The sequence below is a fragment of the Streptomyces sp. I05A-00742 genome (assembly GCF_013055795.1).
Lineage (GTDB): Bacteria > Actinomycetota > Actinomycetes > Streptomycetales > Streptomycetaceae > Streptomyces.
The window spans coordinates 1-56,248 of record NZ_JABETO010000036.1 but is presented as its reverse complement, the minus strand read 5'-3'; the positions used below and the strand labels follow the sequence as shown (position 1 = coordinate 56,248).

Genomic DNA, 56,248 nt, shown 5'->3' with positions numbered 1-56,248 from the left:
GGGGCGGTGCCGCCGAGCGTGCCGACGTGCCGGGCGAGGGCGACGGACGGGAACGCCTCCTCGTCGAGCGGGAAGAACTCCCAGGTGGACGCCTTCGACCAGTCGAACGCCGGGGCCGCGTCGGGCACCCGCTCGGGCCAGCCGAGGCCGATGGCGATGGGGCCGCGCATGTCCGGCGGGGTGGCCTGGGCCAGGGTGGAGCCGTCGGTGAACTCCACCATGGAGTGCACGTAGGACTGCGGGTGGACGACGACCTCGATGCGGTCGAACGGGATGTCGTAGAGCAGGTGCGCCTCGATCACCTCCAGACCCTTGTTGACCAGGGTCGCGGAGTTGACGGTGATCACCGGGCCCATCGACCAGGTGGGGTGCGCGAGGGCGTCCGCGGGGGTGACCGCGGCCAGCTCCGCCTTGGTGCGGCCGCGGAACGGGCCGCCGGAGGCGGTCACGACCAGCTTGCGGACCTCGCCGCGGGCGCCGCCGAGCAGCGCCTGGAAGAGGGCGGCGTGCTCGGAGTCCACGGGAATGATCTGGCCCGGCTCGGCGACAGCCTTGACCAGCGGCCCGCCCACGATCAGCGACTCCTTGTTGGCCAGCGCCAGCGTCCGGCCGGCCTCCAGGGCGGCCAGAGTGGGGGCCAGGCCGATGGAGCCGGTGATGCCGTTGAGGACCGTGTGGCACTCGCCGCGGGCCAGCTCCGTGGCCGCGTCCGGGCCCGCCAGGACCTCGGGGAGCGGCCGGGCGCCGTACCGCTCGGCCAGCGCCGCCCGCAGGGCCGGGGCCTTGTCCTCCTGCGCCACGGCGACCGCGCGCACATCCAGCCGGTGCGCCTGCTCGGCGAGCAGCCCGACGCGGCCGCCGGCGGCGGACAGCGCCGTCACCCGGAACCGGTCGGGGTTGCGCAGCACGAGGTCGATGGCCTGGGTGCCGATCGAGCCGGTCGAACCGAGGATCACGATCTCGCGCGGGCCACCGCTCCGTTGCGTGGGGGCGGAGTAGCGCAGATGCGGGTCAGCGAGGGAGTCGGTCATCCCCCCATTGTGGGGGCAGGGGCGGGTCCGCCGGGCGGGGGCCCGGGAGGTGCCGCCCCGGCCCCGCCCTCCCGTCGCGCCCCGGAGGCCCCGGGAACCCGCGCGGAACCGGTCAGCCGATCGGCCGGTGGACGTTCTCCTCCTTGGACGGCCCGGGGGTCGCGTCCGCGATCCACGGTCCCTCGCCGCTCGGGTCGATGATCCCGTCCTCCAGCCATTCGTACGCCCCGGACATCACCGCGTTCACGACCGACCGGTCAAGGGTGTCGGTGTTGGTCCACAGCCGGTCGAAGAGCTCGTCCACCCGGATCCGCGCCTGCCGGCAGAAGGCGTCCGCGAGCCCGTACGCCTCCCGGCCGTGCGCCCCCTCGGCGCGCAGCCGCTCGGCCCGGACGCAGGCCGCGCTCATCGCGAAGAGCTCGGCGCCGATGTCCACCACGCGGCCGAGGAACCCCTGCTTGGTCTCCAGCCGGCCCTGCCAGCGGGACATGGCGTAGAAGGTGGAGCGCGCGAGCCGGCGCGAGGCGCGTTCGGCGTAGCGCAGGTGGCCGGAGAGGTCGCGGTGGCCCGCCGGGTGGAACTCGGCGTAGCTGGTCGGCAGCTGGCCCGGCCCGGCGACCAGTTTCGGCAGCCAGCGGGCGTAGAAGCCGCCGGCCCTGGCGCCCGCCCTGGCCTTGTCGCCCAGGGACTTCTCCGGGTCGATGAGGTCGCCGGCGACGGACAGGTGGGCGTCCACGGCCTCCCGGGCGATCAGCAGGTGCATGATCTCGGTGGAGCCCTCGAAGATCCGGTTGATGCGCATGTCGCGGAGCATCTGCTCGGCCGGGACGGCGCGCTCGCCGCGGGCCGCGAGGGACGCGGCGCTCTCGTAGCCGCGGCCGCCGCGGATCTGGACCAGCTCGTCCGTCATCAGCCAGGCCATCTCGCTGCCGTAGAGCTTGGCCAGCGCCGCCTCGATACGGATGTCGTTGCGGTCCTCGTCGGCCATCTGGCCGGAGATGTCGACGATCGCCTCCAGCGCGAAGGTGGTGGCGGCGATGAAGGAGATCTTCGAACCGACGGCCTCGTGGCGGGCGATGGACTTGCCCCACTGCTCCCGGGCCGCGGACCACTCGCGGGCGATCTTCAGGCACCACTTGCCGGCGGAGACGCACATCGCGGGGATGGACAGCCGGCCGGTGTTGAGCGTGGTCAGCGCGATCTTCAGACCGGCGCCCTCGGGGCCGATGCGGTTCGCGGCGGGCACCCGGACCTGGTGGAAGCGGGTGACGCCGTTCTCGATGCCGCGCAGGCCCATGAAGGCGTTGCGGTTCTCGACGGTGATCCCCTCCGCCGCCGCCTCCACGACGAACGCGGTGATCCCGCCCTTGTGGCCCTCGCTCCTGGGCACCCGGGCCATGACGACCAGCAGGTCGGCGACGACGCCGTTGGTGGTCCACAGCTTGACGCCGTCGAGGACGTAGTCGTCCCCGTCGGGCACGGCGGAGGTGGCCAGACGGGCCGGGTCGGACCCGACGTCCGGCTCGGTGAGGAGGAACGCCGAGATGTCGGTGCGGGCGCAGCGCGGCAGGAAGACGTCCCGCTGCTCCTGGGTGCCGAAGAGCTTGAGCGGCTGCGGGACGCCGATGGACTGGTGGGCGGAGAGCAGCGCGCCGACGACCGGGCTGACGGAGCCGACCAGCATCAGGGCCTTGTTGTAGTACACCTGGGTGAGGCCGAGGCCGCCGTACTTGATGTCGATCTTCATCCCGAAGGCGCCGAGCTCCTTGAGCCCGGCGACCGTCTCGTCCGGGATGCGGGCCTCGCGCTCGATGCGGGCGCTGTCGATCCGGGTCTCGCAGAAGGCGCGCAGCCGGGCGAGGAATTCCTCGCCGCGCCGCACGTCCTCCGGCGCGGGGGTCGGGTAGGGGTGGATCAGGTCGAGCCGAAACCTGCCGAGGAAGAGTTCCTTGGCGAAGCTGGGCTTCTGCCAGCCCTGCTCGCGGGCCGCCTCGGCGACCCGGCGGGCTTCTCGCTCGGAGACCGGCCGTACGGATGGTGCGGACATAGGGCACCTCGCCGCTTGAGTCGTGGCGGTTGTCCCGGTCGGTACCGACCGGTGCTACCGGTCCGTATGTACCCGATTCGCAGGGTGTCTACCAGACCGCGCGCAAGGTTCCGGCCTCATGGCGCCCCGCGGAGGGGCGTGCCTCAGTGCCGCGCGCCGGGCGTCACCAGGCCGCTCTCGTAGGCGACGACCACGGCCTGGGCGCGGCTGCACAGGCCGAGTTTGGCCATGGCACGGTTGAGGTGGGTCTTGACGGTGGCCTCGCTGATGACCAGCTCGCCGGCGATCTCCGCGTTGGACAGGCCGCGCCCGGTGTGGCGCAGCACCTCCCGTTCCCGGCCGGTGAGCACGTCGAGCACCCCGTCCCGCGGCGGCCCGGGCTCGGCCCGCGGCCGGGTGAACGCCTCGACGAGGCGGCGGGTGACGCTGGGCGAGAAGAGGGTGTCCCCGCCCGCCACGGCGGTGACGGCGGCCAGCAGCCGCTGCGGCCCGGCGTCCTTGAGCAGGAAGCCGGCGGCTCCGGCGCGCAGCGCGGCGTAGACGTACTCGTCGAGGTCGAAGGTGGTGAGGACGAGGATCCTGGGCGCGGGGACGAGGCCGGCGCCGAGGATGCGCTCGGTGGCGGCGATGCCGCTCAGGCCGGGCATGCGGATGTCCATCAGGACGACGTCCGGGCGGTGGGCGACGGCCAGGTCGACGGCCTCCTGCCCGTCGGCGGCCTCGGCCGCCACGGTCATGCCGGGGGCCGCGCGCAGCAGGGCCGCGACGCCGGCCCGGATGAGCGCCTGGTCGTCCACGACGAGGACCCGTATCCCCGCGCCGCCGTCCTGCTCGCCGGTCATGATCGGTTCCGCCCCCGCCGGTCACTGGAGGGGAAGCGTGAGCCGGACCTCGAAGCCGCCGTCCGTCCGCGGGCCGGCCGCGAGTCTTCCCCCGTAGATCCTGGCGCGCTCGCGCATGCCGATCAATCCGTGCCCGCCGGACGGCGCGGAGTTGGCCGGAACGTTCCCCCGCCGCCGGCCCACCGGCCGGCCGTCGTCGGTGACGCTCAGCTCCAGTTCGTGCGGCCGGAAGGCGACGCGGACCAGCGCACGGGCGGTGCCGGCGTGCTTGATGATGTTGGTCAGCGCCTCCTGGACCACGCGGTACGCGCACAGGTCGGGACCGGCCGGGAGGGGCCGCCGCTCCCCCGTGACCTCCAGGTCCACGCGGACGCCGACCGCCCGCATCCGTTCCACCGTCGCCTCCAGCCGGTCCAGGCCGGGCATCGGGTGGTACGGGCAGTCGCCCTCCTCGTGCCCGGTCTCCTCCCCGCCCTCCGGGCCGACCCGCAGCACGGCCAGTAGCCGGCGCATCTCCTCCAGCGCCTCCCCGCTGCTGGCCGATATCGTGCCCAGGGCGTCACGGGCGGTGGCCGGATCGGTGGCGAAGACATAGCGGGCGAGTCCGGACTGAACCGACACCACGGACATGTGGTGGGCGACCACGTCGTGCAGTTCCCGGGCGATGCGGACCCGCTCCTCGGCGACGGCGCGACGGGCGTTCTCCTCGCGTTCCCGGCGGAGTTGGGCCGCCAGGTCGGACAGGTCGGCGTTGCGCTCGGCGAGTTGGCGGGCGTTGCCGCCGAACTTCAGGATGATGCCGAGCATCACCGCGGCCTGGGCGACCGTGGTGACCAGGTCGTCGGTGTGGCCGAGCACCGAGGAGAGCACCGCGCACCCGGCGCAGCAGACGCCGCAGACCAGGGCCACCGGCACAGGGCGGCTCACCGCGACCGCGTACAGGGTCACCATCGGGCAGAGGCTGTTGACGATCGGCCAGTAGCCGGCGACGACGAACACCATCCACAAGGTGCTGGTCAGGGTGAACGTGAGGACGGGTGCCAGCCGGCGGGCGGCCAGGCTCAGGTTGATGACGCAGATCAGCGCGTAGGCCAGGGCGTCGGGCCGGTTCCAGAGGTCGTTCGCGGGCGACGGCGTACTGACGTAGACCATCGTGGCGGCGGTGCAGCACAGCGCCAGCGGCGCGTCCCGTACCCATAACGGCCATCCCGCGGACCGCCGTTCCAGCGTCCGTAACCACGCGCGTGACCGCGCCCCTGCCGCTCCTGCCGTCCGCACCGCCGCAGCGTACCCGTGCCCCGCGCGGCACGGCATCGGCCGGGCGCGAGCGGTGCCGACTGCCGCGGTGGGTGGAGACGGAGTGCCGGGATACCGCAGGGGTTGACCCGGGTTCAACCGGCCGGGGGATGGGGGCCCGCGCGCCTGTTCCCTAGAGTCGTTCCCGTCGGCACCCCGGAGCACACGGGGGAAAAACGGGGGAACGTGCCGGCAGCACGGGGGAACAGCGCGCTCCGGGCCGTCCCGCCCGGAGCGCGCTGACGTGTTACAGGGCGAGGCCCGTCAGGACCAGCACCCGCTCGTACGTGTAGTCGTCCATCGCGTAGCGCACGCCCTCCCGGCCCACACCGGACTGCTTGGCGCCGCCGTACGGCATCTGGTCGGCCCGGTACGACGGGACGTCGCCGATCACGACGCCACCGGTCTCCAGGGCGCGGTGCGCGCGGAAGGCCGTCTGGAGGTCGTGCGTGAACACGCCCGCCTGGAGGCCGTAGGGCGAGTCGTTGACGGCCGCGAAGGCGGCCTCCTCACCGTCCACCTTCGTCAGGGTGAGGACCGGGCCGAAGACCTCCTCACAGGCGATGGTCACACCGGCGGGGACCTCCGCGAGCACGGTGGGGGCGTAGGTCGCGCCCTCACGCTTGCCGCCGGCGAGCAGCTTGGCGCCCGCCGCGACCGCTTCGTCCACCCAGGACTCGACGCGCTTGGCGGCGTCCTCGCTGACCAGCGGGCCGACGTCGGTCGCCGCGTCCGACGGGTCGCCCGTCACCTGCGCCTCGACGGCCGCGACGACCTTCGGGACCAGCCGCTCGTACAGCGACGCGTCGGCGATGACGCGCTGCACCGAGATGCAGGACTGGCCGCCCTGGTAGTTGGAGAACGTCGCGATGCGCTGCGCCGCCCGGTCCAGGTCCTCCTCGGACGACCAGTCGCCCAGGACGACGGCCGCGCCGTTGCCTCCGAGCTCCAGCGTGACGTGCTTGCGCGGCGCCGAGTCGAGGATCGACCAGCCGACCGGGCCGGAGCCGGTGAACGAGATGACCGGCAGCCGCTCGTCCTGCACGAGGGCCGGCATACGGTCGTTGGGGACCGTCAGGACGCTCCACGAGCCGGCCGGCAGGTCCGTCTCGGCCAGCAGCTCACCCAGGACCAGCGAGGACAGCGGGGTCGCCGGGGCCGGCTTGAGGATGATCGGCGCACCCACCGCGATGGCGGGCGCGACCTTGTGCGCGGCCAGGTTCAGCGGGAAGTTGAACGGCGCGATGCCCAGCACGACGCCGCGCGGGAAGCGGCGGGTGAGCGCCAGGCGGCCGGTGGAGCCCGGGTCCGTGTCCAGGCGCTGCGCGTCACCCGCGTTGAAGCGGCGCGCCTCCTCCGCCGCCCAGCGGAAGACCGAGACGGCGCGGCCGACCTCGCCCCGGGCCCACTTGATGGGCTTGCCGTTCTCGGCGGAGATCAGCTGGGCGATCTCCTCGGTGCGCTCGCCCAGGCGCTTGGCGATGTGGTCGAGGGCTGCCGTGCGGACGTGGGCGGGGGTCGCCGCGAACTCCTCGCGGACGGCGTGGGCGGCGGCTACGGCCTCCTCCGTCTGTGCCTCGGTGGGCACGCTCACGGTGCCGACGAGCCGGCCGTCCCATGAGTTCGTGACGTCGAAGGTCTCCTCGCCGGTGGCCTGGCGGCCGGCCAGCCAGAAGGCGTGCGGAGCGGGGGCATCAGTCACGGGCCCGGCCCTTCCGAAGTGGGGGTGATTGTTTGGCGTCCCCACGGTAGGGGGCCATGGGGTGGGCGTCGTTTGTCCTTGTTGGAGCGGTGCGCGGTGGGGAGCGCGCCGGTTTGGCGCGGTGGGGGGGTGCCCCGGTCCCGCCCTTTCACCGTTTCTTGCGGGGGCAAGCCCCCGCACCCCCGAGCCACGCTGCGCGCGGCGTCCTCAAACGCCGGACGGGCTGAATCGTGCGCCCGGGCGCGACAACCAGCCCGTCCGGCGTTTGAGGACCTCGCGGCGAAGCCGCGATGCCGGGGTCCGGGGCAGAGCCCCGGGAAACGGTGAAAGGGCGGGACCGGGGCTCACTCCCCCGAAGGCGACGCCTTCAACGCCAGCCACAACTCCATCCGCACATCCGGATCATCCAGCGACCGCCCCAGAATCTCCTCCACCCGCCGCATCCGATACCGCAACGTATGCCGATGCACCCCCAGATCAGCAGCCGCCGCATCCCACTGACCGTGCCGCGACAGCCACGCCCGCAGCGAGGCGACCAGATCACCGCGCCCGGTCGCGTCATGGGCGCGGAGCGCCCGGAGCAGACCGTCCGCGAAGGCGCGCACCGCCTCGTCGGCGAGGAGCGGAAGGACGGAGCCGGCGGCGACGTCCTCGTGCTCGACGAGGGGGCGGCCGCGGCGGCGGGCGACGGAGAGGGCCTGTTCGGCCTGGCGGAAGGCGGCGGCGGTGGCCTCGGGGAGGGTGGGGGCGGAGAGCCCGAGGACCAGGCCGGCGCCGTCCGCGCACGCGGCCTCGGTGCAGGCGCCGACCGCGGCGCCGCCGTCGGGCGCGAGGACGACGAGCCGTTCGCCGTCCGCCACGGCGAGCACAGGCTGCGCCGCCCGGCTCGCGGCCGTCTCCGCGACGTCGGCGAGCGCGGCGAGCGGGTCACCGACGCCCTCGGCGTCCACCGGCGCCGTCTCCGCGACCAGCACCCGGAACGGGCCGTCGAGCAGGGAGCCGTGAAACGCGCCCGCGACGGCCCGCGCGTGCTCCGCCTCCCCGGACAGCAGCATCCGCAGCACCGCCACACCGAGCCGCTGCTCGGCGGCCTGGAGGGCGCGGGAGCGCTCGGTGGCGAGGGTGAGGAGGGCGACGGCGGAATGCACGGCGTACCGCTCGGGGGTGCCGAGGGGCGCTCCGGTGCCGACGGCGAGGACGCCGCGGACCCGTCGGCCGGTCCCGAGGGACTGGAGCTCGACGCGGTCGTCGCCCTCCTCCGGTGCGACGACGGCGCTGGCGGGGGCGGGCCGTTCGCGCAGCCGCTCGACGTCCGGGCCGAAGCGGGCGGCGCGGCGCGCGGCCCAGTCGGGGGCGGACGCGACGACCGCGCCCGAGGCGTCGTAGAGGGCGGCCCAGCCGTCGAGGTAGGCGGCGAGCCGGGCGAGCAGCCCGGCCGGGCCCGCCGGGCCGAGGGCGGCCCGGGTCAGCTCCCGCTGGGCCTCGAAGCCCGCGGTGACGGCCCGGTACTGGTCGGCGGCGATGGCCGCCGAGACGGCCTTGCTGATGGCGATGAACGGGGTGCGCCGGGGCACCTCCAGCAGCGGCAGCCCCGCCTCCTCCGCGGCCTCGACCAGGGCGGGCGGCACCTGCTCGTAGTTGACGCCGACGGCGAACCCGAGGCCGACGACGCCCGCCCGGACCAGCCGCCGGACGTACGGGCGCACCGTCTCCGGATCCGCCGCGTCGATCTTCATGGCCGTGATCAGCAGCAGTTCGCCGCCCTCCATCCACGGCACGGGATCCGCGAGCTCGCTGACGTGGGCCCACCGGACGGGGGTGTCCAGCCGCTCGCGCCCCGCGAGCACGGTCAGCTTGAGGGCGGAGTGGTGGACGAGCGAGGCGAGCGTGGGCGGCATGACACCTTCGGGTGAGGCGGTGCGGGACGGCACGGCGACAGGGCCGTCCCGTATGAACTGCTGTCTCCGATTCTGCCTCAGCGGAGCAAACGGCCGCGCGCCGGAACGCCCCCGGGCCCGCCGGTCAGCCGCCCAGATCCACCAGCACCGGCGGCGTGGTCGCCCCGCGCACCGAGGTCACCGAGAGGACCGCGTGCCCCGGCGGGACGGCGTGCGCCAGCTCGGAGGCGGACCAGCGCTCGCGCTCCACCGTCCGGACGGTGACGGACTGGGCGGTGACCGCGCGCCCGGTGACGACCCGGCGCAGGACGTGGAGGGCGCGGGTGAGCGGCTCGTGGGCGATGATCTGGCGGTCCGTGACGTCCCTGGTCTCGACCCATTCCTTGCCCCACACCTCGGCGAACCGCGCGCCGTCCCAGGTGGTCACGCCGGAGAACGCCATCCGGCAGCCGACGGTGCCCAGCAGCGCGCTGCGCAGCGCCTCGGGCACGTCGTCCAGCGTGCGGAGGGTGAACACCGCGCCGGCGTGCGCCGAGCGCAGCCGCTGGAGGCCGCGCAGGGACTCGGGCGTCACCGTGTGGGTGGCGTCGTCGAGCACGAGGCAGGCGAACAGCGAGCGGTCGGCGCGTCCGGCGGCGGACTCGGTGAACTGGGCGAGGATCAGCCGGGCCAGCATCCGGGACGCCTCGGCGTGGCCGCGCTCGGGGAGGTCGATCCGTACCCGCAGGGGGTGTTCGAGGGCGCGGAGGGAGAAGGTGCGCCGGGGGTCGCTGGTGTCGAAGAAGCCCGCGAAGGCCGGGCGGTCGAGGAGAGCGATACGGTCGGCGAGCATCGGCGCCGGGTCGCCGGGCCGCCGCGCCTGCCGCTCCCGGGCGTCCAGTTCCCGGGCCAGCGCGCCCTGGCCGCCGGCCGTGAGCCGGTCGCGCAGGGCGTCGACGGCGGCGGGCGCGCCGTCGAGCAGCTCCCGGAGCTCCTGGACGGAGGGGAAGCGGCCGTGCGCGCCGCGGTAGGGGCCGAGGATCTGGGCGAGGGCGGTGGCAGCGCGGCGGCTGTCCCCGCCCGGCAGGGCGGCCGCGAGGTCGCCGACCAGCCCCTCGGCGAGTATCGCCGCGGCCTCGTCGGGGTCCTCGGTGCCGCCGTACAGGTCCAGGTCGTACTCGGAGTCGGGCCGGCCGATCCGGATGACCACATCGAACGCCTCGTCGGGGGCGAGGGCGGTGCCCGCCGCCCCCACCGCGACGACGGCGGCGTGCCCGGCGAGGGCCTGGAGGCAGAGCGACTCCAGCACCGGCCGGACCAGCCCGGCGGTCTTGCCGCAGCCCGGGGGGCCGACGGCGAGCAGGGAGGTGCCGAGCAGACCGGGGTCCAGGGCCCAGCCGACGCCACGGTGGTCGTAGGGGTTGCGCCGGTCGTCGGAGGCGGTGCCGATGCGGACCTGGCAGGTGACGAGGTCGTGGCGGGCGGCCCGGACGGGCAGGTCACGGGCGCCGGAGGGGTGGGCGCAGGCGGCGGCGCCGTACCGGAGCACCGCGTCGGTGAAGGCGGTCAGCCACTCGGGCCGGGCGCGGACGGCCTCCCAGGCGCGTTCGATCCTGGCCCGGTCCACGTCGTTCATCAGGCCCCGGCGGGCCTCCGCCGCGAGCCGTTCGGCGGCGTCGAGGGCGCCCGCGGCGCGCAGCCGGGGCCAGTCGGCCGGGTCCTCCTCGGGGGCCGCGGAACCCCTGGGGACGGCGGGGCTCGCGGGGCTGTCGGGCCCCCGGGGGGCGCGGTCGGGCGCCGCGTACCGGTGCCAGAGCTCGCGCCAGCAGCCGACGCGGGCCGCCACGGCCAGGAAGAGGGCGATGAACAGCGTGTAGTAGGCGTAGCTGGCGTAGAAGAACATCGGCGGCTGCATCCAGGCGACCGGCATCACCCGCATCAGCGGCCACAGCCAGACCTCGGGGAAGACGTCGTAGCAGAGCTCCCACGCCACGACGGCGCCGCCCAGCGCGAGGGCGGCCCGGCGCAGCAGCTGCGGCCGGGGGATGCGGTCCGGCCGCTCGGGGATCACGTACGGGGGCAGCCGTACGCCCGTCCGCCGTTTGAGGCCCGTCCAGGCGGGGCCGCCGTACCGGCGCCAGAGCTCGGGGACGCGGCCGATCCGGGCGAAGAGAACCGCGAGCCCGCAGAACCAGAGGGCGTAGTAGACGTAGGAGGAGAGCATCCACTCGGTGGACAGCTCGTCCCAGTCGCCCGGCACCAGCGCCTTCAGCGGCCACTTCCAGTACGGGCCGAAGTAGCCGTGCCACAGCAGCGACCACACCAGCCAGCCGCACAGCAGGGAGATCACCGCGCCGCTGACGAGCTGCCGGCCGGGCGTGCGGCCCGGTTCCTCCGGCGGTTTCGGGCGGTGGCCGAAGCGCCAGACGCCGGGCTGGGCGGGCGGCCGCGGGGTGCGCAGCCAGGTGAGGAACGGGTGGTCCGGTACCACCGCCGGGCCGGGCGCGGGGGGCCGGAGCGGCACCGAGGGGTCGTCGGGGCGCGACAGCCGTCCGCCGCGGAGGGGAGATGCCCCGTACATGTCCTCGGATGCCATCGCTGCCCCTTGCCCCCACCGGCCGTCGTGCTGCTGTCGCTGCTGGCTGCCGCGCCGTGCGGCCCGCGGGCGGCCCGCCGACGTCGCGTGGCCAATCTAGCGGCCCCGGGCGGGGAGTTCAGCGTCTCCGCGCACGCCGGGTCCGTCCCGCCGCCGCCGTCACCGGCGGGCCGCCATGTCCCATCCGGACAACGCGACGCGCGTACTTCTCCCGAACGGAACATGCCAGGGCCCGGGGGCCGCCTCTAGCCTGCGGTCAAAAGTCCGCGTTCTTCCCCCGGGAGCCCCTCATGACCGAACTGACCGGAGGCTCGGCCCTCCCCCAGGAGCGCCGCGTCGTCACCGCCATCCCCGGCCCCAAGTCGCTGGAGCTCCAGGCGCGCCGCACGGCGACCGTCGCCGGGGGCGTCGGTTCGGTGCTGCCGGTGTTCACCACCCGCGCGGGCGGCGGCGTGATCGAGGACGTGGACGGCAACTCGCTGATCGACTTCGGTTCGGGCATCGCCGTGACCTCGGTGGGGGCCAGCGCCGAGGCCGTGGTCCGCCGGGCGTCGGCGCAGCTGGCGAACTTCACCCACACCTGTTTCATGGTCACGCCGTACGAGGGCTACGTGGAGGTCTGCGAGCAGCTCGCCGAGCTGACCCCGGGCGACCACGCCAAGAAGTCGGCGCTGTTCAACTCGGGCGCCGAGGCCGTCGAGAACGCGGTGAAGATCGCCCGCTCGTACACCAAGCGCCAGGCGGTCGTCGTCTTCGACCACGGCTACCACGGCCGCACCAACCTGACGATGGCCCTCACGGCCAAGAACATGCCGTACAAGCACGGCTTCGGCCCGTTCGCCCCCGAGGTCTACCGGGTGCCGGTGGCCTACGGCTACCGCTGGCCGACCGGCGCGGAGAACTGCGGCCCCGAGGCTGCGGCGCAGGCCATCGACCAGATCACCAAGCAGGTCGGCGCGGAGAACGTGGCCGCGATCATCATCGAGCCGGTGCTCGGCGAGGGCGGCTTCATCGAGCCGGCCAAGGGCTTCCTGCCGCGCATCGCCGAGTTCGCCAAGGACAACGGCATCGTGTTCGTGGCGGACGAGATCCAGTCCGGCTTCTGCCGTACCGGCCAGTGGTTCGCCTGTGAGGACGAGGGCGTCGTCCCGGACCTGATCACCACCGCCAAGGGCATCGCCGGCGGTATGCCGCTGGCCGCGGTCACCGGCCGCGCGGAGATCATGGACTCGGCGCACGCGGGCGGTCTCGGCGGCACCTACGGCGGCAACCCGGTGGCGTGCGCCGCGGCGCTGGGCGCGATCGAGACCATGCGCGAGCTGGACCTCAACGCGAAGGCCAAGCGCATCGAGGAGGTCATGAAGGGCCGCCTCACCGCCATGCAGGAGAAGTTCCCGGTCATCGGGGACATCCGCGGCCGCGGCGCGATGATCGCGATCGAGCTGGTCAAGGACCCGGAGACCAAGGCGCCCGCCCCCGAGGCGGCCGGCGCGCTCGCCAAGGCGTGCCACGCGGAGGGCCTGCTGGTGCTGACCTGCGGCACCTACGGCAACGTGCTGCGCTTCCTGCCGCCGCTGGTCATCGGCGAGGACCTGCTCAACGAGGGCCTCGACATCATCGAGGCGGCGTTCGCCCGGCTCTGACCGGCGCGCACGGGCGGCCGCGCGTGCGCCCGTGAAGAACCTGTGCGGGGCGGGTGGTGGACGGGTGACACGGCTACCGTCCGCCGCCCGCCCTGCCGTACGGTTTCTGCAGATGAGTGAGACACCCCGTCCGCAGGGGACTGCGGACGTCGCCCCGCCGGTGCGTCCCCAGCACCGGTGCGGCCGTGCCACCGCGCACAGCACCGGGGCCGCTATGGAGATGGGCCCCGGGACTCCTCACCGATCGGACGGCCGCCCGCCCCACACCCCCCGGGACGAGCGGCACGCCGACCGGCCCGGCGGCCCAGGAACCATCCCCCCGGTTCCCGGGCCGTCGGCCTCCCCCGCGCGGAGCGCCCTCCTCCCGGCGCTGTCCGCCGTGCTGTTCGCCCTGATCACCTGGCAGGTCGCCGGGCACGGCCCGCTGCGCGCCCTCGACGAGCGGGTGGGCCGCGCCGCCGCCGGTTCCGGCTTCCCCCGGGCCGCCGCCGGGTTCCTCGCCGACCTCGGCAACGCCTCCGTCGCCGTCCCGCTGCTGGTCGCAGCGGCTCTCTGGGCCGTCCTCCGCCGGGGCCGGCCCTGGTCGCACGCCCTGGCCGCCGCCCTCGCGATGGCGGCGGTGCCCACGCTGGTCGTCCCGCTCAAGGCCCTGATCGACCGGCCGGGCCCGCCCGCCATGGGCGCCGGGCCGCACGACGGCTTCTTCCCCTCGGGCCACGCGGCCACCGCGGCCGTGGCCTACGGGGCCGCCCTGTTGCTGCTCACCCGCTCCCGCCGCGCCCTCGCCGGCTGCGTACTGCTCAACGCGGCGGTGGGCGTGGGGCTCGTCCGGTGCGGTTACCACTGGCCACTGGACGTCCTGGGCTCCTGGTGCCTGGCCGCGGCGGTGTTGTGGTGCCTGGGCCGGGCGCTGGGCGCGCTCACCCGCGGTACCCGTGCGCGAGGCGGGCGGCGGCCTCGTGCATCGAGAGCTCAAGCACCACCGGGTCGGTGAGCACGCCCGACCCGTCGGGCGGCACCAGCCAGCGGACGAGTGAGGCGTTGCGGACGGGGTGCGGCACCACGATCCAGGTGCCGCGCCCCGCGCCGCGTACGCCCGTCGCCAGCCACCGGGACGCGGTGCCCGGCGGGACGAGGAAGCCGATCCGGCCCGCCCGTCCGTCGGCCAGGACGGGGCCGGGCCGGACCGCGCGCCGGGACAGGACGTCCGCCGTGGGGCGGCCGAGGCCGCCGGGAAGGATGAGGACGTCCCAGAGCCGTCCGGCGGGCAGCAGGGCGATCCCGAAGGGATTGCGCTCCCACTCCCACCGGCAGCTCCCGGGATCGGGCGCGGCCGATGCCAGCCACTCCACCGCGCTCCTGGTCCCCGCGCCGCCGCTCATGCGCCTGCCTCCGTCCGTGTCGCGTGGGTGCGTACACGGGTGGGAGGCGGCGGGCGGCCGGCCCTTACACGGGTCCGGCGGAATTCCCCCGGCCGTGTTCAGCTGTCGAAGCCGAGGCCGACCTTGTCCATGGCCTTCAGCCAGAGGTTGCGCCGCCCGCCGTTCTCGTCGGCCCGGGTCATCGACCACTGGGTGATGCCGATCCCCACCGACCGCACCGGCTCGGGCGGGAACGGCAGCGGTCTGCTCCGGACCATCTCCAGCTCCGTGCGCTCCGTCCGCTCCCCCGCCAGCAGGTCGAGCATGACGTCGGCGCCGAACCGGGTGGCCCCGACGCCGAGTCCGGTGTAGCCGAGGGCGTAGGCGACCCGGCCGCCGTGCGCGGTGCCGAAGAAGGCCGAGAAGCGGGAGCAGGTGTCGATGGCGCCGCCCCAGGCGTGCGAGAAGCGGACGCCCTCCAGCTGCGGGAAGCAGCGGAAGAAGTGCTCGGCGAGCCGCCGGTAGGTGGCCGGGTGGTGGTCGTACTCGGCCCGGACCTCGCCCCCGTAGTGGTAGACGATGTCGTAACCGCCCCACAGGATCCGCCGGTCGGCGGTGAGCCGGAAGTAGTGGAAGTGGTTGGCGTAGTCGCTCAGCCCCTGCCGCCGCTTCCAGCCGATGGCCGCGAGCTGGTCCTCCGTCAGCGGTTCCGTGACGAGCACGTAGTCGTAGACCGGGGCGATGTACGGGCGCAGGCGTTTGACCAAGGAGGGGAAGACGTTGGTGCCGAGGGCGGCCTGCCGGGCGAAGACCCGCCCGTAGGGGGTGCGGACGGCGACCCCGGCGCCGCGCGAGGACAGGGCGCTGCCGGGGGTGTGCTCATGGATCCGTACGCCGAGCTCCAGGCACGCGCGCTTGAGGCCCCAGGCGAGCTTCGCGGGGTGGAGCATGGCGACGCCGGTGCGGTTCCAGAGGCCGGCGAGGAAGGTCGGGGAGTCGATCTCGGCTCGGAGGGCGTCGCGGTCGAGGTATTCGTGGCCGGTGAGGCCGAGGGCGGCCATCTCGTCGGCGGCCTCGCGGAGTTCGGCCACCTGGTGCGGGGCGGTGGCGATGTCGATCTCGCCGGTGCGCTCGAAGTCGCAGTCGACGCCGTACCGGGTGACGGCGGCCTCGATGCCGTCGAGGTTGCGCTGCCCGAGCTCTTCGAGCCGGGAGAGCTCGCCGGGCCAGCGGGCGAGGCCGTTGGCGACGCCGTGGGTGAGGGAGGCGGCGCAGAAGCCGCCGTTGCGGCCGGAGGCGGCCCAGCCGGTCTCCTCGGCCTCGATGAGGACGACGTCGCGGGCGGGGTCGCGTTCCTTGGCGAGGAGGGCGGTCCAGAGCCCCGAGTAGCCGCCGCCGACGACGAGCAGGTCGCAGTGTTCGTCGCCGACGAGGGCGGGGCGGGGGCCGGGCCGGCCGGGGTCGTCGAGCCAGTAGGGGCGCAGAGCGGTGTCGGACAGTGATTTGGCAGGGTTCATGGCACGAGCGGCCATGGTCTCAGCTCCTTCGGCTGCTTCTTCGTCTGTTCTTCCGGCGTCCGGCCAGCTGTCCGGCCAGGACGCACAGCACGGCGACGGCGAACATCGCCGTGCCGACGACATTGATCTGGACGGGGGTTCCTCGCTGCGCGGCTCCCCAGACGAACATGGGGAAGGTCACGGTGGAGCCGGCGTTGAAGTTCGTGATGACGAAGTCGTCGAAGGAGAGCGCGAAGGACAGCAGCGCGCCCGCCGCGATGCCGGGTGCCGCGATGGGCAGCGTGACGCGCAGGAACGTCTGGAGCGGGGTGGCGTAGAGGTCCTGCGCGGCCTGTTCCAGGCGCGGGTCCATGCTCGTCACCCGCGCCTTGACCGCGGTGACGACGAAGCTCAGGCAGAACGTGATGTGGGCGACGAGGATCGTCCAGAAGCCGAAGCCGACGCCCGTGTTGAGGAAGAGCGTGGCCATCGAGGCGGCCATGACGACCTCGGGCATCGCCATCGGCAGGAAGAGCAGGCTGTTCACCCCCGCCCGGCCGCGGAAGCGGTGCCGGGCCAGGGCGAACGCGGCCAGGGTGCCGAGCACGGTGGCGCCCAGGGTGGCCCAGAGCGCGATCCAGAGGCTGAGGGAGAGGGAGCCGCACAGTCCGGCGACGTCGCAGGGGTGCGTCCAGGCGTCCGTGGAGAACCGCCGCCACTCGTAGTTGAAGCGGCCGGCGGGCTTGTTGAACGAGAAGACCGTCACGATGACGTTGGGCAGCAGCAGGTACGCGAGGGTGCCCAGGCCGGCGATCACCACCAGGTGGCGGCGGAGCAGCCGGAGGGGGCGGGCGAGGGCGCGCATCAGACGACGTCCTCCGTTCCTGCCTTGCGCAGGTAGACGGTGACCATGGCGAGGATCACCGCCATGAGCAGGAAGGACAGCGCGGCCGCGGTGGGGTAGTCGAGCACGCGCAGGAACTGGGACTGGACGACGTTGCCGATCATCTTCTGGTCCGGGGAGCCGAGGAGTTCGGCGTTGATGTAGTCACCGGTCGCCGGGATGAAGGTGAGCAGCGTGCCGGCGACGACGCCGGGCATGGACAGCGGGAACGTCACCCGGCGGAAGGTGGTGAGGGGGCCGGCGTAGAGGTCGCCGGCGGCTTCGTGGAGCCTGCCGTCGATGCGTTCCAGGGAGGTGTACAGCGGCAGGATCATAAAGGGCAGGAAGTTGTAGGTGAGGCCGCAGACGACGGCGAGCGGGGTGGCGAGCAGCCGGTGCCCCTCGGTGACGCCGAGCGCGTCGGTCAGGCCGAGGACGTGCAGCGAGCCGAGCGCGGAGACCACGGGTCCGCCGTCGGAGAGGATCGTCTTCCAGGCCAGCGTGCGGATCAGGAAGCTGGTGAAGAACGGTGCAATGACCAGCACCATCAGCAGGGTGCGCCAGCGTCCGGCGCGGAACGCGATGAGGTACGCGAGCGGGTAGCCGAAGAGCAGGCAGAGCGCGGTGGCCGCGGCGGCGTAGCCGACCGAGCGGAGGAACTGGGGCCAGTAGGTGGTCAGGGCGTCCCAGTAGGTGGCGACGTGCCAGGTGACCCGGAAGCCGTCCTCCAGCGAGCCGGTCTGGACGGAGGTCGACGCCTGGTAGACGAGGGGCGCCACGAAGAAGAGCAGCAGCCAGAGGATGCCGGGGAGCAGCAGCCAGTAGGGGACGAGTCCGCGGCGGCGGACGGCGGGGGCGGGGGCGGTGCCGGGCGCGGTGTCGGGGACGGCCGTCGTCATGAGGGCCCCTCCCCCAGGTCGACGTCGGTGCCCGCCTCGATGCGCTGCGCGGCGTCCAGGCCGAAGCCGTGGCCCGGGTTCCAGTGCAGGAGCACCTCGGCGCCGGGGACCAGCCGGGGGTCGCGGTCCACGTTCTGGGCGTAGACGGACAGGCCCGAAGTGCCCGTGGCGACCGGGGAGTCGACGAGGTACTGGGTGGAGACGCCGATGAAGCTGGAGGCGGTGATGCGGCCGCGCACGCGGTTGCGGCCGTCGGGGACGGTCGCGGCGTCGTCGGCGTGGGTGAGGGCGATCTTCTCCGGGCGTATGCCGAGCAGGAGCTTGTCCCCGGTGCGGGCGGGGACCGGGCAGCGGGAGGCGGGCAGCGCGAGCTTGGTGTCGGCGGCGCGCAGCACGAGGCCGTCCCCGGAGGCGTCGAGGACGTCCGCGGTGATGAGGTTGGAGGTGCCCAGGAAGTTGGCGACGAAGGTGGTGCGCGGGGTCTCGTAGAGGTCGGCGGGGGCGCCGAGCTGTTCGACCCGGCCGGCGTTCATGACGGCGACGGTGTCGGCCATCGTCATGGCCTCTTCCTGGTCGTGGGTGACGTGCACGAAGGTGATGCCGACCTCGGTCTGGATCCGCTTGAGCTCCAGCTGCATCTGCCGGCGGAGCTTCAGGTCCAGGGCGCCCAGCGGCTCGTCGAGCAGCAGGACCTGGGGGTGGTTGATGAGGGCGCGGGCCACGGCCACGCGCTGCTGCTGGCCGCCGGAGAGCTCGTGCGGCCGGCGCCGGGCCAGGTCGCCGAGCTGGACGAGGTCGAGCATCTCGCCGACCTGCTTCCGGACGGACTTGACGCCCCGTCGGCGCAGGCCGAAGGCGACGTTCTCGTGGATGTCCAGGTGCGGGAAGAGCGCGTAGCTCTGGAAGACGGTGTTGACCGGCCGCTTGTACGGCGGGAGGGCCGTCACGTCCCTGCCGTCGAGGACGACGCTGCCGCCGGTGGGGGCCTCCAGCCCGGCGATCATGCGCAGGGTGGTGGTCTTGCCGCAGCCGGAGGCCCCGAGCAGGGCGAAGAACGAGCCCGCGGGGACGGAGAGGTCCAGCGGGTGCACGGCGGTGAAGGCGCCGTAGCGCTTGCTGATCCCGGCCAGGCGGACGTCGGTGCCGCTGCTGCCGGTGCCGCTCGGGGCGGGTGCAGTCATGGGAGTGGATCCATCGGATGTGGGGGCGTAGAGCACATAACAGTGACATACGGACGCGAGGCGTCCGTGTACGGGCCGTGGGGGTACCGCATCGCTCACTCCTCCGCTGCCCGCGCGGGCCGTGGACGGGTGTCGCTCCTACCGGATGTGATCGCCGATCCTGACAGAGGAACCTGCCCACAACAAGAGATTCCGTCGCGGAGTTTTCACTCCACGACGGAATCAGTGTTCTTCAGGCCAATGGCCCACCGGGTCGGCGCGACCCGGCGTCCGCTTACCAGGCGGCGGAGCTGACGGCGCTCGCGAAGAGCGCGAACCACAGGAAGGGCAGCGCCAGGGCGACGACGCCCAGCACGATGCCGGCCGTCGCGGAACCGCGGTTGTTCGCCAGCCCCTTCGAAACCTTCGACCGACCGACGGCACCGAAGACGATGCCGAGGATCCCGAGGATCAGCCCGAAGAGCCAGAAGACGACGATGAGGCTGCACACGGCACCGATGATGCCGGTGACCAGGCCCGCGGTCCCCATGCCGTTGCTCATCTGCATGGGGGGCGCATAAGGGCCCGCGCCGTACGGCTGGACCGGCGGCGCCACCGGGTAGCCGCCCTGCGGCTGGCTCCCGGGACCCGGGTAGCCGTAGCCCGGCTGCTGGGGCGGCTGCTGCGGCTGCTGCGGCTGCCCGTAAGAGTTCTGACCATAACCGGACAAAGGTAGTTCCCCTCGTTGTCGATACGCCGGGCAATGTTATGGGGAAAGTTTGAGGGAGATCCGCTTTCCCCGATATTCACTCTGCGTTGTCAGTGCCGGATGCCAGAATGAACGGCATGGCGAGCGGACCGGGGAACGACGTGGTGAGCGAGGGCGTGCAGAACGTGCGGAGCATCGAGGAGCTGACGGCTGCCGTCACGCGCGGTGAGCAGCCGAAGTATGTGTTCTTCTGGGGCCACCGGCCGCGGCGTGACGGTGCCATAGGCGCCAGTTGCTTCAGTCAGTGGTGGCCGTCGCCCTTCACCGTGGACGGCACGGTCTACGCGACGGCGGAGCACTGGATGATGGCCGGCAAGGCCCGGCTGTTCGGCGACGCCGAGGCCGAGGCCCGGGTGCTGGCCGCGGGCCACCCCAAGCAGGCGAAGGACGCCGGACGGACGGTGCGCGGCTTCGACGATGAGGAGTGGCGGCGGCACCGCTTCGAGCTCGTCGTCGAGGGCAGCGTGCACAAGTTCGGCCAGGACCCCGCGCTGCGGGACTACCTCCTCGGCACCGGGACGCGGGTGCTGGTCGAGGCCAGCCCGCTGGACCGGATATGGGGCATCGGGCTCGCCGCCGACGACGAGCGCGCCGGGGACCCGGCCCGCTGGAACGGGCTGAACCTGCTGGGCTTCGCGCTGATGGAGGCGCGTCAGCGGCTGGCGGACAGCACGAGCGGACCCGAGGCGGGCAGCCCGGTCGCGTAACCCCCGTACCCCTGGGCCTGATAGGACACATCGGTCACGTCGGGGCCGTCGTCGTAGCGCTCGTCCTCGCTCTCCGAGTCGGCGCTGTTGATCACCAGGACCAGCACCAGTACGGAGGCGACCAGCGCGAGCGACCCGAGGATCAGCCCGGCCAGGGCCTGGCCCCGGTTGGACGCCTCGCCCCTGACGGCCTTGGCGCGGCCGACAGCGCCGAAGATCACGGCGAGCACGCCCAGGACGACGCCGAAGATCATGGTGACCGAGAGCACCAGGGACACGATGCCGAGGACCAGCGCGGCCGTGCCGAACCCGTTGTCCGGGACGGCGGCGGGGACGGCGGCCCAGCCCTGCCCGTACGGGGGGCCCGGACGGCCGTACGCGTCCGGGCCGTAGGGTATGCGGCCGTACGCGGGGTGGGGCGGCGCATAGGGCGAACCGGCCTGCGGCCCGTAGGGGCCGGGCCGCTGATACGCGCTCGGGGTGCCGGGGCCGGTCGGCGCCAGGGGGACGGGCGGCACCCCGCCGTCGCGCACCGGAGGCACCGGCGGGACGGGCGGACGGCCCGAGGACCCCGCTTCCCACGGTGCGTTCCGGGACTCCTCCCCGGCCGCCTTGCCGAGCGGGACCCCGCCCGGGCCCGGCCGGACGTCCCGCGGCGGCGGAGCCCAGGGGTCGCGGTCCCGCGGTTCCTGCTGCGCACTGCCCGTGTCGGACACTGACCCTCCCTGCTTCTCCCGCCATGCTACGGCCTCCCGCCAGGCCGCCGATGCCCCCCGCATACGATGATCGGCACCCGCCGACCGAACAGGCTTTGGAGGCCCACATGTCAGCGCTCGCCCCGTTCATCGCCGGACTGCCCAAGGCCGAGCTCCATGTGCACCACGTCGGTTCCGCCTCCCCGCGCATCGTCGCCCAACTGGCCGCCCGGCACCCGGACTCCCCCGTGCCCACCGACCCCGAGGCACTGGCCGACTTCTTCACCTTCCGCGACTTCGCCCACTTCATCGAGGTCTACCTCTCCGTCGTCGACCTCATCCGCGACGCGGAGGACATCCGGCTGCTGACCTACGAGGTCGCGCGGGACATGGCCCGGCAGAACATCCGCTACGCGGAGCTGACCGTCACGCCCTTCAGCTCGGTCCGCCGCGGCATCCCGGACGTGGCCTTCGTCGAGGCGATCGAGGACGCCCGCAAGGCGGCCGAGTCCGAGCTGGGCGTGGTGCTGCGCTGGTGCTTCGACATCCCCGGCGAGGCCGGTCTGGAGGCGGCCGAGGAGACCGCCCGGATCGCCTGCGACCTGCGGCCCGACGGCCTCGTCTCGTTCGGCCTCGGCGGGCCCGAGATCGGCGTCCCCCGCCCGCAGTTCAAGCCGTACTTCGACCGGGCCGTCGCCGCCGGGCTGCGCAGTGTCCCGCACGCCGGCGAGACCACGGGCCCGCAGACGATCTGGGACGCCCTGACCGCGCTGCGCGCGGAACGCATCGGCCACGGCACCAGCGCCACCCAGGACCCCCGGCTGCTGGCCCACCTGGCCGAGCACCGGATCCCGCTGGAGGTCTGCCCGACCTCCAACCTGGCGACCCGGGCCGTGACCGACATCGACCGCCACCCGGTCAGGGAGATGGTCGCCGCGGGCGTGCTGGTCACCATCAACAGCGACGACCCGCCCATGTTCGGCACCGACCTCAACAACGAGTACGCCGTCGCCGCCCGGCTGCTGGAGCTCGACGCCCGGGGCGTCGCGGACCTGGCCAAGAACGCCGTCGAGGCGTCGTTCCTGGACGCCGCGGGCAAGGCGAAACTCGCCGCCGAGATCGACGCGTACACGGCGAGCCACGCAGGCTGAGCCCGGGCGCGCGGGCGGTGCCGCCCGCGCCGCCCCCGGCTTCCGGCCACAATGGGCGGATGCCGATCACCAGCCGCGCCGCCTGCCACGCCGTCGCCCACCGCGGCGACCCGTACGTCCACCGCGAGAACACCCTGCCCTCCCTCCGCTCGGCCCGGCGGGCCGGAGCGGAGGCGGTCGAGATCGACGTCCGGCTCACCCGCGACGGGGTGCCCGTCCTCCTGCACGACGCCACCCTGCGGCGGTTGTGGGGCCACGACCGCGCCCTCGCCTCGGTGACCGCCGACGAACTGCGCGAACTGACCGGCGGCGGGGTGCCGACGCTCCGGGAGGCCCTGGCGGAGGAGGGCCCGGGACGGCTGTTCATCGACCTCCCGGACCCCTCGGCGGCGGCCACCGCCGTCGCCGAGGTCCACGCGGCGGGCGCTGCCGGGCACGTCTACTACTGCGGCGGCACCGCCGCCATGCAGGAGGTCCGCCGGGCCGACCCCGACGCGGAGATCGCCCTCACCCGGACCACCCTGACCCCGCCCCGCCCGGCCCTGCTCGCCTCGGTCCGCCCGCACTGGCTCAACTACCGCTTCGGACTGGTCGGTCCGGAACTCGTCGCCCGGCACCACGCGGACGGCTTCCTCGTCTCCGCCTGGACCGCCGACACCCGGCGCACCATGCGCCGCCTGCTGGCCGCGGGCGTCGACTCGATCACGACGAACCGGGTGGGAACGCTCCGGGCGCTGGTCAACGCGTAGCGGAACGGCGGGGGTCCGGGAGCCCGGGGGGGTCTGAAAGGTGCTACAGCCCCACGATCTCGTTCCACTCCTTCGCGAACCCCGGCCGCTCCTTCGCCGTCATGTCGCGCGCCGTCGCCAGCCGCTTCCGCATGTCGTCCGTCGGGAAGATCAGCGGGTTCTCCGCCAGCTCGGCGACGTCCTTCTCCCCGGACGAGGCCAGCACGTCCCGCGCGGCCGGCACCGGGCACACGTAGTTGACCGACGCCGCCAGCTCCGCCGCCACCTCGGGCCGGTAGTAGTGGTCGACGAGCCGTTCGGCGCTCGCCTTGTGCCGGGCCAGGTCGGGGATCATCAGGCTCTCGGCCCAGAGCTCCGCGCCCTCCTCCGGCACCACGAACGCGATGTCCGGATTGTCGGCCTGGAGCTGGATGATGTCCCCGGAGTACGCCTGGCAGGCCAGCACATCGCCGGAGGACAGCTCCTTGATGTAGTCGTTCCCGGTGAACCGGCGGATGTGCCGCTCGGCGACCAGGCGGCGCAGCTGGTCCGTCATGGTGTGGAAGTCGTCGGCGGTCCAGCGGGTGACGTCGGCCCCGTTGCCCTGCATCAGCAGCGAGAACGCCTCGTCCATCCCCGCCAGCAGGGTGACCCGGCCGCGCAGGTCGTCCTTCCACAGCTCGGCGGTGCTGCGGATCTCGCGGCCCAGCTTCTTGCGGTGGTAGGCGATGCCGGTGATCCCGGACTGCCAGGGGACGGAGTGCTTGCGGCCGGGGTCGAACGACGGCTCAGCCAGCAGCGGGTCGAGGTGGCGGGCGACGTTCGGCTGCGCGGCCCGGTCCATCTCCTGGACCCAGCCGAGGCGGACGTAGCGCGCGCACATCCAGTCGCTGACGACGATCAGGTCGCGTCCGGTGTCCTGATGGTTCATCAGGGCCGGGCTGATCTTCCCGAAGAACTCGTCGTTGTCGTTGATCTCCTCGGTGTACTTCACCGAGACACCGCTGCGCTTCTCGAACGCCTCCAGCGTGGGCCGGCGGCGCGGGTTCTTCTCGTCCGTGTCGATGTACAGCGGCCAGTTGGCGAAGACCAGGCGCTTCTCGGTGGCGGAACGATCCTTCGCGGCGCGGTCGCCGGGGGCGATGTAGGCGGCCGGGACTCCGCATCCGGCGAGCGCCGCGGCACCCGCACCGGCGACCGTCGCGCGCAGCAGGGAGCGGCGGGACAGGGGCTTCACGGGCTTCTCTCGCATGACGGCAGGATGGTGGAGCGGATCTTCACGGACAAGGGACGGGGTGTCCGGGAGCCACCGGTGCCACCCGACGCTGTGCCGGGCCGTCGATGATACGGGAGCCGCCGGGGGCGGGTCAGTCGCGGGGGAACTTGTCGGTGGAGATCGTCAGGCCGAGCGGAGTGCAGGTGAGGTCGATCGGGTCGCCGAAGTCGACAGTGACCTCGCTCCGGTAGGCGTCGGCCTTCGGGGAGGTGAATACGTGGCACTGCGCGGCGTACGGGTCGACGATCACGTAGACGGGTACGTCCGCCTCGGCGTACGTCTGCTTCTTGGGTCCGTAATCGTTGACCGCGGTCCCTTGAGAAATGACCTCTACGACGAGTTCCACGTCGGAGGGAGAGAACCTTCCCTTGCCGTTGGGCGTCGCCTCATCGGCGATCTTCGCGAGATCGGGGCAGAACCCGTTCATATACCCAGGGAAGTCAATACGCACATCGGAGGCGATATGGGCGTCCTCACCGAAGTGATCCTCCAGCTGGCGCAACACCCTCCGGATGACGTTCCAGTGCGTGTAACGCTGCGGCGACATGTGGACGACCCCCCGAATGACCTCGGCCCTGTATCCCTCGGGGACCGGCTCCAGCTGGTCGAACAGATCATCCAGGCTGAACCCATTGTTGTCGGTCACGGCGATCCTGTCCGTCAGTTCGACTGTCATCGTGCCGCTCCTCCCCTCCCGCGCGTACATACGCGCAGCCGCACGGTTAAACGATAAACGCGGGCCCGGGACACGGCCTGTCCCGGAACCCGCGTCGTGCGCGGAGATCAGCCCAGCGACGTCATCACGTGCTTGATCCGCGTGTAGTCCTCGAACCCGTACGCCGACAGGTCCTTCCCGTAGCCGGACTTCTTGAAGCCGCCGTGCGGCATCTCGGCGACCAGCGGGATGTGGGTGTTGATCCACACGCAGCCGAAGTCGAGCTTCTTGGACATCCGCATGGCGCGCGCGTGGTCCTTCGTCCACACCGACGAGGCCAGGGCGTACTCGACGCCGTTGGCGTGGGCGACGGCCTGGTCCTCGTCCGTGAAGGACTGGACGGTGATGACCGGGCCGAAGACCTCGTTCTGGATGATCTCGTCGTCCTGCTGAAGGCCGGAGACGACGGTCGGGGCGTAGAAGTAGCCCTTGTCGCCGACCCGGTGGCCGCCGGCCTCGACCTTGGCGTGGGCGGGGAGGCGGTCGATGAAGCCGGCCACCTGCTTCAGCTGGTTGGCGTTGTTGAGCGGGCCGTAGAGGACGTCCTCGTCGTCCGGCTGCCCGGTCTTCGTGTCGGCCGCGGCCTTGGCGAGCGCGGTGACGAACTCGTCGTGGACGGACTCGTGGACGAGCACACGGGTGGCGGCCGTACAGTCCTGGCCGGCGTTGAAGTAGCCGGCGACGGCGATGTCCTCGACGGCCTTGGCCAGGTCGGCGTCCTCGAAGACGACGACGGGCGCCTTGCCGCCGAGCTCCAGGTGGACGCGCTTGACGTCCTTGGCCGCCGACTCGGCGACCTGCTGGCCGGCGCGGACGGAGCCGGTGACCGAGGCCATGGCGGGCACCGGGTGCTCGACCATCAGCCGGCCGGTGTCGCGGTCGCCGCAGACGACGTTGAAGACGCCCTTGGGGTGACCCAGCTCCTCCAGCACCCCGCCGATGATCTCGGCGAGCAGGACCGTGGAGGCGGGGGTGGTGTCGGAGGGCTTGAGGACGACGGTGTTGCCCGCGGCGAGCGCCGGGGCGAACTTCCAGACGGCCATCATCATCGGGTAGTTCCAGGGGGCGACCTGGGCGCAGACGCCCACCGGCTCGCGCCGGATGATGGAGGTCATGCCCTCCATGTACTCGCCGGCCGAGCGGCCCTCCAGCAGCCGGGCGGCGCCCGCGAAGAAGCGGATCTGGTCCACCATCGGCGGGACCTCTTCGCTGCGGGTGAGGGCCAGCGGCTTGCCGGTGTTCTCCGACTCGGCGGCGATCAGGTCCTCGGCGCGTGCCTCGATCGCGTCGGCGATCTTGAGCAGGGCCTTCTGGCGCTCGGCCGGGACGAGGTCGCGCCACGCGGGGAAGGCGGCCTCGGCGGCGGCCATCGCGGCGTCCACGTCGGCGGCCCCGGAGAGCGGGGCGGTGGCGTACGCCTCGCCCGTGGCCGGATTGACCACCTCGGTGGTCCGCCCGTCCGCGGCGTCCCGGAACTCCCCGTTGATGTAGTTACGCAAACGGCGCGGCTCGGTGGTCACGGTGTGCACCTCTCCTGTGAGATGTCCGACGGGTGAGACGCCCAGCCTAGCCAGGAGGGCCACGCTTTCGATATACCCAACGGTCAGGCACAACGGAATCAGTTATTCAGGGCACCTTACACAACGGATTTCATCGCCCGAAGCTTGTCATACAGCGGAGTCCTCATGCAGAGTGGATCCGTGGCCACCCGTAGCGCAGACCCGAAGGGCGCCGACAGCGCCCCGCCCCTCGACGCCGTCTCCCTGGCGATCATCGAACAGCTCCAGGAGGACGGGCGCCGGCCCTACGCGGCGATCGGCAAGGCCGTGGGGCTGTCGGAGGCGGCCGTCCGGCAGCGCGTGCAGAAGCTGCTGGACCAGGGCGTGATGCAGATCGTCGCCGTCACCGACCCGCTCACCGTGGGCTTCCGGCGGCAGGCGATGGTGGGCATCAACGTCGACGGGGACCTCGATCCGGTCGCCGACGCCCTGACCGCGATGGACGAGGTGGAGTACGTCGTGGTGACGGCGGGCTCGTTCGACCTGCTCATCGAGATCGTCTGCGAGGACGACGACCACCTCCTCGACGTGATCAACAAGCGGATCCGCACCCTGCCCGGTGTGCGCTCCACGGAGAGCTTCGTCTACCTCAAGCTCCGCAAACAGACCTATACATGGGGAACCCGATAGCCGTGAGCAAGGACCATTCCCAGACGGCGTACGACCACCTGTGGATGCACTTCACCCGCATGTCGTCGTACGAGAACGCCCCCGTGCCCACCATCGTGCGCGGCGAGGGCACATACATCTACGACGACCGGGGCAAGCGCTACCTCGACGGGCTCGCCGGGCTGTTCGTGGTCCAGGCGGGGCACGGCCGCGCCGAGCTGGCGGAGGCCGCCCACAAGCAGGCGCAGGAGCTGGCCTTCTTCCCGGTGTGGAGCTACGCGCACCCCAAGGCGGTCGAACTGGCCGAGCGGCTGGCCCACTACGCGCCCGGGGACCTCAACAAGGTCTTCTTCACCACGGGCGGCGGCGAGGCCGTCGAGACTGCGTGGAAGCTGGCCAAGCAGTACCACAAGCTCACCGGCAACCACACCAAGTACAAGGTGATCTCCCGGGCCGTCGCGTACCACGGCACCCCGCAGGGCGCTCTGTCCATCACCGGACTCCCCGCTCTCAAGGCCCCGTTCGAACCCCTGGTCCCCGGCGCCCGCAAGGTGCCCAACACCAACTTCTACCGGGCGCCCGTCCACGGCGACGACCCGGAGGCGTTCGGCCGCTGGGCCGCCGACCAGATCGAGCAGCAGATCCTCTTCGAGGGCCCGGACACCGTCGCCGCCGTCTTCCTGGAGCCGGTGCAGAACGCGGGCGGCTGCTTCCCGCCGCCGCCCGGGTACTTCCGGCGGGTGCGCGAGATCTGCGACCAGTACGACGTGCTGCTCGTCTCGGACGAGGTCATCTGCGCGTTCGGCCGGCTCGGGACGATGTTCGCGTGCGACAAGTTCGGCTACGTCCCGGACATCATCACCTGCGCCAAGGGCATGACGTCGGGCTACTCCCCCATCGGCGCGGCCGTCATCTCCGACCGGATCGCCGAGCCGTTCTTCAAGGGGAAGAACACCTTCCTGCACGGCTACACCTTCGGCGGCCACCCCGTCTCGGCGGCGGTCGCCCTCGCCAACCTCGACCTCTTCGAGCGCGAGGGCCTCAACCAGCACGTGCTGGACAACGAGTCGTCCTTCCTCGGCACCCTCTCGAAACTGCACGACCTGCCGATCGTCGGCGATGTGCGCGGCAACGGCTTCTTCTACGGCATCGAGCTGGTGAAGGACAAGGCCACCAAGGAGTCGTTCACGCCGGAGGAGTGCGAGCGGCTGCTCTACGGCTTCGTGTCCAAGGGGCTGTTCGAGAACGGCCTCTACTGCCGGGCCGACGACCGCGGCGACCCGGTCGTCCAGCTGTCCCCGCCGCTGATCGCCGGTCAGGACACCTTCGACGAGATCGAGCAGATCCTCCGCGGCGTCCTCACGGAGGCGTGGACGCGGATCTGACGCGCACGGCCCGCCGACGGCCCGCGCCCGCCACATCGGCGGCGGGCGCGGGCCGTTCGGACCCGTTTCGGGCCCGTTTCAGACCCGCTTGAGGAGGAACCACAGCTCCATCCGGACGTCCGCGTCCCCGAGGTCGGCGTCGAGCAGCGCCGCCGCGCGGGCCACGCGCTGCCGGACGGTGTTGCGGTGCACGCCGAGCGCCGTCGCCGACCGGTCCCAGCTCCCGTGCACGGACAGCCAGGTGCGTACCGTCTCCACCAGTTCGGGGCGGTCCTCCAGCGGCGCGAGCGCGGACCGGGCCAGGGCCCGCGCCTCCTCCTCGTCCACCAGGGACGCCAGCCCGGCCCCGCCGTCCGCCCGGTGCCGGACGAGCGGCACGCGCTCCGCCAGCGCGCGGCGGAGGGCGCGCGCCGCGTCGGCGCTCCCCTCCACGAGGCGGTCCGCGTCGACGGGCCCGGCCGTGCCCAGCGTCCAGCCCTGCTGTGCCCGGACCTCCGTGCCCTCGGGCACGAGCGCGCGGAGCCCGTCCCCGTCGAGGCCGATCAGCTCCGTCCCCAGCCCGGCGGCGAGGGCGCCCGCGGCGAGCGGCCCGGCGGCCTCCTCGGTTCCGCGGCCCCTGCGCCGCCCGTGGACGACGGTCCACCGCCCGGTGCCGTCGCCCAGCAGCCCCGCCACGCCGGCCGCGTCCTCCCCCAGCAGCAGCCGGACGAGCGCCGCCGTGCGCCCGGCGGCGTCGGCGGCCGGGCGGTCGGCGGTCAGCAGGGAGAGCAGGACGACGGCGACGCCGGCGATGGCGGTGTCCGCCGGGTCGCGGCGCGGGACGCTCAGGCCGAGGGCGGCCCGCGCCGGGCCGGAGGGCCGTGATCCGCCCAGTCCGTAGGCGCTCAGGTGGAGTCCGTCCACCGTGCGGGCGGCGGAGGACAGTCCGGGCCGCAACCGGCCGGCCAGCCGGGCGAGCGAGGCGCGGACGGCGGGCGGCGGGGCGGTCCCGGCCGTCAGGGCCTCGGTGCCGTCGGGGGCGTAGAGGGCGGTCCAGCCGCCGAGGTGGGAGGCGAGCCGGGAGAGCACGGCGGGCACGGGGTGCGGCCGGGCCGCGGCGGCGGTCAGGGCCTGCTGGGCCTCCGCGAGCCGGTGCAGCCCCTGGTGGCGCAGGGCGGCGGCGGTGCGCCCCATGGCGCGGGCCACGGCGGTGAACGGCGTCGGCTCGGGGACCTCCACGAGCCGCAGGCCGCGCCGTTCGCACGCCGCGGCGAGGCCGGGCGGGACGGCGGTGTGCACGGGCGCGACGCCGAAGCCGAGCGCGGCCGCCCCCGCCTCGACGGTCCGCGCGGCGTAGCGGTCCCAGTACGCGTCCGCGTCCCGCGCCGGTGCGGCGACGCCGGCGCTCAACAGCAGCTCGCCGCCGAGGAGATAGGGCACCGGGTCGGCCATCTCGCTGGTGTGCACGGCGTGCACGAGCGTGTCGGCGGCCGGCCCGGCGACCTGCCGGAGGCCCAGGTCGGGGAGGCCGAGCAGGGTGGAGAGCGGAACCGGGACGACCGGTGGCAGCGGTTCGTGCAACAAGATCTCCCCCATGGACGATCCGCACCGTGCGGAGCCGGCGGATGGAGGAAACGTACACTTCACTCCCGCCTCACAGGAAGCCTAGGGTCACGGACACCCCACCGACCTCAGCTGTGAGGAGCGCCATGTCCGTCGTCGACTACGCGGTGATCGTCGTCTACCTCGCGGGCATGCTCGCCATGGGCTGGTGGGGAATGCGCCGTTCCACCACCGCCGGGGACTTCCTCGTCGCCGGGCGCCGCCTGGGCCCGGCCCTCTACTCGGGCACGATGGCCGCGATCGTGCTCGGCGGCGCGTCCACCATCGGCGGGGTGGGCCTGGGCTACCGGTACGGCCTGTCGGGCGCCTGGATGGTCTTCACCATCGGCCTGGGCCTGCTGGCGCTCAGCGTCTTCTTCTCCGCCCGGATCTCCCGGCTTCGGGTCTACACCGTCAGCCAGATGCTGGACCTGCGCTACGGCGGCACCTCGGGCGTCATCTCCGGCGTCGTCATGTGGGCCTACACCCTGATGCTCGCCGTCACCTCCACCATCGCCTACGCCACCATCTTCGACGTGGTCTTCGGCCTCGACCGCGCGCTGGCGATCCTCATCGGCGGGGCGATCGTGGTGTGTTACTCGACGCTCGGCGGCATGTGGTCCATCACGCTGACGGACATGGTCCAGTTCGTGGTGAAGACGGTGGGCGTGCTGCTGGTCCTCCTCCCGGTCGCGGTGATCAAGGCGGGCGGCTTCGCGGCGATGCGGGACGAGCTGCCGGGCGGCTACTTCTCGCCCACGAGCATCGGCGCGCAGACGGTCTTCACCTACGTGCTGGTCTACTCGTTCGGCATGCTGATCGGACAGGACATCTGGCAGCGCGTCTTCACCGCCCGCGACGACCGGACGGCCCGCCTCGGCGGCACGGCGGCCGGCACGTACTGCCTGCTGTACGCCATCGGAGGCGCGGCCATCGGCACGGCGGCCCGCGTGCTCTACCCCGACCTCGGCAGCCCGGACGACGCGTTCGCGACGATCGTGCGGGACACCCTGCCGCTCGGCCTGAAGGGCCTGGTCCTGGCGGCCGCCCTGTCGGCCGTCATGTCGACGTCCTCCGGCGCCCTGATCGCCTGCGCCACGGTGGCCCGCAACGACATCTGGAACCGGCTGCGCGGCGGCGGCGCCCCGGGCGGCGAGGCCCACGAGGCCGACGAGGTGCGCGGCAACCGGCTGTTCATCCTCCTGATGGGCGCCGCCGTGATCGCCGTCGCCCTCTCCCTCGACGACGTGGTCCAGGCCCTGACGCTCGCCTACGACCTGCTCGTCGGCGGCCTCCTCGTCCCGGTCCTCGGCGGCCTGCTGTGGCGGCGCGGCACCGGCGCCGGGGCGCTGGCGGCCATCATCACCGGCGGCGCCACCGTCCTGGCGCTGATCGGCTGGCTGGGCATCATGGCCAACGAGCCCATCCTGTACGGGCTGCTCGCCTCGCTCACCGCCTACGTGGTCGTCAGCCTGGCGACCGAGCGGACGGACGCGGCGGTCCTGGAGACCTGGCAGCGGCGCCTGGCGGGCGAGGGATCACCCGTCTGACGGGACGGCTCCCCCTCACCCCTCCCCCTCCCCCACGAAAGGCACACCCCCATGAACCCCGCCCCGCGCACCGGTGGCGACCTCGTCCTCGAATCGCTCGGCGTCCTCGGCGCCACCACCGTCTTCGGTCTGCCCGGGCAGCACGCCCTCGCCCTGTTCGACGCGCTGCGCCGGTCCCCGCTGGACTACGTCGGTCTCCGCGTCGAGAACAACGCGGGCTTCGCCGCCGACGCGCACGCCCGCGTGACCGGCCGCGTCACCCCCCTCCTCGTCTCCACCGGCCCCGGCGCCCTGCTGACGCTCGCCGCCCTCCAGGAGGCGGCCGCCGCGTCCGCGCCCGTGCTCGGCATCTCCAGCCAGGTCCCGGTGGCGGGCCTGGGCGGCGGCCGCAAGGGGTACCTGCACGAACTCCGCGACCAGGCGGCCTCCTTCCGCGACGTCGTCAAGAGCGTGCACACCGTCCGTACCGCCTCGCAGATCCCCTCCGCGCTCGCCGACGCCTGGCGCTCCGCGCTGGAGGCCCCGGCCGGGCCGGTGTGGGTGGAGATCCCGCAGGACGTGCTGGCGGCCCCCGTCACCGTCCCGCCGGTGCGCGCGCTGGACGGGCGCCCGCGGGCGCTGCTGCCGCGGCGCGAGCTGATCGAGGAGGCCACGGCGCTCCTGGACGCGGCGGAGCGGCCGGTGATCCTCGCGGGCGGCGGTGTGGTGCGCGCCGGAGCGCAATCCGCGCTGCGGACGCTGGCGGAGCGGCTGGACGCACCGGTGGCCACCACCTTCGGCGGCAAGGGCGCGTTCCCGTGGGAGCACCCGCTGTCGCTGCGGTCGTGGCTGGAGGACCGGCACACCACCGACTTCCTGGAGGAGGCCGACGTCCTGCTCGTCGCCGGCTCCGGACTCGGCGAACTGTCCACCAACTACGGCACGTTCCGGCCGCGCGGCCGGATCGTCCAGATCGAGGCGGACGCGGCCGCCCTGGAGTCGAACCACCCGGCCCTCGGCATCCACGCCGACGCGGCCCCCGCGCTGGACGCGCTGGCGGCGTCCGTCGCCCCGCGCCCGCCGGGCGGGGGCGCCGCGGCCGCCCGCGGGCTGCTGGACCGCGTCCACGCGCGGCTCGCGGCCCAGGACCTCGGAACCGAGCGGGCGGTGCTCGCCGCCGTCCGGGCCGCGCTGCCCGACGACGCGCCGAGCTTCTGGGACATGACGATCCTCGGCTACTGGGCCTGGTCCGCCTTCGACCCCCGCACCGGCCCGTTCCACTCGGCCCAGGGCGCCGGCGGCCTGGGCTACGGCTTCCCGGCCGCGCTGGGGGCCGCGGCGGCCGACCGGACCCGCCCGGTCCTGGCCGTCTCCGGCGACGGCGGCGCCCTCTACTCGATCGCCGAGCTCGCCACCGCCCGGCAGTACGGCCTGCCGGTCACCTGGCTGATCGTCGACGACGGCGGCTACGGCATCCTGCGCGAGTACATGACCGACGCGTACGGCGAGGCCACCGGGACCGAGCTCGCCCGCCCCGACTTCGTGGCCCTCGCCGAGTCCTTCGGCGTCCCCGCCGTGCGCAGCGCCCCGGACCGGCTGCGGGCGGACCTGTCCGCCGCGCTCCGCGCGCCCGGCCCGTCCGTGGTGGTGCTACCGGCCGTACTCCGGATGTTCGCGCCCACCCACCGGTAGCCCCGCGCCCCTTCCGCACCTGCACACCCTCTTCGCACCCTCGCGCCATGAGCCCGATGGGAGGAAAGTGGACCTCTCCTGGACCACTCCCGCGCCGAGCCTGGACCGGGGCTAGGATCCCCGTTCCGTACGGTGCCAGTGACCCAATGGCCCCCGGTTCGTTCACCCGGACAGGGGAACGGACCCTCCAGCGACCCGAGGTGTGCTCGAAATGGTGGCCCCGCCGGACAACGACGTGCTCTGGGCACGCGGCCTGCACTACTCCTACAACGGTTCCCCCGCCCTCGCAGGCGTGTCCATCGGTATCCGCGAGGGCGAGGTCCTCGCGGTCACCGGGCCGCGCGGCGCGGGGAAGACCACCCTCCTCCGGTGCCTCTCCGGCCAGCTGGTGCCGGACTCCGGCGAGGTGTGGTTCAACAGCGCCCCCGTGCACACCCTGTCCCGGCCGGCGCGCGAACGGCTGCGCCGAGAGCGGTTCGGCTGGATCGACAGCGCCCCGCACCTGGTGCCGGAGCTGACCGGCTGGGAGAACGCCGCCCTGCCGCTGCTGGCCCGGGGCGCCGCCCACCGCGCCGCCAAGCAGGCCGCCGCGGAGTGGCTGGAGCGCCTCGACGTCGGCGACTGCGCGCGCAAGCGGCCGACCGCGCTCTCCCGGGCACAGTGCCAGCGGATCTCCATCGCCCGCGCCCTGGCCTGCGAGCCGACCGTCGTCTTCGCCGACGACCCGACCGCGCCGCTGCACAGCGCCGACCGGGCCCAGGTCCTGCGCACGCTCACCACCGCCGCCCGCTCGCACCACATCACGGTGGTCCTCGCGACGCTGGACGACGAGGGCGCCTCGCTCGCCGACCGGAGCGTCGGCCTCGTCGACGGCCGCCGGGGCGGCGCCATCCCCGCACCGGACGCGCCCGAAGGGGAGGGCAGGGCCGCGTGCTCAGTCTCCGCCTAGCGCGCGGCGCGCATCCGCTCGTCCTCCTGCGGCGCGTCCTGGTCGCGGTCGCCGCCGCGGGCGCCGGCTTCCTGCTGCTCTGCGCCCTGGGGTACGCGGTGGCGCACCCCAAGCAGCCCGAGGAGTCGGTCGTACGGCTGCTGTGGTGCGCGGTCCCGTGCGCGGCGGTCGCGCAGTTCGCCCTGGCGGTGGCGCGGACGGACCCGGCCACCCGGCCGCGGGACGGGCTGGACGCCGTCGGCCTGGGCCCCGTGCGGCTCACCCTGCTCGCGGCCGCCTCGACGGCCGTCTCGTGCGGCCTCGGCAGCGGCGCCGCCCTGCTGGTCTACCTGGAGCTGCGGGGCGACCTCGGCGGCACCCCGCTGAGCGGCTCCGCGTCCGGGCTGCTGGACGGCGGCCACGCCCTGCCGTGGGCGGCGACCGTGACGCTGCTCGGCCTGCTGCCCGCCGTGAGCGCCGGGGTGTGCGCCCTCGTCCTGCGCCCGCGCGAGGCGCGCAGGCGCCCCGCGCACGCCCCGGAGGAGGCCGAGGACGTCCCCGCGCCGCCGCGGCCCGCGGCGGCCCGGCCCTCGTACGCCGGTCTCCCGTGGGGCATCGCCGTCATCGCGTCGGGCCTCGCCCTGGTGGCGTACGTCGGCCACGCGCCCGTCCCCGAGCCGGGCCGCCTCCTGGCGCTCCCCGGCCAGGACGGCGGGGCCTCCCCCGGCCTCCTCGGCGGCTGGCTGCTCGCCTCGCTGGGCCTGGTCCTGGCCGGTCCCGGGCTGACGCACTGGTGCGGGGTGGCGCTGGCGGCGGGGCGTCCCGGGCCGGTGCGGATGCTGGCCGGGCGCACCCTCCAGGACACGGCGACGCGCCTCGGGCGGCCCCTGGGCGTGCTCTGCGCGGTCGCCGCCGGCGCCCTGGCCGCCGCCGAGCTCTACGGAGTGGCCTGGGAGTCCTCGGGCCCCCGGCCGTTCGGCCCGCTCACCGGGCTCGGCGCCGCCGTGGTCATGGCCTGTGCCACCGCCACGGCCATCACCGCGGCCCTCGACACCCGGCAGGTGCGCTCCGACACCACCGCCGCGCTGCTCCGCCTCGGCATCCCGGGCTCGCTGCTGCGCGGCGCGGCGGCCGTACGGGCGGCGGTGCTGATCGCCGTGCTGGCCCCGCTGACCTGGGTGATCGCCGAACTCGCGGCGCTGCCGCTGACGAGGTGAGGGTCTGCCCGGCCGTCAAGGGGCGTGCGGCGACGGCCGTGCGCCCCTCTACCATGAGCCGGAAGCGCTCTGGCACGGGCCTTGCGCGCCGCCTTCTGCCCTCCTTTTTTTGACCAGTTCTTGACCCAAAGCAACTTCGGCGCCGCGTTGAACGTCTGGATCAGGAGCAGGCGGTTCATTGGCGAACGGAGCAATTGGTGATCATCGGCCTTGTGACGGCTGTCGCGGCCTCGGCGTGCTACGGCACGGGTTCGGTCCTGCAAGCGGTGGGATCGCGCAAATCCGCACTCAAGGAGGCGACGTCGACCGGCGACGCGGGGGTGACCCAGCACGGCGGCCCCAGTCTGTCCTCCACCGCCAAGGCCGCGGTGACCTGGGAGTTCATGGTCGGCACCGTCCTCGACTTCCTCGGCTTCGGCCTCGGCGCCCTCGCGGCGCGCATGCTGCCGCTCTTCCTCTCCCAGACGGTCATCAGCGCCAACCTCATCGTCACCGCCCTGCTCAGCATCAAGCTGCTCGGCATCCGGCTCAAGCGCCCGGAGTGGGCGTCCATAGCCGTCGTCTGCGCCGCCCTGGTCCTGCTGGCGACCGCCGCCGGCCACGAGGGCAGCGGTGAGACCGCCCGGTCCACCCACTGGTGGCTGCTGATCATCTCCATCGTGCTGATGGCCGGCGGCACGGTGGCCGTGCGCCTGATGGGCTCCAACGCCGCCATCCTCGCCGGTCTGCTCTCCGGCCTCGGCTTCGGCGCGATCGGCGTCGGCGTCCGCATCCTCGACGGCATCGACCCCTTCGACATCCCCACGATGCTCGCCGACCCGGCGCTCTACGCCATCCTCATCTCCGGCAGCATCGGCATGTACCTGCACACGGTGGCCCTCCAGATCGGCTCCGTGAACGGCGCGACGGCGGCCCTCGTCGTCGGCGAGACGATCCTGCCCGGCGTCATCGGCGTCCTCCTGCTCGGGGACGCCTCCCGCCACGGCTTCGCCTGGGTGGCCGTCCTCGGCTTCGTCCTCGCGGTGGCGGGAGCGGTCGCGGTGGCCTGGTTCGGTGAGCCGGACAGCCATGGGGCGGCGCCGGCGGCGGAGAAGGAACCCCAAGTCAGCCCGGTGAGCTGAACGAGAAGCGCCGGGCGGGCAGTTCAGCCCGTCCGGCGTTTGAGGACGCCGCGCGCAGCGCGGCTCAGGGGTCCGGGCCCTCCCGGGAAACCGGGGGCACCTCCCAGCGGTAGCTGGGGGAGAAAGGGCGGGTGTGGGGAACCCTCACCCGCCCAGCACCACCACCTCGCCCACGTCGAACGTGACCCCCACCCGCTCACCCACCTCGGGCGCCTCCCCGAGCGCACAGGTCGCCTCCAGCCCCGGCCCCTCCTCCGGCCGCAGCGACACCGCGACATGGTCGCCCCGGAACGTCCGCCCGGCCACAGCACACGGCAACCCCGCCGCCTCCGCCACCAGCCGCACCCCACCGGGCCGCACGAGCAGCCGGCACTCCCCGTCGGGCGTGCCCGCCGGCACCGGCACCTTCCCCCACACCGTGTCCGCCCGCCCGCCGGCCACCGTCGCCGCCACGACGTTGTCGAAGCCGAGGAACCGGGCCACGAACTCCGAGGCCGGCTGCCGCCAGACCTCCAGCGGTGTCCCCGCCTGGGCGATCCGCCCGTCCCTCATCACCACCACCCGGTCGGCGAGCGCGAACGCCTCGCCCTGGTCATGGGTGACCGCCAGCACGGTGGTGCCCAGCCGCGCGAAGAGCTGCCGCAGCTCGGCCACGAGCCGCTCGCGCAGGCTCCGGTCGAGCTGGCCGAGCGGCTCGTCGAGCATCAGCAGCCGGGGGCTCGGGGCGAGCGCCCGCGCCAGGGCGACGCGCTGCTGCTCGCCGCCGGACAGGGCCGCCACCGCGCGCCGCTCGGCGCCCGGGAGGCCCACCAGGTCGAGGAGTTCGGCGACCCGGCGCGCCGCCTCGGCCCGCCCCGCGCCGCGGGTGCGCAGCCCGAAGGCGACGTTGGAGCCGACGTCCCGCTGCGGGAACAGCTGGTGGTCCTGGAACATCAGCCCCAGGCCGCGCCGGTGCACGGGGACGCCGCCCTGGTCCTCGCCGTCCAGGAACACCCGTCCGGCGGCGGTCCGTTGCAGCCCGGCAACCACCCGCAGCAGCGTGGACTTGCCGCTGCCGCTGGGGCCGAGGACGCACACGACCTCGTGCTCGGCGACCTCCAGGTCCACCGCGTCCAGCACGGTCCGGTCGCCGAACCGGACGGTGACGCCTTCGAGGCGCAGCATCAGAACTCCCCCGTACGGTCGGTGCGGACACGCTCCAGCACCAGCAGCGCCGCGGCGCACACCAGCATCAGGATCGTGCTCAGGGCCATCGCCTGCCCGTAGTTGAGCTCCCCGGGCCGGCCGAGCAGCCGGGCGACGGCCACCGGGAGCGTGGGGCCGTCGGGCCGGGCGATGAAGACGGTCGCCCCGAACTCGCCCAGGGACACGGCGAACGCGAAGCCCGCCGCCACCGCCAGCGCCCGGCCGACCATCGGCAGGTCGACCTCCCGCCAGGCCCGCAGCGGGGAGGCGCCGAGCACCGCCGCGGCCTCCCGCAGCCGCGGGTCGACCGCGCGCAGCACCGGCAGCATCGTCCGCACCACGAACGGCACCCCGACCAGCGCCTGGGCGAGCGGCACCAGGATCCAGGAGGTGCGCAGGTCCAACGGCGGCTCGTCCAGGGCGATCAGGAATCCGAAGCCCACGGTGACGGCCGACGTGCCCAGCGGCAGCATCAGCAGCGCGTCGAAGCCCCGGACCAGCCGGCCCTCCCGCCGGGTGAGCGCGGCGGCGGCCAGGCCGCCGATGACGACCGCGATCGCGGTGGCGGCCAGGCCGTACGCGAGCGAGTTGCCGATCGCCTCCAGCGGGGCGACGCCGAGCGTGCCCCCGTCGTCCCCGGCCGAGGCCAGCGCGCGGTAGAAGACCGTCCCGTAGCCGTCGGGCCCGTCGAAGGACCGCTGGACGAGCACCGCGAGCGGCAGCAGGATCAGCAGCGCGACGACGGCCAGGACGGCCGCCAGCAGCCCCCACTGCGCCGCCCCCTGCGGCCGGCGCGCGGTGCGGCGCGCGTCCACCAGGCGCAGGACGGACTCCCGGCGCCGCACGCTCCAGGCGTGCACCACGAGCAGCGCGGCCACGGCGGCGAACTGCACGAGGGTGAGCACGGCGGCGGTCGGCAGGTCGAGCAGTTCGGCGGTCTGCCGGTAGATCTCCACTTCCAGCGTCGCGTACTTGGGGCCGCCGAGGATCTGGACGGCGCCGAAGGAGGTGAAGGTGAACAGGAAGACCATCAGGGCCGCGGCGGCCACGGCCGGGCCGAGGGCGGGCAGGGTGACCTTCCGCCAGGCGGCGAACCTGCCTGCGCCGAGCACCCGCGCGGCCTCCTCCTGGCGGGGGTCGAGCTGGCCCCAGAGGCTGCCGACGGTCCGGACGACCACGGCGTAGTTGAAGAAGACGTGGGCGAGCAGGATCGCCCAGACCGAGGTGTCGAGCCGGACGCCCCACAGCTCGTCGAGCAGCCCGCGCCGCCCGAGCAGCGCCAGGAAGGCCGAGCCGGCGACGACGGTGGGCAGCACGAACGGGACGGTGACCACCGCCCTCAGCAGCCCCTTGCCGGGGAAGTCGAAGCGCGCGAAGACATACGCGCCGGGGAGCGCGAGCACCAGCGTGAGCGCCGTGGAGGCGGCCGCCTGCCAGGTGGTGAACCAGAGGACATGCGCGGTCGCCGGGTCGGTGATCACCTCGCCGATCCGGCCGAACCGCCACTGCCCGTCCGTCTTCAGCCCCCGCGAGACGATCGCGGCGACCGGGTAGGCGAAGAAGAGCCCGAAGAAGGCGAACGGCACGGCCATCAGCCCGAGCCGGACGCCCGTCCCCCGGGGTCCGCGGTCCTTCGGGGCGGCTACTTCAGGACGATCGAGGACCATGCCTTGACCCACTGGTCACGGTTCTTCGCGATCTTCTCGGGGGCGAGCGTCTGCGGAGCGTCGACCTTGGCGCCGTACGTGGTGAACAGCTCGGGCAGCGCGGCGTCCTTCACCACCGGCTTGACGTACATGGTGAGCGGCATGTCCTCCTGGAACCGCTTGCTCAGCAGGAAGTCCAGCAGCGCCTTGCCGCCCTTGGTGTTCTTCGCGCCCTTCAGCAGACCCGCGTACTCGGTCTGCCGGAAGCAGGTGCCGGTCGCGACGCCGGTCGGCGCCTCGTCCGCCTTCGGCCGCGGCTTCATGTCCTTGACCTCGGCCGGCGGGCTGGAGGCGTAGGAGACGACGAGCGGCCGGTCGCCCTTGGCCTTGCGGCCCGCGGCGGAGCCGGAGAAGCGGTCGTTGTACGCCTGCTCCCAGCCGTCGACGACCTCGACGCCGTTGTCCTTGAGCTTCTTCCAGTAGTCCTGCCAGCCGTCGTCCCCGTACTTGGCGACGGTCGCGAGCTGGAAGGCGAGGCCCGGGGAGGAGGTGGCGGCGTTCTCGGTGACCAGGAGGCCCTTGTACGCGGGCTTCACCAGGTCGTCGAAGGTCTGCGGCGGGGCCAGCTTGTGGTCGGCGAAGTACGCGCGGTCGTAGTTGACGCAGATGTCACCGGTGTCGACCGGCGTCACCCGGTGCTCCGCGTCGTCCGCCCGGAACTCCCGCGGCACCCGGTCCAGGCCCTTGGCCTCGTACGACGCGAAGATCCCGTTGTCGAGCGCGCGGGACAGCAGCGTGTTGTCCACGCCGAAGAGCACGTCGCCCTGCGGGTGGCTCTTGGAGAGGATCGCCTGGTTCACGGCCCGCCCGGCGTCACCGCTCTTGAGCGTCTTGACCGTGTACCCGGTCTCCGCGGTGAACTGCTTCAGCACGTCCGGGGAGACGGCGAACGACTCGTGCGAGACGAGGGTGACCGTCTTGCCGCCGTCGGCCTCGTCCGAGCCGTCGGATCCGCCGCAGGCGGCGAGCGCCGGAAGGGCGAGCGCGGCGACGGCGGTGGCGCCCAGGGCACGCCGGAGGGTGGTGTTCATGGTCGGGCTGACTCCCTACGCCGGTACTAACCGGATCAGGTCCGAGGGTCTGCGGCCGGGCCGCACTCTCAGCGCTGTGTGCGCTCCCCTGTCGGATTGTTCATTTGTGCGAGCAGTGCGAGTGCACCGTATCAGTGCACCCGCCCGCCACCCGGACGCCGTCCGGGTCAGCGCTCGGTCGCCGCCAGCTGGCCGCAGGCGCCGTCGATCTCCTGGCCGCGCGTGTCCCGCACGGTCACCGGGACGCCGTGGGCCGCGATCGCCGCCACGAACGCCCGCTCGTCCTCCGGACGGGACGCCGTCCACTTCGACCCCGGGGTGGGGTTGAGCGGGATGAGGTTGACGTGCACCCGCTTGCCCTTGAGCAGCCGGCCGAGCAGGTCGCCGCGCCACGCCTGGTCGTTGATGTCCCTGATCAGGGCGTACTCGATGGAGATCCGGCGGCCGGACTTCTCGGCGTACTCCCACGCCGCGTCCAGGACCTCACGGACCTTCCAGCGGGTGTTCACCGGGACGAGGGTGTCCCGCAGCTCGTCGTCCGGCGCGTGCAGCGAGACCGCGAGGCGGCACTTGAAGCCCTCGTCGGCGAACCGGTGCATCGCGGGCACCAGGCCGACCGTGGACACCGTGATGCCGCGCTGCGACAGCCCCAGGCCGTCCGGCTCCGGGTCGGTCAGCCGGCGGATGGCGCCGACGACCCGCTTGTAGTTCGCCAGCGGCTCGCCCATGCCCATGAAGACGATGTTGGACAGCCGCGCCTGGCCGCCCGGGACCTCGCCGTCGCGCAGCGCCCGCATGCCGTCCACGATCTGGTGCACGATCTCGGCGGTCGACAGGTTGCGGTCCAGGCCCGCCTGGCCGGTGGCGCAGAACGGACAGTTCATGCCGCAGCCGGCCTGTGAGCTGATGCACATGGTGACCCGGTCGGGGTAGCGCATCAGCACCGACTCGACGAGCTTGCCGTCGTGCAGCCGCCAGAGGGTCTTGCGGGTGGTGTCGTCGTCGCACGAGATATGCCGCACCACACTCATCAGCTCCGGCAGCAGCTCCTCCGCGAGCTTCCCGCGGGCCGCGGCCGGGATGTCCGTCCACTGCGCCGGGTCGTGCGCGTAGCGCGCGAAGTAGTGCTGGGACAGCTGCTTCGCCCGGAACGGCTTCTCGCCGATGGCGGCGACGGCCTCCTTGCGCTCGGCGGGCGAGAGGTCGGCAAGGTGCCGCGGGGGCTTCTTGGCTCCGCGGGGGGCGACAAAAGTGAGTTCTCCGGGCTTAGGCATGATGGTTCAAGTGTCGCAGACGCGCGGACGGGGCCCGCCGTCCTGTGGACGACGGGCCCCGCACCGGAGAACACACAGGTCAGCGGGTTACGACCCGACGAAGGCGACCATGAGCAGCCACACGACCGGCGCGGTCGGCAGCAGCGAGTCCAAGCGGTCCATGATCCCGCCATGCCCCGGCAGCAGCCGGCCCATGTCCTTGATGCCCAGATCACGCTTGATCATCGACTCGCCGAGATCGCCCAGCGTGGCACTGACCGCCACGGCCAGGCCGAGCAGCAGACCCTGCCACCACACCCCGTCGTCGATCAGGAAGCGCATGCACAGCGCGCCCGCGACCATGGCGAACAGCACGGCACCGATCAGGCCCTCGCGGGTCTTGCCGGGGCTGATGCGCGGGGCCAGCTTGCGCCTGCCGAAGCGCCAGCCCACCGCGTAGGCGCCGGTGTCGCTGACCACCGTGAGGATCAGGAAGGTCAGCACGCGCCAGGCACCGTCGTCGGCGGCGAGCATCAGGGCCACGAAGGTGGCGAGGAACGGCACGTAGAACGCGGCGAAGATGCCCGCCGTGACGTCCTTGAGGTAGTCGTCCGGCGGCTCGGTCATCCGCCAGACGAGGACGGCGAGCGCGGTGAAGGCCATGGCCACCCACGCGCCCTCGGCGCCGCTGACGTACCCCGCGACGGTCATCGCGGCACCGCCGATCGCGAGCGGCACCAGAGGGGCCCTGATGCCCTTGCGCTCGGCGAGGCGGGAGGTGAGCTCCCACAGCCCGACCACCACGGCGACCACGATCACGCCGAGGAAGACGGGCTTGTAGATGAACAGCGAGGCGATGATGACCGCGCCGAGGCCCAGTCCCACCCCTATCGCGGCACGCAGATCGCGGCCCGCGCTCTTCTTCCCCGCCTTCGGTGCCTGGGGGGCGGCGGGTTCCTGCGGCCGGATTTCGGGCTCCCCTCGGTCGCGTTCGTCGCGGAACAGGGGGCCACCGAGGTGGGCGGCCCCCTGGTCACGGTCCTCCTGGTCTCCGCCTGCGTCGGGCACGATCGGCATGGCCCGAGTCTGCGCCGACCCGGCCGCTTCGCGTACAGGACCCGCCGGGAACGTGGTGTGGCCGTCGACGGCCCCCCACTGCCCGGTGCGCGACGGGGCTCCCCAGGATGCGTCGTTCATCAGACCTCGAGGAGCTCGGATTCCTTGTGCTTGAGCAGCTCGTCCACCTGCGCGACGTACTTCGCGGTGGTGTCGTCGAGCTCCTTCTCCGCGCGGCGCACCTCGTCCTCGCCGGACTCCTTGTCCTTGACGAGCTTGTCCAGGGCGTCCTTGGCCTTGCGGCGCACGGAGCGGATCGAGACCTTGGCGTCCTCGCCCTTGCCCTTGGCGACCTTGATGAACTCCCGGCGGCGCTCCTCGGTGAGCTCCGGGAAGTTCACCCGGATGATGTTGCCGTCGTTGCTCGGGTTGACGCCCAGGTCGGAGTCGCGGATGGCCTGCTCGATATTGCGCAGCGCGCTCTTGTCGAACGGGGTCACCACGGCCATGCGCGGCTCGGGCACCGAGAACGACGCCAGCTGGTTGATGGGCGTCAGCGCACCGTAGTAGTCCGCCACGATCTTGTTGAACATCGCCGGGTGCGCACGCCCGGTGCGGATCGCCGCGAAGTCCTCCTTGGCGACCACAACGGCCTTCTCCATCTTCTCCTCGGCTTCGAGGAGGATCTCTTCGATCACCACTTGCTCCTGGTGTTATCAGTAAGCAGAGCCTCGCCCCTGCGCGCGTCTTCTCCTGCACGGTGTCCGACCGGCAGGCAGTTGTCCATCCCCGGGCCGTGGTCTTCCCACGCCCCGGAGTTGCCGTCCGCCGGTGCCCGGAGGGCGGCGGACGGTCGTACGGGCCGGTCTCAGTCCCGCGTGCCCCGGTCGCTCACGAGCGTGCCGATCTTCTCACCCTTGACCGCGCGGGCGATGTTGCCCTCGGCGAGCAGCTCGAACACCAGGATCGGCAGCTTGTTGTCCATGCACAGGCTGATGGCGGTGGCGTCGGCGACCTTGAGGCCGCGGGCGAGCACCTCGCCGTACTCCAGTGCGTCGAACTTCACCGCGGCCGGGTTCTTCTTGGGGTCGGAGTCGTAGATCCCGTCGACGCCGTTCTTGCCCATGAGGATCGCCTCGGCGTGGATCTCCAGGGCGCGCTGGGCGGCGGTGGTGTCGGTGGAGAAGTAGGGCATGCCCATACCCGCGCCGAAGATCACGACGCGGCCCTTCTCCAGGTGGCGCACGGCGCGCAGCGGGATGAACGGCTCGGCGACCTGGCCCATGGTGATGCCGGTCTGGACCCGGGTCTCCACCCCTTCCTTGACCAGGAAGTCCTGGAGGGCGAGGCTGTTCATCACCGTGCCGAGCATGCCCATGTAGTCGGAGCGGGCCCGGTCCATGCCGCGCTGCTGGAGCTCGGCACCGCGGAAGAAGTTGCCGCCGCCGATGACGACGGCGATCTCGTAACCCTCGCGGACCACGGCAGCGATCTCCCGGGCGATGGCGTGCACGACATCGGGGTCGACACCGAGCCCTCCGCCGCCGGCGAAGGCCTCACCTGACAGTTTCAGCAGGAACCGGCGGGGTTTCCCGTGGTCGTCGCCCTTGCCGTCGGCGGCCCTGTGGGCGTCCGCACCCTGATTCATTGGAGTTCTCCTCGTGCACATACGAAGAAGGCCATTGCCGGTTGGGTCCTTTCGGTTCCCTCTGCGGCAATGGCCTCCTCGTCACATCAGCGGCCGGCCGGTGGACGGTCGGCTGCGTACGACCCTAGCGGGTCGCGGGTCAATCGCTGCCCTGCCGGGGCTCAGGCGCCGACGCGGATGCGGGCGAAGCGCTTCAGCGTGACGCCGGCCTCGTCCAGGATCTTCTGGACGGTCTTCTTGTTGTCCTTGGCGAAGGGCTGGTCCAGCAGGACCTGCTCCTTGAAGAAGCCGGTGACGCGACCCTCGACGATCTTCGGCAGGGCGGCCTCGGGCTTGCCCTCCTCGCGCGCGGTGGCCTCGGCGACGCGGCGCTCGTTCTCCACGACGTCGGCGGGGATGGCGTCACGGGAGAGGAACTTCGGCGCGAACGCGGCGATGTGCTGCGCGACGTCCTTGGCGACCTCGGCGTTCTCCTTGTCCAGCTCGACCAGCACGCCGACCTGCGGAGGCAGGTCCGCGGCGGTGCGGTGCATGTACGCGGAGACGTAGCCGCCGGCGAACGCCGCGAAGCGGTCCACGACGATCTTCTCGCCCAGGGTGGCGTTGGCCTCGTCGATGAACGCCTGGACGGTCTTGCCGGCCTCGATCTCGGAGCCGAGCAGGGCCTCGATGTCGGCGGGGGCGCTCTTGGCGACGTGGGCGGCGAGCGCCTCGGCCACGGCGATGAACTTCTCGCCCTTGGCGACGAAGTCCGTCTCGCACTTCAGCTCGACGATGACACCGGAGGTGTTGTCGGCGGCGATGGAGGAGACGACGGCGCCGTTCTCGGTGGTGCGGGACTCGCGCTTGGCGACGCCCTTCAGGCCCTTGACGCGGACGATCTCGACGGCCTTCTCGAGGTTGCCCTCGGCCTCGTCGAGCGCCTTCTTGCAGTCCATCATGCCGGCGCCGGTGAGCTCACGGAGCTTCTTGACGTCAGCGGCGGTGAAGTTCGCCATCGTTGAAATCCTTCTTGTGCACTGTGCCCCGCCGTGCCGCTCGGCACCCGGCGGGGCAGGTCCGTCTTGAGGTCACCACGACGGCCGGCTCCCGTCCACCGGACGGGAATCCGGCCGTGGATCCACCAGGGACGGCGGGGTCACGCGTATCGGTGCCCCCGCCGCCCGGTACGGCAGGTCAGGCCTGCTCGGCGTCCGCGGCCGGCTTCTCGGCCTCGGGGGCCTCGGCGGCGGCCTCGGCCGGCTTCTCGGCGGCGGGCTCGTCCGCCTTCTTCTCGCCCTCGAGGAGGTCGCGCTCCCACTCGGCCAGCGGCTCGCCGGCCTTCTCGCCCGGCTTCTGGTCGCCGGTCGCGGCACCGGAACGGGCGATGAGGCCCTCGGCGACGGCGTCGGCGATCACGCGGGTGAGCAGGGTGACGGAGCGGATCGCGTCGTCGTTGCCCGGGATCTTGTAGTCGACCTCGTCCGGGTCGCAGTTGGTGTCGAGGATCGCGACGACCGGGATGCGGAGCTTGCGCGCCTCACCGACGGCGATGTGCTCCTTCTTGGTGTCCACGATCCAGACGGCGCTGGGCACCTTCTGCATCTCGCGGATACCGCCGAGGGTCTTCTCCAGCTTGGCCTTCTCGCGGGAGAGGACCAGGAGCTCCTTCTTGGTGAGGCCGGAGGCGGCCACGTCCTCGAAGTCGATGAGCTCGAGCTCCTTCAGGCGCTGCAGGCGCTTGTAGACGGTCGAGAAGTTGGTGAGCATGCCGCCCAGCCAGCGCTGGTTGACGTAGGGCATGCCGACCCGGGTCGCCTGCTCGGCGATGGCCTCCTGGGCCTGCTTCTTCGTGCCGACGAACATGATGGAGCCGCCGTGCGCGACAGTCTCCTTGACGAACTCGTAGGCGCGGTCGATGTACGACAGCGACTGGAGCAGGTCGATGATGTAGATGCCGTTGCGCTCCGTGAAGATGAAACGCTTCATCTTCGGGTTCCAACGACGGGTCTGGTGACCGAAGTGGACGCCGCTCTCCAGCAGCTCCCGCATCGTGACGACGGCCATGGCCGTGCTCCTTGTGATACTCGGTTCCACGGCGGCCGGGCGGCCGCCGCTCCTGACGCCCCGGCGCGTCCGCCGCGGACCGCCCCCCGCCGGGGAGCCGTACACGGACCGAGAGACACGGCCACCGCGCTGCCCTTGAAGGGTCCGACGCGACAGTGGCGGGGCGTGCGAAGTCGACCCGGTGACCCGGATCGCCAAGAGAAGTGTACGGGACCGGGGAAGGGCCGGGTGACGGCCTTGTCCACAACCGTCCAGTAGTCCACAGATCCGGTCCAAGATCCCCTGGATTCACGGCGTTCCACCACCGTGGGCCCATGCACACACAGAGATTCTTCCGCACACTCCTGGTAGCGCTGACGGCCGTGGTCCTGCTCACCTGCCGCCCGGTCGCCGCGGCCGGAGGGGACGTTCCCGACCGGCCCGCCGCCGTCCCCCTCGGCGGCGACGGCCCCCGCGCCTGGCCCGTCGGCACGCGCCCCGCTGTTGCGCGTGCCTGGCAGCCCCCCGCCGCGCGCTGGGCGCCCGGCCATCGCGGCGTCGACCTGTCCGCCGCCACCGGGCAGCCGGTTCTCGCCGCCGTCGGCGGCGTCGTCTCCTTCACCGGGACGGTCGCCGGCCGCGGCGTGATCACCGTGGAGCTACCCGGCACCGGTGACCCTCCGTTGCGCACGACGTACGAGCCGGTACGGGCCGGCGTCCGCCGGGGTGACCGGGTGACTGCGGGCTCGGCGCTGGGCGAGCTTGAGGCGGGGCCCTGGCATTGTGCTGCGGGCTGCTTGCACTGGGGGTTGCTGCGGGGGCGGGAGTATCTGGATCCGCTGGGGCTGCTGCCTGGGTGGATGTTGCGGCGGGGGCCGTCGCGGTTGCTGCCGCTGGCGGGTGGTGTGCCCCGGGCCCGCCCTTTCACCGTTTCTTGCAGGGGCTGCGCCCCCGCACCCCCGAAACCGCGCTCCGCGCGGTTGTCCTCAATCGCCCGACGGGCTGGATTTCACGCCCGGGCGCACACTTCAGCCCGGCCGGCGATTGAGGACAAGCGGCGAAGCCGCTTTCACGGGGTCCGGGGCAGAGCCCCGGGAAACGGCGAAGGGGCGGGACCGGGGCACAGCCACCCGCAGGGCAACCCCTACCCCCCAACCCCCCGCAACGCCATCCCCACCGCCACCGCGGTAACCCGCTCCGGCTCCTCCACCCCAAGCTCAATACGCCGCACAGCCGAGTCCACCACCCCCTGAAGCATCATGGCGACAAGCCGAGGCTCCTCATGCCCGAGCGCCACCAACGCCTCCCCGACCATCGCGATCAGCCCACCGTGCGCGGCCCGGATCTTCTCCCGGGCGGCAGCGTCCAGCTCCCCGGCGGAGATGGCGACGACGGCCCGGTGCCGGCGGTCACCGACCAGGGCGAGCTGCCGTCGCACATACGCCTCGATCTTCGCCTCGGGCGTGTCGGCGTGTGCCATGGCGCTCTCGACCTCGGCGGCCCAGACGGGAAAGTCGACGGCGCACAGCTCCTCGACCACGGCCGCCCGGGAGCGGAAGTACTCGTAGACCGAGGACCGAGCCAGCCCGGTGCGTTCGGCGAGGGCGGGGAAGGTGAGCGCTTCCGTGCCGCCCTCGGACAGCAAGGAGCGGGCGGCGTCCAGCAGGGCGTCGCGCTGCATCGTCCGGTGCTCGGCCACTGAGGCCGCTCGAATCCTGGGCACGGTCCCACTTTACGGACCTCGGAGGAAAGAGACGACGTCGGAGGGACGATTCGCCGCCGTTCGGGCCCCGTTCCTCAGCGGCCCACATCCGCGAGCTTGGCGCGCAGCTGGAGCACCGACTTGGTGTGGATCTGGCTGACCCGGCTCTCGGTCACCCCGAGGACCTGGCCGATCTCGGCGAGGGTGAGCCCCTCGTAGTAGTAGAGGGTGACCACCGTCTTCTCGCGCTCGGGAAGGGTGTTGACGGCCCGGGCGAGCAGCCGGCGCAGCTCGTGGTCCTCGGCCACCTCGACGGGGTCGTCGGCGGCCGTGTCCTCCAGGGTGTCCATCAGGCTGAGCCGGTCGCCGCCCTCGCCGCCGACGTGCAGCAGTTCCTCCAGGGCGACCACGTTGGCCAGGGACAACTGACTGAAGACGGTGTGCAGTTCGTCGAGCGGGATGCCCATCTCGGCCGCCACCTCCGCCTCGGAGGGGGTCCGGTGCAGGCTGGCCTCCAGGGTGGCGTAGGCGCGCTCCACGGCCCGCGCCTTCTGCCGGACTGACCGCGGGATCCAGTCCAGGGCCCGGAGTTCGTCGATCATCGCGCCCCGGATGCGGGTGATGGCGTAGGTCTCGAACTTGATGGACCGGGCGGGGTCGAACTTCTCGATGGCGTCGATCAGGCCGAAGATCCCGGAGGAGACGAAGTCCGCCTGCTCCACATTGGGCGGCAGCCCGACGCTGACGCGCCCCGCCACGTACTTCACCAGCGGCGAGTAGTGGAGGATCAGCTGCTCCCGCAGCCTTTCGTCACCCGACGCCTTGTACGAGCGCCACAGCTCGTCGAGGGTCGAGGGTGCGGGCGGGCGGGCGGCGCCGCGGGCCGCGGGGGGCGCCGCCGCGCGGTCCGATCCGGAGGGTTGCTGGGGCATTCGTCGTCTTGAGCCGTTCTGCTGTGACGTGGATCAGGTGCGACAGGATCCATCCGCATGGCCGGAATCCCGTGAGCGTAGCGTGACCGGCGCGCTGCGGTGCGCGACCGGGGTTCGTTCGGTCCGCACGGCCGTGATCCACCGGCCGTGCTCTCGGCCGACGGCCGTGCCCCCGCACCGCGCGGGGTTCGGCGACGGGACGCCCCGGCGCGGGGGCCGTTGGGGTCACCGCGGTCATGTCCTTAACCCTTTCACCCGATCGCCCCAGGTCAAGAACCGCCTCGCCGCACGGAGGGGCGCCGTCCGAGGGGCTTGGAGGGGACGGATGTTGACGTCCGGGCGACCGGGCGCCAGTGGTCGCCCCGGCGCGCCACGAATCCCAGGCCGTGCAGTTCGTAGAGCCGGCCGAGCGTGGTGTCCCTGCTCAGCCCGGCGTTGAGGGCGATCCGGCCGGCGTCGCCGCCGGGCCCCGGGACGGCCTCCAGCACGGCCGCCGCCTCGGGGGCGAGCAGGTCCCGGGGAACGGCGGGGCCCCGGCGCTCGGGCGCCAGCTCGCCCATGGCGCCGACCAGTTCGGCGACCTCGTCGGCGTCGGTCACCAGGGAGGCTCCCTCGCGCAGCAGTTCGTGCACCCCGGCCGAGAGGCCGGAGGTGACCGGACCGGGGACGCCCATCGTGTGCCGGCCCAACGCCCGGGCGCGGCGCGCCGTGACGAGGGAACCGCTGCGGTACTCCGCCTCCACGACCACGGTGCCGCGGGTGAGCGCGGCGATGACCCGGTTCCGGAGGACGAAGCGGCTGCGGGTCGGGTGGCCGCCCGGGGGCAGTTCGGCGAGCACGATGCCCTGTTCGGCGATCCTGCCGAGCAGTTCGGCGTGCCCGCGCGGGTAGGGCACGTCCACCCCGCAGGCCAGCACCGCCGCCGTCGCCCCGCCGGCGGCGAGCGCCCCGCGGTGGGCCGCCCCGTCGACCCCGTAGGCGGCACCGGAGACGACCACCCAGCCGCGTTCGGCGAGCCCGGCGCCGAGCACGGCCGCGACGTGCGACCCGTAGTCGGTGCAGGCCCGCGCCCCGACCACGGCGACCGAACGCAGGGCCCACAGCCGCACGTCGGCCGTGCCGCGCACCCATAGGCCGAACGGCCGGGCGTCCCCCAGGTCGTCGAGCTGCGTCGGCCACTCGCTCTCGCCGGGACAGACGAACCGTCCGCCCAGCCGGGCGACGGTGGCGAGGTCGCGGGCGGGGTCCAGGGCGGCCGCCCGCGCCCGGCACCCGGCGAGCCGTTCGGCCCTCGCCCCCTTCGGCGGCGGGCCCGCCCCGGTGAGCCCGCGCACCAGATCGGGGGCGCCCATCTCGCGGAGCCAGCGGCCGACGGTTTCGTCCCCGGGTTCGGCGAGCCGGCTCAGCGCGGCCCGTGCGAGCCGCTCCTCGTCCTCCCCTCCCCCGGTGCCGGTGCCCGAGCGGCACCCGGATCCCCCGGCACCCGGCCGGGAACCGGCCTCCGCCCCTCCCGCCACTTCCGCCCCGGCCCCACCCGGCGCCCCCGTGCAGGTCATGGCATGTCTCCGGCCATCGCCACACCCCGCCGTACCCCGGTCCGCAGTTCGAGCGCCTGCCGCACGTCCTCCGCCGACGGCCGGTCGCGGCCCGCGAGGTCGGCCACGGTCCAGGCGACCCGGAGGACCCGGTCCAGCCCGCGCGCGGTGAGCAGCCCGCGCTCCATATCCCGTTCGGCCTCCCTCAGGGCGTCCGGCTCGGCGAGCCAGCGGGTGCGCAGTTCGTGCCCGGGTACCTCGCTGTTGGTGCGCCACGGGGTGCCGACGTAGCGCGCGGCGGCCCGTTCCCGGGCGGCCCGGACCCGCGCGCCGACCGTCTCCGAGTTCTCGGCACCCGCCCCGAGCCCCACGAGCTCCGAGCGGGCCACCGGCTCGACGGTCACCCGGAGGTCCACCCGGTCCAGCAGGGGCCCGGAGAGCCGGGCCATGTACCGCCGGACCGTCCTGGGCAGGCAGTCGCAGCCCTCCCCGCCGCTCCCGTGCCGGCCGCACGGGCAGGGGTTGGCGGCCAGGGTCAGCAGGAACCGGGCCGGGAGCCGCATCACCCCGCCGGACCGGGCGACGATCACATGACCCGACTCCAGCGGCTGCCGGAGGGCGTCCAGGACCCGGGGCGAGCATTCGGGCGCTTCGTCCAGAAACAGCACTCCTCGATGAGCCAGCGACACCGCACCGGGCCGGGGCATCCCCGAGCCGCCGCCGACGAGCGAGGCCATCGAGGCGGAGTGGTGGGGAGCGCAGTAGGGCGGCCGGTCGATCAGCGGCTGTCCGGCGGGCAGCGTGCCCGCCACCGAGTGCACCGCCGTGACCTCCAGGGACTCCTCGGAGGTCAGCGGGGGCAGCAGGCCGGGCAGCCGCTCGGCGAGCATCGTCTTGCCCGCTCCCGGCGGGCCGAGCAGGAACAGGTGGTGGCGTCCGGCCGCGGCCACCTCCAGCGCCCGGCGGGCCCGGTGCTGGCCCGCGACCTCGGCGAGGTCGGGCAGGTGCCCGCCGGACACCGCGCCGGTGCCCCCGCCCGCGCCGGGCACGGCGAGACCGGCGAGGAGCGGGTCGGGGCGGCCGTCCCGCGCGGTGTCCTCCTCCTCGGGCACGGGCTCGTCGGTGAGGACCGCCACCAGCTGGCGGAGGCTGCGGACGCCGAGCACCGCGACCCCCGGGACGAGCGCGGCCTCGGCGGCGGTGCGCTCGGGGACGACGACGTGCCGGTAGCCGGCGTCGGCCGCCGCGAGGACGGCGGGGAGGACGCCCCGGACCGGGCGGACCCGCCCGTCGAGGCCGAGCTCGCCGATCATCACCAGGTCGGCGATCCGCCGGGGGTCGATGCGCTCGGCCGCGCTCAGCACGGCGCACGCCACGGCCAGGTCGAAGCCGCTGCCGCCCTTGGGGACGGACGCGGGGCTCAGACCGACGGTGAGCTTCTTCTGGGGCCATTCGCCGCCGGAGTTGACGACGGCGGCGCGGACCCGGTCCCGGCTCTCGGAGAGGCTCTTGTCGGGCAGTCCGACGAGGGTGAAGGCGGCCACGCCGGGTTCGAGGTCGGCCTGGACCTCGACCACCACCCCCTCGACCCCGATCAGGGCGACCGAGCAGGTGCGGGCGAAGCCCATCACGCCACCCCCCTGACGTGCTCGACCACGGGCGCCCCGCGCTCCGGGAGCACCACGCCGACCAGGTCGATGCGGACCCCGCCCGGTGGCGGGCCGCCGTACCGCTCCAGCCAGCGCGCCGCGAGCCGGCGCAGCCGCTCGGCCTTGCCGGCCGTGACGGCGGCCATCGGGTGCTGGTAGAGCCCCGCCCTGCGGGTCTTCACCTCGCACACGACCAGCGCGTCGCGGTCGTGGGCCACCACGTCGATCTCGCCCTCGCGGCAGCGCCAGTTGCGTGCCAGCACCGTCATCCCGGCCTCGGTCAGCCGGCGTACCGCCAGGTCCTCCCCATAGCGCCCGAGCGCCCGTCGCGCGTCCATCCGGCACCACCTCCGGCACCGACGGTGACGCCTCCCGGGAAAAGTTTTGGATCTTGGAGGTTCGTGGTGGATTACTCGCCGGTTGTGGAGAACTCAGCCACCCGGAAGGTCGAGATCGCTCTTGTTCAGCTCCTCGATGTTGACGTCCTTGAACGTCAGGACGCGGACCTGTTTGACGAAGCGGGCGGGCCGGTACATGTCCCAGACCCAGGCGTCGGCCATCGAGACCTCGAAGAACACCTCGCCCTGCACCGAGTGGACCTGCATCTCGTAGTCGTTGGTGAGGTAGAAGCGCCGCTCGGTCTCGATCACGTATTTGAACAGACCGACGACGTCGCGGTACTCCCGGTAGAGCTTCAGCTCCATCTCGGTCTCGTACTTCTCGAGGTCCTCGGCGCTCATGGCATGTTCCCCTTCAGCCGTGCGTCCCCCCATTGTGCGTCAGGCGCGTTCCGTCTCCAGGCGCACCGGCGCCTTCGGGGGACCGTCTCGGAGCAGCGTGCCCAGCAGCTCGGCGAGCCTGCTCGGATACACCGTCTCATGGGTCGCGAGGAGTTCCCCGCAGGTCCACCACCGCAGCCCGGTGACGCTGCGGCGCTCCAGCTCCGTCCCCCCGCCGGTCCAGACGGCGGTCTGCCGGGTGCGGGCCAGGTAGTAGTGCTCCTCCTGGTCCCAGCGCCGGCCGTCGAAGGGGAAGGAACAGGTGCGCCGCCAGAGCAGCGGGCCCAGTTCGATCTCCGTGATCCCGGTTTCCTCGGCGAGTTCGCGGCGTGCCGCCTCCTCCCATCCCTCGTCGCCCTCCAGCCCGCCGCCCGGCGTGAACCACCAGGTCTCGGACGGGTCGGCGGGTTCGAAGCCGTGCAGCAGCAGGACCCGGTCCCGCTCGTCGAGCAGGATCACCCGGGCCGCCCGGCGCGGGGTGCCGCCCGTTTCCGGCGCCTCAGCCATGGGGAGCCACCGCCTTCCCGTTCCCGCTCCTCCGGGCCGTCCGCCCCGTCGCCAGGCGGGCGAGCGGGCCGTAGGCCGCACCTCCCAGGATGAGCGCCGCACCGACGACCACGGCGATGCCCAGCATGCGGATCGGGCCCGGTTCCGAGGTGCCGCCGGGCAGGGCGTCGAAGGATCCGGGGCGGGGCAGCATGCCGAAGGCGTCCGTCGGCCAGAGCGCGGCATCCACCCGGGCGCTCACGGCGCCGCGCGGGATCGAGCCCTGGTCCTTGGTGAGGTGGGAGCGGGAGTCGATCGAGTCGGCGCGATGGTCGCCCAGGAGGAAGAGGTCGCCGCGCGGCACGGTGGCGGAGAAGCCGCCGGGCGAGGCCGGTCCGCCGCTCTGGAGATACGGTTCCTCGACCGGGGTGCCGTTGACCGTCATCCGGCCCTGCCGGTCGCAGCAGACGACGGTGTCCCCGCCGACCCCGACCACCCGCTTGACCATGGTGGCGTCGCCCCACACCTTGTCGCGGAAGACCACGACGTCGCCCCGGCGGACCTCGTCGCCGTCGATCCGCTGGGCCAGGACGCGGGCGCCGCGGGCGATGGTCGGGGCCATCGAGTCGGTGGGGACGGTGTACGGCTTGTAGAGGATCGCCGCCCAGGCGAACCCGCCGAGGAAGAGCACGCAGCCGAGGGCCACGGCGATCCCGGACACCAGTGCTCCGGTGCGCCCCGGTCCGCCGCGCTCCGCTCCGCCCATCGTGTCCCCACCCCTCGACGATCCGATCCCCGCGCGGGGGCACGGAATCGCACCCTACCCGGGGTACGGAACCCGCGTCAGCCCTGCGCGCGCACCCCGTCGGCCATCAGCCGGCGGCGGCGCCACAGCACCAGCGGGACGGCGCCCGCGAGGCCCAGCGCCGGGGGTGCCGCGGCGGCCGCCGCGTTGATGCCCGGCTGGTCGAAGGTGCCGGGGACGGGCAGCGTCGACCAGCGGTTCAGCGGCCAGGCGACGACGATCGCGCGGCCGACGACGTCGTCCACCGGGACGAATCCGCCGTCCTCGTCCTGGTGCCAGCGGGAGTCCATCGAGTTCTGCCGGTGGTCGCCCATCACCCAGAGCTTGCCCTTGGGCACCGTGACCGGCCCGAACGGCTTGTCGCTGCACGGGGTGTCCCCGGGGAAGATGTACGGCTCGTCGAGCGCCTTGCCGTTGACCACCACCGGGCTGTTGCCGCCCTTGCACTCGATCTTGTCGCCGCCGACCGCGATGACCCGCTTGATCAGGTCCTTCTCCTCGGCGGAGGGCATCAGGCCGATGAAGCTGAGGACCTTCTGGACGCCGTTGCCGACCGGCCCGGACTCCTCGCCGGTGTTCCCCCTCAGCCAGTTGCCCGGGTCGTGGAAGACGACCACCTCGCCGCGCTCGGGCTCGGAGCCGAACCAGGGGGTGAGCTTGTCGACCAGCACCCGGTCACCGCGCTGCAGGGTGTCCTGCATGGACTCGGACGGGATGGAGAACGCCTGGACCAGGAAGGTCTTGATGAACAGCGCGAGGACCAGCGCGACGCCGACGAGGATCGGCAGTTCCTTCCAGAAGGACCGTTGCTTCTTGGGTTCCTTCCGGCTGCCGCCCGGCCCGTCGCCGTCCGCCGGTTCGCCGGGGGTGCCGTCCGCGTCGCCGCCGGGTTCGTGGGGCGGTGGGCCGCCCTGTTCGGTCCCCGATGGCTCATGGGGCGCCTGGGGCGCGGGAGAGACGGATCCGTCCGGCGCTCCGCCCTCGGCCGGGCCCCCGGCACCGTCCGGGCGCTTCTCGGGCTCTCCGTGGCCGGACCGGGCGCCGACCGCCACATCCCCCACATCCACTCCTCACTCCGCGCTGTCGCCTGTCGTGCGTCGACGCAGGCCCGCCACTCCCTTAACGAGCGGGAGTTCCACAGGGGTCGGCATCCGGATCATTCCCGCTGATCCGCTTGGACCCGCTATACGGTGACTCATCCCGCGTCGCCCGTTCCTCCCGATCTCCCCGGCGTGCCCTACTCCTCGGCCCCCGTCAGCCGCCGCCAGTGCCCCGGCGGCCAGGCGATCACCGTGGCACGCCCGATGACCAGGTCTTCCGGGACCGTACCGTGCCCGGGACCGGCCAGGTGGAACCGTGAATCGGCCGAGTCCGAGCGGTGGTCGCCCATCACGAAGAGCCGCCCGGGAGGCACCCGCACCTCGAACTTCAGCTCGGACGGCGGGTTTCCCGGGTGGATGTACGGCTCCTGGAGGGGTGTGCCGTTGACCATGATTTTGCCGCTCGCGTCACAGCATTTGACCGTATCCCCACCGACCGCGACCACCCGTTTGATCAGATCCTGCTCGTCCGCGGACGGCAGCAGACCGATGACGGACAGCACCCGCTTCCCCGCCCTGATCCCCGCGGGGTCCCCCTCCCCCGGCGGCCCCTCCTCCTTGTCCCCCGCGAGCCAGCCCCCGGGGTCCTTGAAGACCACCACGTCACCGCGGCCGGGCCGGGAGCCGAACCACGGCGTCAGCTTGTCCACCAGCACCCGGTCGCCGATCCGGATCGTCCGCTCCATCGAGCCGGACGGGATGACGAACGCCTGGACCAGGAACGTCTTGAGCACCAGGGCGATCAGCAGGGCCACCGCCAGCAGCACGGGCGCCTCGGTGAACAGCGACCGGCGCCGTCGCCGCCGCACCCGCCGCTCGGCCCTCCGGCGCGCCGCCCGCCCGCCCGGCGCGGGCCCCGCC

50 protein-coding genes and 1 riboswitch (1 of these 51 cut by a window edge) are annotated in these 56,248 nt (G+C 73.1%); of the genes, 13 read left to right on the top strand and 37 right to left on the bottom strand.

Going from position 1 to position 56,248, the window contains the following annotated elements; all coding sequences use genetic code 11:
• From dxr to HN013_RS26170, 7 genes are all read right to left on the bottom strand, one after another.
• A protein-coding gene (gene dxr / locus HN013_RS26200; protein ID WP_171170397.1) for a 1-deoxy-D-xylulose-5-phosphate reductoisomerase crosses the window boundary here: on the bottom strand, positions 1–1,031 show its 5' portion. 250 nt of this gene lie to the left of the window's left edge; the window shows 1,031 of its 1,281 coding nt (coding positions 1–1,031); the start codon lies at positions 1,029–1,031; its stop codon lies beyond the left edge, outside the window.
• Between the two features lie 112 nt (positions 1,032–1,143).
• The gene (locus tag HN013_RS26195; protein WP_171170395.1) at positions 1,144–3,078 is read right to left on the bottom strand and encodes an acyl-CoA dehydrogenase family protein; all 1,935 of its coding nucleotides are present in this window, start codon (positions 3,076–3,078) and stop codon (positions 1,144–1,146) included.
• Positions 3,079–3,221: 143 nt separating this feature from the next.
• Entirely contained in the window at positions 3,222–3,920 is a 699-nt protein-coding gene (locus HN013_RS26190) for a response regulator transcription factor (protein ID WP_171170393.1), read from the bottom strand.
• A gap of 21 nt (positions 3,921–3,941) precedes the next feature.
• Complete coding sequence (locus HN013_RS26185) at positions 3,942–5,198, bottom strand: sensor histidine kinase (protein WP_312018717.1); 1,257 nt, start codon at positions 5,196–5,198, stop codon at positions 3,942–3,944.
• 265 nt (positions 5,199–5,463) lie between these two features.
• Positions 5,464–6,918 (bottom strand): aldehyde dehydrogenase family protein, encoded by a 1,455-nt coding sequence (locus HN013_RS26180; protein ID WP_171170389.1) that lies wholly within the window; start codon positions 6,916–6,918, stop codon positions 5,464–5,466.
• A gap of 344 nt (positions 6,919–7,262) precedes the next feature.
• Positions 7,263–8,816, bottom strand: coding sequence for a PucR family transcriptional regulator (locus HN013_RS26175; RefSeq protein ID WP_171170387.1), 1,554 nt, complete (start codon positions 8,814–8,816; stop codon positions 7,263–7,265).
• Positions 8,817–8,940: 124 nt separating this feature from the next.
• Entirely contained in the window at positions 8,941–11,391 is a 2,451-nt protein-coding gene (locus HN013_RS26170) for an ATP/GTP-binding protein (protein WP_171170385.1), read from the bottom strand.
• A gap of 290 nt (positions 11,392–11,681) precedes the next feature.
• Between HN013_RS26170 and gabT the strand changes: the two genes are divergently transcribed.
• A complete protein-coding gene (gene gabT / locus HN013_RS26165) occupies positions 11,682–13,034 on the top strand; it encodes a 4-aminobutyrate--2-oxoglutarate transaminase (protein WP_171170383.1) in 1,353 nt (450 codons plus the stop codon).
• A 112-nt stretch (positions 13,035–13,146) separates the two neighbouring features.
• The gene (locus HN013_RS26160) at positions 13,147–14,028 is read left to right on the top strand and encodes a phosphatase PAP2 family protein (RefSeq protein ID WP_171170381.1); all 882 of its coding nucleotides are present in this window, start codon (positions 13,147–13,149) and stop codon (positions 14,026–14,028) included.
• Here the strand turns inward: HN013_RS26160 and HN013_RS26155 are convergent.
• The 6 genes from HN013_RS26155 to HN013_RS26130 form a co-directional block, all read right to left on the bottom strand.
• The gene (locus HN013_RS26155) at positions 13,955–14,416 is read right to left on the bottom strand and encodes a hypothetical protein (protein ID WP_171170378.1); all 462 of its coding nucleotides are present in this window, start codon (positions 14,414–14,416) and stop codon (positions 13,955–13,957) included. The two genes, HN013_RS26160 and HN013_RS26155, sit on opposite strands and share 74 nt — an antisense overlap.
• Before the next feature lie 98 nt (positions 14,417–14,514).
• A complete protein-coding gene (locus tag HN013_RS26150; protein ID WP_249375408.1) occupies positions 14,515–15,927 on the bottom strand; it encodes an FAD-binding oxidoreductase in 1,413 nt (470 codons plus the stop codon).
• 4 nt (positions 15,928–15,931) lie between these two features.
• Positions 15,932–16,756, bottom strand: a complete 825-nt coding sequence (locus tag HN013_RS26145) for an ABC transporter permease (RefSeq protein WP_171170376.1) — start codon at positions 16,754–16,756, stop codon at positions 15,932–15,934.
• Positions 16,756–17,673 carry an ABC transporter permease gene (locus HN013_RS26140; RefSeq protein WP_171170374.1) on the bottom strand — a complete coding sequence of 306 codons (918 nt, stop codon included), beginning with the start codon at positions 17,671–17,673 and terminating at the stop codon, positions 16,756–16,758. The genes HN013_RS26145 and HN013_RS26140 overlap by 1 nt, the downstream gene beginning before the upstream one ends.
• Entirely contained in the window at positions 17,670–18,854 is a 1,185-nt protein-coding gene (locus HN013_RS26135) for an ABC transporter ATP-binding protein (RefSeq protein WP_171170372.1), read from the bottom strand. Before HN013_RS26135 ends, HN013_RS26140 begins: the two co-directional genes overlap by 4 nt.
• Positions 18,855–19,128: 274 nt before the next feature.
• Positions 19,129–19,563 carry a DUF4190 domain-containing protein gene (locus HN013_RS26130; protein WP_171170370.1) on the bottom strand — a complete coding sequence of 145 codons (435 nt, stop codon included), beginning with the start codon at positions 19,561–19,563 and terminating at the stop codon, positions 19,129–19,131.
• 116 nt (positions 19,564–19,679) lie between these two features.
• Between HN013_RS26130 and HN013_RS26125 the strand changes: the two genes are divergently transcribed.
• Positions 19,680–20,309 (top strand): NADAR family protein, encoded by a 630-nt coding sequence (locus HN013_RS26125; protein WP_171170369.1) that lies wholly within the window; start codon positions 19,680–19,682, stop codon positions 20,307–20,309.
• Here HN013_RS26125 and HN013_RS33755 read toward each other — a convergent pair.
• Positions 20,255–21,025, bottom strand: coding sequence for a DUF4190 domain-containing protein (locus tag HN013_RS33755; RefSeq protein ID WP_171170367.1), 771 nt, complete (start codon positions 21,023–21,025; stop codon positions 20,255–20,257). The genes HN013_RS26125 and HN013_RS33755 overlap by 55 nt on opposite strands.
• A 50-nt stretch (positions 21,026–21,075) precedes the next feature.
• Between HN013_RS33755 and HN013_RS26115 the strand changes: the two genes are divergently transcribed.
• Together HN013_RS26115 and HN013_RS26110 are read left to right on the top strand one after the other, a co-directional pair.
• The gene (locus HN013_RS26115; RefSeq protein ID WP_398980752.1) at positions 21,076–22,155 is read left to right on the top strand and encodes an adenosine deaminase; all 1,080 of its coding nucleotides are present in this window, start codon (positions 21,076–21,078) and stop codon (positions 22,153–22,155) included.
• Between the two features lie 59 nt (positions 22,156–22,214).
• Complete coding sequence (locus HN013_RS26110; protein WP_171170362.1) at positions 22,215–22,904, top strand: glycerophosphodiester phosphodiesterase; 690 nt, start codon at positions 22,215–22,217, stop codon at positions 22,902–22,904.
• Between the two features lie 43 nt (positions 22,905–22,947).
• On the opposite strand, the gene HN013_RS26105 is transcribed toward HN013_RS26110, so the two are convergent.
• From HN013_RS26105 to HN013_RS26095, 3 genes are all read right to left on the bottom strand, one after another.
• Entirely contained in the window at positions 22,948–24,135 is a 1,188-nt protein-coding gene (locus HN013_RS26105) for a spermidine/putrescine ABC transporter substrate-binding protein (protein WP_249375406.1), read from the bottom strand.
• Positions 24,136–24,250: 115 nt separating this feature from the next.
• Complete coding sequence (locus HN013_RS26100; RefSeq protein WP_171170360.1) at positions 24,251–24,835, bottom strand: Uma2 family endonuclease; 585 nt, start codon at positions 24,833–24,835, stop codon at positions 24,251–24,253.
• 107 nt (positions 24,836–24,942) lie between these two features.
• Positions 24,943–26,394: a gamma-aminobutyraldehyde dehydrogenase gene (locus tag HN013_RS26095; RefSeq protein WP_171170358.1), complete on the bottom strand. Its 1,452-nt coding sequence runs from the start codon at positions 26,392–26,394 to the stop codon at positions 24,943–24,945.
• Between the two features lie 165 nt (positions 26,395–26,559).
• Here HN013_RS26095 and HN013_RS26090 point away from each other — a divergent pair, with 165 nt between their 5' ends.
• Positions 26,560–27,063 (top strand): Lrp/AsnC family transcriptional regulator, encoded by a 504-nt coding sequence (locus HN013_RS26090; protein ID WP_171170356.1) that lies wholly within the window; start codon positions 26,560–26,562, stop codon positions 27,061–27,063.
• Positions 27,048–28,427 carry an aspartate aminotransferase family protein gene (locus HN013_RS26085; protein ID WP_171170354.1) on the top strand — a complete coding sequence of 460 codons (1,380 nt, stop codon included), beginning with the start codon at positions 27,048–27,050 and terminating at the stop codon, positions 28,425–28,427. Before HN013_RS26090 ends, HN013_RS26085 begins: the two co-directional genes overlap by 16 nt.
• Before the next feature lie 78 nt (positions 28,428–28,505).
• Here HN013_RS26085 and HN013_RS26080 read toward each other — a convergent pair whose 3' ends face one another.
• Positions 28,506–30,002: a PucR family transcriptional regulator gene (locus HN013_RS26080; protein ID WP_171170351.1), complete on the bottom strand. Its 1,497-nt coding sequence runs from the start codon at positions 30,000–30,002 to the stop codon at positions 28,506–28,508.
• A 113-nt stretch (positions 30,003–30,115) separates the two neighbouring features.
• Between HN013_RS26080 and HN013_RS26075 the strand changes: the two genes are divergently transcribed.
• The 5 genes from HN013_RS26075 to HN013_RS26055 all read left to right on the top strand — a co-directional run bounded on the left by HN013_RS26075 (position 30,116) and on the right by HN013_RS26055 (position 36,495).
• A complete protein-coding gene (locus HN013_RS26075) occupies positions 30,116–31,558 on the top strand; it encodes a sodium:solute symporter (protein WP_171170349.1) in 1,443 nt (480 codons plus the stop codon).
• A gap of 51 nt (positions 31,559–31,609) precedes the next feature.
• Positions 31,610–33,229 (top strand): thiamine pyrophosphate-binding protein, encoded by a 1,620-nt coding sequence (locus tag HN013_RS26070; protein ID WP_171170347.1) that lies wholly within the window; start codon positions 31,610–31,612, stop codon positions 33,227–33,229.
• 211 nt (positions 33,230–33,440) lie between these two features.
• Positions 33,441–34,178 (top strand): ABC transporter ATP-binding protein, encoded by a 738-nt coding sequence (locus HN013_RS26065; protein ID WP_171170345.1) that lies wholly within the window; start codon positions 33,441–33,443, stop codon positions 34,176–34,178.
• Positions 34,160–35,374: a hypothetical protein gene (locus tag HN013_RS26060; protein ID WP_171170343.1), complete on the top strand. Its 1,215-nt coding sequence runs from the start codon at positions 34,160–34,162 to the stop codon at positions 35,372–35,374. The genes HN013_RS26065 and HN013_RS26060 overlap by 19 nt, the downstream gene beginning before the upstream one ends.
• Positions 35,375–35,571: 197 nt before the next feature.
• Positions 35,572–36,495 carry a hypothetical protein gene (locus HN013_RS26055; protein WP_171170342.1) on the top strand — a complete coding sequence of 308 codons (924 nt, stop codon included), beginning with the start codon at positions 35,572–35,574 and terminating at the stop codon, positions 36,493–36,495.
• A gap of 144 nt (positions 36,496–36,639) precedes the next feature.
• On the opposite strand, the gene HN013_RS26050 is transcribed toward HN013_RS26055, so the two are convergent.
• From HN013_RS26050 to rpsB, 9 genes are all read right to left on the bottom strand, one after another.
• The gene (locus HN013_RS26050) at positions 36,640–37,659 is read right to left on the bottom strand and encodes an ABC transporter ATP-binding protein (RefSeq protein ID WP_171170340.1); all 1,020 of its coding nucleotides are present in this window, start codon (positions 37,657–37,659) and stop codon (positions 36,640–36,642) included.
• Positions 37,659–39,272 carry an iron ABC transporter permease gene (locus HN013_RS26045; RefSeq protein ID WP_171170407.1) on the bottom strand — a complete coding sequence of 538 codons (1,614 nt, stop codon included), beginning with the start codon at positions 39,270–39,272 and terminating at the stop codon, positions 37,659–37,661. Before HN013_RS26045 ends, HN013_RS26050 begins: the two co-directional genes overlap by 1 nt.
• Before the next feature lie 50 nt (positions 39,273–39,322).
• Positions 39,323–40,417 carry a thiamine ABC transporter substrate binding subunit gene (locus HN013_RS26040; protein WP_171170338.1) on the bottom strand — a complete coding sequence of 365 codons (1,095 nt, stop codon included), beginning with the start codon at positions 40,415–40,417 and terminating at the stop codon, positions 39,323–39,325.
• A riboswitch (TPP riboswitch) is annotated at positions 40,413–40,517 on the bottom strand. (Overlaps the previous gene by 5 nt.)
• A gap of 67 nt (positions 40,518–40,584) precedes the next feature.
• Positions 40,585–41,691 (bottom strand): 23S rRNA (adenine(2503)-C(2))-methyltransferase RlmN, encoded by a 1,107-nt coding sequence (gene rlmN, locus HN013_RS26035; protein ID WP_171170336.1) that lies wholly within the window; start codon positions 41,689–41,691, stop codon positions 40,585–40,587.
• Positions 41,692–41,778: 87 nt separating this feature from the next.
• The gene (locus tag HN013_RS26030; protein ID WP_171170334.1) at positions 41,779–42,867 is read right to left on the bottom strand and encodes a phosphatidate cytidylyltransferase; all 1,089 of its coding nucleotides are present in this window, start codon (positions 42,865–42,867) and stop codon (positions 41,779–41,781) included.
• Positions 42,867–43,424 carry a ribosome recycling factor gene (gene frr / locus HN013_RS26025; RefSeq protein WP_171170332.1) on the bottom strand — a complete coding sequence of 186 codons (558 nt, stop codon included), beginning with the start codon at positions 43,422–43,424 and terminating at the stop codon, positions 42,867–42,869. The genes HN013_RS26030 and frr overlap by 1 nt, the downstream gene beginning before the upstream one ends.
• 170 nt (positions 43,425–43,594) lie before the next feature.
• On the bottom strand, positions 43,595–44,374 hold the full coding sequence (gene pyrH / locus HN013_RS26020) for a UMP kinase (RefSeq protein ID WP_171170330.1): 780 nt from the start codon (positions 44,372–44,374) through the stop codon (positions 43,595–43,597).
• A 161-nt stretch (positions 44,375–44,535) separates the two neighbouring features.
• Positions 44,536–45,372: a translation elongation factor Ts gene (tsf, locus tag HN013_RS26015; protein ID WP_171170328.1), complete on the bottom strand. Its 837-nt coding sequence runs from the start codon at positions 45,370–45,372 to the stop codon at positions 44,536–44,538.
• Positions 45,373–45,550: 178 nt separating this feature from the next.
• The gene (rpsB, locus tag HN013_RS26010; RefSeq protein WP_171170326.1) at positions 45,551–46,420 is read right to left on the bottom strand and encodes a 30S ribosomal protein S2; all 870 of its coding nucleotides are present in this window, start codon (positions 46,418–46,420) and stop codon (positions 45,551–45,553) included.
• Positions 46,421–46,734: 314 nt separating this feature from the next.
• Between rpsB and HN013_RS34235 the strand changes: the two genes are divergently transcribed.
• Positions 46,735–47,652 (top strand): M23 family metallopeptidase, encoded by a 918-nt coding sequence (locus HN013_RS34235; RefSeq protein ID WP_212764825.1) that lies wholly within the window; start codon positions 46,735–46,737, stop codon positions 47,650–47,652.
• On the opposite strand, the gene HN013_RS26000 is transcribed toward HN013_RS34235, so the two are convergent.
• From HN013_RS26000 to lepB (HN013_RS25955), 10 genes are all read right to left on the bottom strand, one after another.
• Positions 47,544–48,098 carry a TetR/AcrR family transcriptional regulator gene (locus tag HN013_RS26000; RefSeq protein WP_171170405.1) on the bottom strand — a complete coding sequence of 185 codons (555 nt, stop codon included), beginning with the start codon at positions 48,096–48,098 and terminating at the stop codon, positions 47,544–47,546. The two genes, HN013_RS34235 and HN013_RS26000, sit on opposite strands and share 109 nt — an antisense overlap.
• 98 nt (positions 48,099–48,196) lie before the next feature.
• Complete coding sequence (gene whiG / locus HN013_RS25995; RefSeq protein ID WP_171170324.1) at positions 48,197–49,033, bottom strand: RNA polymerase sigma factor WhiG; 837 nt, start codon at positions 49,031–49,033, stop codon at positions 48,197–48,199.
• Between the two features lie 269 nt (positions 49,034–49,302).
• The gene (dprA, locus tag HN013_RS25990; protein ID WP_171170322.1) at positions 49,303–50,589 is read right to left on the bottom strand and encodes a DNA-processing protein DprA; all 1,287 of its coding nucleotides are present in this window, start codon (positions 50,587–50,589) and stop codon (positions 49,303–49,305) included.
• Complete coding sequence (locus HN013_RS25985) at positions 50,586–52,196, bottom strand: YifB family Mg chelatase-like AAA ATPase (RefSeq protein ID WP_171170320.1); 1,611 nt, start codon at positions 52,194–52,196, stop codon at positions 50,586–50,588. The genes dprA and HN013_RS25985 overlap by 4 nt, the downstream gene beginning before the upstream one ends.
• Complete coding sequence (locus HN013_RS25980) at positions 52,196–52,555, bottom strand: YraN family protein (RefSeq protein WP_171170318.1); 360 nt, start codon at positions 52,553–52,555, stop codon at positions 52,196–52,198. The genes HN013_RS25985 and HN013_RS25980 overlap by 1 nt, the downstream gene beginning before the upstream one ends.
• A gap of 93 nt (positions 52,556–52,648) precedes the next feature.
• The gene (locus tag HN013_RS25975; protein WP_009714730.1) at positions 52,649–52,957 is read right to left on the bottom strand and encodes a DUF2469 domain-containing protein; all 309 of its coding nucleotides are present in this window, start codon (positions 52,955–52,957) and stop codon (positions 52,649–52,651) included.
• Positions 52,958–52,996: 39 nt separating this feature from the next.
• On the bottom strand, positions 52,997–53,503 hold the full coding sequence (locus tag HN013_RS25970; RefSeq protein WP_171170316.1) for an NUDIX hydrolase: 507 nt from the start codon (positions 53,501–53,503) through the stop codon (positions 52,997–52,999).
• Entirely contained in the window at positions 53,496–54,248 is a 753-nt protein-coding gene (lepB, locus tag HN013_RS25965) for a signal peptidase I (protein ID WP_171170314.1), read from the bottom strand. The genes HN013_RS25970 and lepB (HN013_RS25965) overlap by 8 nt, the downstream gene beginning before the upstream one ends.
• Positions 54,249–54,325: 77 nt before the next feature.
• Complete coding sequence (gene lepB / locus HN013_RS25960; protein WP_171170403.1) at positions 54,326–55,339, bottom strand: signal peptidase I; 1,014 nt, start codon at positions 55,337–55,339, stop codon at positions 54,326–54,328.
• Between the two features lie 185 nt (positions 55,340–55,524).
• The coding region (lepB, locus tag HN013_RS25955) for a signal peptidase I (protein ID WP_398980741.1) at positions 55,525–56,248 on the bottom strand (724 nt) is incomplete at its 5' end.

What these genes read in the sequence shown, in the direction of transcription:
- HN013_RS26195 (WP_171170395.1), bottom strand. Translation starts at nt 3,078, where the DNA reads ATGTCCGCACCATCCGTACGGCCGGTCTCCGAGCGAGAAGCCCGCCGG.
- HN013_RS26190 (WP_171170393.1), bottom strand. Translation starts at nt 3,920, where the DNA reads ATGACCGGCGAGCAGGACGGCGGCGCGGGGATACGGGTCCTCGTCGTG.
- HN013_RS26175 (WP_171170387.1), bottom strand. Translation starts at nt 8,816, where the DNA reads ATGCCGCCCACGCTCGCCTCGCTCGTCCACCACTCCGCCCTCAAGCTG.
- HN013_RS26170 (WP_171170385.1), bottom strand. Translation starts at nt 11,391, where the DNA reads ATGGCATCCGAGGACATGTACGGGGCATCTCCCCTCCGCGGCGGACGG.
- gabT (WP_171170383.1), top strand. Translation starts at nt 11,682, where the DNA reads ATGACCGAACTGACCGGAGGCTCGGCCCTCCCCCAGGAGCGCCGCGTC.
- HN013_RS26160 (WP_171170381.1), top strand. Translation starts at nt 13,147, where the DNA reads ATGAGTGAGACACCCCGTCCGCAGGGGACTGCGGACGTCGCCCCGCCG.
- HN013_RS26155 (WP_171170378.1), bottom strand. Translation starts at nt 14,416, where the DNA reads ATGAGCGGCGGCGCGGGGACCAGGAGCGCGGTGGAGTGGCTGGCATCG.
- HN013_RS26150 (WP_249375408.1), bottom strand. Translation starts at nt 15,927, where the DNA reads ATGGCCGCTCGTGCCATGAACCCTGCCAAATCACTGTCCGACACCGCT.
- HN013_RS26145 (WP_171170376.1), bottom strand. Translation starts at nt 16,756, where the DNA reads ATGCGCGCCCTCGCCCGCCCCCTCCGGCTGCTCCGCCGCCACCTGGTG.
- HN013_RS26140 (WP_171170374.1), bottom strand. Translation starts at nt 17,673, where the DNA reads ATGACGACGGCCGTCCCCGACACCGCGCCCGGCACCGCCCCCGCCCCC.
- HN013_RS26135 (WP_171170372.1), bottom strand. Translation starts at nt 18,854, where the DNA reads ATGACTGCACCCGCCCCGAGCGGCACCGGCAGCAGCGGCACCGACGTC.
- HN013_RS26125 (WP_171170369.1), top strand. Translation starts at nt 19,680, where the DNA reads ATGGCGAGCGGACCGGGGAACGACGTGGTGAGCGAGGGCGTGCAGAAC.
- HN013_RS26115 (WP_398980752.1), top strand. Translation starts at nt 21,076, where the DNA reads ATGCCCCCCGCATACGATGATCGGCACCCGCCGACCGAACAGGCTTTG.
- HN013_RS26110 (WP_171170362.1), top strand. Translation starts at nt 22,215, where the DNA reads ATGCCGATCACCAGCCGCGCCGCCTGCCACGCCGTCGCCCACCGCGGC.
- HN013_RS26105 (WP_249375406.1), bottom strand. Translation starts at nt 24,135, where the DNA reads ATGCGAGAGAAGCCCGTGAAGCCCCTGTCCCGCCGCTCCCTGCTGCGC.
- HN013_RS26100 (WP_171170360.1), bottom strand. Translation starts at nt 24,835, where the DNA reads ATGACAGTCGAACTGACGGACAGGATCGCCGTGACCGACAACAATGGG.
- HN013_RS26090 (WP_171170356.1), top strand. Translation starts at nt 26,560, where the DNA reads ATGCAGAGTGGATCCGTGGCCACCCGTAGCGCAGACCCGAAGGGCGCC.
- HN013_RS26085 (WP_171170354.1), top strand. Translation starts at nt 27,048, where the DNA reads ATGGGGAACCCGATAGCCGTGAGCAAGGACCATTCCCAGACGGCGTAC.
- HN013_RS26080 (WP_171170351.1), bottom strand. Translation starts at nt 30,002, where the DNA reads ATGGGGGAGATCTTGTTGCACGAACCGCTGCCACCGGTCGTCCCGGTT.
- HN013_RS26075 (WP_171170349.1), top strand. Translation starts at nt 30,116, where the DNA reads ATGTCCGTCGTCGACTACGCGGTGATCGTCGTCTACCTCGCGGGCATG.
- HN013_RS26070 (WP_171170347.1), top strand. Translation starts at nt 31,610, where the DNA reads ATGAACCCCGCCCCGCGCACCGGTGGCGACCTCGTCCTCGAATCGCTC.
- HN013_RS26065 (WP_171170345.1), top strand. Translation starts at nt 33,441, where the DNA reads ATGGTGGCCCCGCCGGACAACGACGTGCTCTGGGCACGCGGCCTGCAC.
- HN013_RS26050 (WP_171170340.1), bottom strand. Translation starts at nt 37,659, where the DNA reads ATGCTGCGCCTCGAAGGCGTCACCGTCCGGTTCGGCGACCGGACCGTG.
- HN013_RS26045 (WP_171170407.1), bottom strand. Translation starts at nt 39,272, where the DNA reads ATGGCCGTGCCGTTCGCCTTCTTCGGGCTCTTCTTCGCCTACCCGGTC.
- HN013_RS26040 (WP_171170338.1), bottom strand. Translation starts at nt 40,417, where the DNA reads ATGAACACCACCCTCCGGCGTGCCCTGGGCGCCACCGCCGTCGCCGCG.
- rlmN (WP_171170336.1), bottom strand. Translation starts at nt 41,691, where the DNA reads ATGCCTAAGCCCGGAGAACTCACTTTTGTCGCCCCCCGCGGAGCCAAG.
- HN013_RS26030 (WP_171170334.1), bottom strand. Translation starts at nt 42,867, where the DNA reads ATGAACGACGCATCCTGGGGAGCCCCGTCGCGCACCGGGCAGTGGGGG.
- pyrH (WP_171170330.1), bottom strand. Translation starts at nt 44,374, where the DNA reads ATGAATCAGGGTGCGGACGCCCACAGGGCCGCCGACGGCAAGGGCGAC.
- tsf (WP_171170328.1), bottom strand. Translation starts at nt 45,372, where the DNA reads ATGGCGAACTTCACCGCCGCTGACGTCAAGAAGCTCCGTGAGCTCACC.
- rpsB (WP_171170326.1), bottom strand. Translation starts at nt 46,420, where the DNA reads ATGGCCGTCGTCACGATGCGGGAGCTGCTGGAGAGCGGCGTCCACTTC.
- HN013_RS34235 (WP_212764825.1), top strand. Translation starts at nt 46,735, where the DNA reads ATGCACACACAGAGATTCTTCCGCACACTCCTGGTAGCGCTGACGGCC.
- whiG (WP_171170324.1), bottom strand. Translation starts at nt 49,033, where the DNA reads ATGCCCCAGCAACCCTCCGGATCGGACCGCGCGGCGGCGCCCCCCGCG.
- dprA (WP_171170322.1), bottom strand. Translation starts at nt 50,589, where the DNA reads ATGACCTGCACGGGGGCGCCGGGTGGGGCCGGGGCGGAAGTGGCGGGA.
- HN013_RS25985 (WP_171170320.1), bottom strand. Translation starts at nt 52,196, where the DNA reads ATGGGCTTCGCCCGCACCTGCTCGGTCGCCCTGATCGGGGTCGAGGGG.
- HN013_RS25980 (WP_171170318.1), bottom strand. Translation starts at nt 52,555, where the DNA reads ATGGACGCGCGACGGGCGCTCGGGCGCTATGGGGAGGACCTGGCGGTA.
- HN013_RS25975 (WP_009714730.1), bottom strand. Translation starts at nt 52,957, where the DNA reads ATGAGCGCCGAGGACCTCGAGAAGTACGAGACCGAGATGGAGCTGAAG.
- HN013_RS25970 (WP_171170316.1), bottom strand. Translation starts at nt 53,503, where the DNA reads ATGGCTGAGGCGCCGGAAACGGGCGGCACCCCGCGCCGGGCGGCCCGG.
- lepB (WP_171170314.1), bottom strand. Translation starts at nt 54,248, where the DNA reads ATGGGCGGAGCGGAGCGCGGCGGACCGGGGCGCACCGGAGCACTGGTG.